At 55.1% G+C, this 57,671-nt stretch carries 52 protein-coding genes (2 of these 52 cut by a window edge); 36 read left to right on the forward strand and 16 right to left on the reverse strand.

All coding sequences use genetic code 11. The features are described from left to right. Both NFS35_RS04680 and NFS35_RS04685 read left to right on the forward strand, forming a co-directional pair. A protein-coding gene (locus tag NFS35_RS04680; protein ID WP_251205986.1) for an ABC transporter ATP-binding protein crosses the window boundary here: on the forward strand, window positions 1-1,359 show its 3' portion. 261 nt of this gene lie to the left of the window's left edge; the window shows 1,359 of its 1,620 coding nt (coding positions 262-1,620); the start codon falls outside the window, past its left edge; it ends in the stop codon at window positions 1,357-1,359. Further along, on the forward strand, window positions 1,352-2,968 hold the full coding sequence (locus NFS35_RS04685; protein WP_251205987.1) for an ATP-binding cassette domain-containing protein: 1,617 nt from the start codon (window positions 1,352-1,354) through the stop codon (window positions 2,966-2,968). Before NFS35_RS04680 ends, NFS35_RS04685 begins: the two co-directional genes overlap by 8 nt. A 349-nt stretch (window positions 2,969-3,317) precedes the next feature. Here NFS35_RS04685 and NFS35_RS04690 read toward each other — a convergent pair whose 3' ends face one another. Both NFS35_RS04690 and NFS35_RS04695 read right to left on the reverse strand, forming a co-directional pair. Then, entirely contained in the window at window positions 3,318-3,545 is a 228-nt protein-coding gene (locus tag NFS35_RS04690) for a hypothetical protein (RefSeq protein ID WP_251205988.1), read from the reverse strand. A gap of 218 nt (window positions 3,546-3,763) precedes the next feature. Continuing rightward, window positions 3,764-5,113 (reverse strand): DUF6056 family protein, encoded by a 1,350-nt coding sequence (locus tag NFS35_RS04695; RefSeq protein WP_251205989.1) that lies wholly within the window; start codon window positions 5,111-5,113, stop codon window positions 3,764-3,766. Between the two features lie 317 nt (window positions 5,114-5,430). Here NFS35_RS04695 and bsh point away from each other — a divergent pair, with 317 nt between their 5' ends. The 6 genes from bsh (at window position 5,431) to NFS35_RS04725 (ending at window position 12,255) form a co-directional block, all read left to right on the forward strand. Continuing rightward, the gene (bsh, locus tag NFS35_RS04700; protein ID WP_251205990.1) at window positions 5,431-6,405 is read left to right on the forward strand and encodes a choloylglycine hydrolase; all 975 of its coding nucleotides are present in this window, start codon (window positions 5,431-5,433) and stop codon (window positions 6,403-6,405) included. A 311-nt stretch (window positions 6,406-6,716) separates the two neighbouring features. After that, the gene (locus tag NFS35_RS04705) at window positions 6,717-8,192 is read left to right on the forward strand and encodes an NAD(P)/FAD-dependent oxidoreductase (RefSeq protein WP_330640022.1); all 1,476 of its coding nucleotides are present in this window, start codon (window positions 6,717-6,719) and stop codon (window positions 8,190-8,192) included. 89 nt (window positions 8,193-8,281) lie between these two features. Beyond that, entirely contained in the window at window positions 8,282-9,520 is a 1,239-nt protein-coding gene (locus NFS35_RS04710; RefSeq protein ID WP_251205991.1) for an NAD(P)/FAD-dependent oxidoreductase, read from the forward strand. 105 nt (window positions 9,521-9,625) lie between these two features. Continuing rightward, the gene (locus NFS35_RS04715; RefSeq protein ID WP_251205992.1) at window positions 9,626-9,973 is read left to right on the forward strand and encodes a DUF1667 domain-containing protein; all 348 of its coding nucleotides are present in this window, start codon (window positions 9,626-9,628) and stop codon (window positions 9,971-9,973) included. 55 nt (window positions 9,974-10,028) lie between these two features. Further along, a complete protein-coding gene (locus NFS35_RS04720; RefSeq protein ID WP_251205993.1) occupies window positions 10,029-11,582 on the forward strand; it encodes a DUF1538 domain-containing protein in 1,554 nt (517 codons plus the stop codon). Continuing rightward, the gene (locus NFS35_RS04725; protein ID WP_251205994.1) at window positions 11,566-12,255 is read left to right on the forward strand and encodes a hypothetical protein; all 690 of its coding nucleotides are present in this window, start codon (window positions 11,566-11,568) and stop codon (window positions 12,253-12,255) included. The genes NFS35_RS04720 and NFS35_RS04725 overlap by 17 nt, the downstream gene beginning before the upstream one ends. Before the next feature lie 18 nt (window positions 12,256-12,273). Here NFS35_RS04725 and NFS35_RS04730 read toward each other — a convergent pair whose 3' ends face one another. Further along, window positions 12,274-13,017 (reverse strand): hypothetical protein, encoded by a 744-nt coding sequence (locus tag NFS35_RS04730; RefSeq protein WP_251205995.1) that lies wholly within the window; start codon window positions 13,015-13,017, stop codon window positions 12,274-12,276. A gap of 381 nt (window positions 13,018-13,398) precedes the next feature. Here NFS35_RS04730 and NFS35_RS04735 point away from each other — a divergent pair, with 381 nt between their 5' ends. The 5 genes from NFS35_RS04735 to NFS35_RS04755 all read left to right on the forward strand — a co-directional run bounded on the left by NFS35_RS04735 (window position 13,399) and on the right by NFS35_RS04755 (window position 17,534). Next, complete coding sequence (locus NFS35_RS04735) at window positions 13,399-13,722, forward strand: PadR family transcriptional regulator (protein WP_251205996.1); 324 nt, start codon at window positions 13,399-13,401, stop codon at window positions 13,720-13,722. A 44-nt stretch (window positions 13,723-13,766) separates the two neighbouring features. Beyond that, window positions 13,767-14,444, forward strand: a complete 678-nt coding sequence (locus tag NFS35_RS04740) for a permease prefix domain 1-containing protein (protein ID WP_251205997.1) — start codon at window positions 13,767-13,769, stop codon at window positions 14,442-14,444. A gap of 159 nt (window positions 14,445-14,603) precedes the next feature. Continuing rightward, window positions 14,604-15,800, forward strand: coding sequence for a DUF4097 family beta strand repeat-containing protein (locus NFS35_RS04745; protein WP_251205998.1), 1,197 nt, complete (start codon window positions 14,604-14,606; stop codon window positions 15,798-15,800). Window positions 15,801-15,893: 93 nt separating this feature from the next. Next, window positions 15,894-16,556, forward strand: a complete 663-nt coding sequence (locus NFS35_RS04750) for an NUDIX hydrolase (RefSeq protein WP_251205999.1) — start codon at window positions 15,894-15,896, stop codon at window positions 16,554-16,556. A 60-nt stretch (window positions 16,557-16,616) separates the two neighbouring features. Beyond that, a complete protein-coding gene (locus NFS35_RS04755; protein WP_251206000.1) occupies window positions 16,617-17,534 on the forward strand; it encodes an aldo/keto reductase in 918 nt (305 codons plus the stop codon). Window positions 17,535-17,589: 55 nt separating this feature from the next. Here NFS35_RS04755 and NFS35_RS04760 read toward each other — a convergent pair whose 3' ends face one another. From NFS35_RS04760 to NFS35_RS04785, 6 genes are all read right to left on the reverse strand, one after another. After that, window positions 17,590-18,894 (reverse strand): sensor histidine kinase, encoded by a 1,305-nt coding sequence (locus tag NFS35_RS04760; protein WP_251206001.1) that lies wholly within the window; start codon window positions 18,892-18,894, stop codon window positions 17,590-17,592. 123 nt (window positions 18,895-19,017) lie between these two features. Beyond that, window positions 19,018-19,803 carry a hypothetical protein gene (locus NFS35_RS04765; RefSeq protein WP_251206002.1) on the reverse strand — a complete coding sequence of 262 codons (786 nt, stop codon included), beginning with the start codon at window positions 19,801-19,803 and terminating at the stop codon, window positions 19,018-19,020. Further along, entirely contained in the window at window positions 19,797-20,723 is a 927-nt protein-coding gene (locus NFS35_RS04770; RefSeq protein ID WP_251206003.1) for an ABC transporter ATP-binding protein, read from the reverse strand. The genes NFS35_RS04765 and NFS35_RS04770 overlap by 7 nt, the downstream gene beginning before the upstream one ends. 224 nt (window positions 20,724-20,947) lie before the next feature. After that, window positions 20,948-21,631 (reverse strand): response regulator transcription factor, encoded by a 684-nt coding sequence (locus NFS35_RS04775; protein WP_251206004.1) that lies wholly within the window; start codon window positions 21,629-21,631, stop codon window positions 20,948-20,950. 82 nt (window positions 21,632-21,713) lie between these two features. Then, window positions 21,714-22,529: a hypothetical protein gene (locus NFS35_RS04780; protein ID WP_251206005.1), complete on the reverse strand. Its 816-nt coding sequence runs from the start codon at window positions 22,527-22,529 to the stop codon at window positions 21,714-21,716. Between the two features lie 111 nt (window positions 22,530-22,640). Further along, complete coding sequence (locus tag NFS35_RS04785) at window positions 22,641-23,258, reverse strand: flavodoxin family protein (protein ID WP_251206006.1); 618 nt, start codon at window positions 23,256-23,258, stop codon at window positions 22,641-22,643. 223 nt (window positions 23,259-23,481) lie between these two features. Between NFS35_RS04785 and NFS35_RS04790 the strand changes: the two genes are divergently transcribed. Continuing rightward, window positions 23,482-25,398, forward strand: coding sequence for a LysM peptidoglycan-binding domain-containing protein (locus NFS35_RS04790; protein WP_251206007.1), 1,917 nt, complete (start codon window positions 23,482-23,484; stop codon window positions 25,396-25,398). Between the two features lie 184 nt (window positions 25,399-25,582). Here the strand turns inward: NFS35_RS04790 and NFS35_RS04795 are convergent, their stop codons facing one another. Continuing rightward, window positions 25,583-26,458: an aldose 1-epimerase family protein gene (locus NFS35_RS04795; protein ID WP_251206008.1), complete on the reverse strand. Its 876-nt coding sequence runs from the start codon at window positions 26,456-26,458 to the stop codon at window positions 25,583-25,585. A gap of 740 nt (window positions 26,459-27,198) precedes the next feature. On the opposite strand from NFS35_RS04795, the gene NFS35_RS04800 reads away from it, so the two are divergent. Beyond that, window positions 27,199-27,582, forward strand: a complete 384-nt coding sequence (locus NFS35_RS04800; protein WP_251206009.1) for a BlaI/MecI/CopY family transcriptional regulator — start codon at window positions 27,199-27,201, stop codon at window positions 27,580-27,582. A gap of 3 nt (window positions 27,583-27,585) precedes the next feature. Further along, window positions 27,586-27,798, forward strand: a complete 213-nt coding sequence (locus NFS35_RS04805; RefSeq protein ID WP_251206010.1) for a hypothetical protein — start codon at window positions 27,586-27,588, stop codon at window positions 27,796-27,798. Between the two features lie 82 nt (window positions 27,799-27,880). Here the strand turns inward: NFS35_RS04805 and NFS35_RS04810 are convergent, their stop codons facing one another. Further along, window positions 27,881-28,045 carry a helix-turn-helix transcriptional regulator gene (locus tag NFS35_RS04810; RefSeq protein ID WP_330640023.1) on the reverse strand — a complete coding sequence of 55 codons (165 nt, stop codon included), beginning with the start codon at window positions 28,043-28,045 and terminating at the stop codon, window positions 27,881-27,883. 123 nt (window positions 28,046-28,168) lie between these two features. After that, a complete protein-coding gene (locus tag NFS35_RS04815) occupies window positions 28,169-28,363 on the reverse strand; it encodes a hypothetical protein (protein ID WP_251206011.1) in 195 nt (64 codons plus the stop codon). Between the two features lie 153 nt (window positions 28,364-28,516). Between NFS35_RS04815 and NFS35_RS04820 the strand changes: the two genes are divergently transcribed. From NFS35_RS04820 to NFS35_RS04840, 5 genes are all read left to right on the forward strand, one after another. After that, the gene (locus NFS35_RS04820) at window positions 28,517-28,891 is read left to right on the forward strand and encodes a GntR family transcriptional regulator (protein WP_251206012.1); all 375 of its coding nucleotides are present in this window, start codon (window positions 28,517-28,519) and stop codon (window positions 28,889-28,891) included. A gap of 237 nt (window positions 28,892-29,128) precedes the next feature. After that, a complete protein-coding gene (locus tag NFS35_RS04825; protein WP_251206013.1) occupies window positions 29,129-30,124 on the forward strand; it encodes an ATP-binding cassette domain-containing protein in 996 nt (331 codons plus the stop codon). A 113-nt stretch (window positions 30,125-30,237) separates the two neighbouring features. Continuing rightward, window positions 30,238-30,936: a hypothetical protein gene (locus NFS35_RS04830; RefSeq protein WP_251206014.1), complete on the forward strand. Its 699-nt coding sequence runs from the start codon at window positions 30,238-30,240 to the stop codon at window positions 30,934-30,936. Next, window positions 30,926-31,603, forward strand: a complete 678-nt coding sequence (locus NFS35_RS04835) for a hypothetical protein (protein WP_251206015.1) — start codon at window positions 30,926-30,928, stop codon at window positions 31,601-31,603. Before NFS35_RS04830 ends, NFS35_RS04835 begins: the two co-directional genes overlap by 11 nt. Before the next feature lie 402 nt (window positions 31,604-32,005). Continuing rightward, entirely contained in the window at window positions 32,006-32,458 is a 453-nt protein-coding gene (locus tag NFS35_RS04840; RefSeq protein ID WP_251206016.1) for an Hsp20/alpha crystallin family protein, read from the forward strand. A gap of 528 nt (window positions 32,459-32,986) precedes the next feature. On the opposite strand, the gene NFS35_RS04845 is transcribed toward NFS35_RS04840, so the two are convergent. From NFS35_RS04845 to NFS35_RS04855, 4 genes are all read right to left on the reverse strand, one after another. Then, on the reverse strand, window positions 32,987-33,904 hold the full coding sequence (locus NFS35_RS04845; RefSeq protein WP_251206017.1) for a GGDEF domain-containing response regulator: 918 nt from the start codon (window positions 33,902-33,904) through the stop codon (window positions 32,987-32,989). Between the two features lie 43 nt (window positions 33,905-33,947). Continuing rightward, the gene (locus NFS35_RS04850) at window positions 33,948-35,927 is read right to left on the reverse strand and encodes a hypothetical protein (protein ID WP_251206018.1); all 1,980 of its coding nucleotides are present in this window, start codon (window positions 35,925-35,927) and stop codon (window positions 33,948-33,950) included. A gap of 196 nt (window positions 35,928-36,123) precedes the next feature. Next, complete coding sequence (locus tag NFS35_RS29860) at window positions 36,124-36,309, reverse strand: helix-turn-helix transcriptional regulator (protein ID WP_408629626.1); 186 nt, start codon at window positions 36,307-36,309, stop codon at window positions 36,124-36,126. Further along, window positions 36,237-36,935 (reverse strand): hypothetical protein, encoded by a 699-nt coding sequence (locus tag NFS35_RS04855; RefSeq protein ID WP_251206019.1) that lies wholly within the window; start codon window positions 36,933-36,935, stop codon window positions 36,237-36,239. The genes NFS35_RS29860 and NFS35_RS04855 overlap by 73 nt, the downstream gene beginning before the upstream one ends. A 210-nt stretch (window positions 36,936-37,145) precedes the next feature. Between NFS35_RS04855 and NFS35_RS04860 the strand changes: the two genes are divergently transcribed. From NFS35_RS04860 to NFS35_RS04930, 15 genes are all read left to right on the forward strand, one after another. Beyond that, on the forward strand, window positions 37,146-38,705 hold the full coding sequence (locus tag NFS35_RS04860; RefSeq protein ID WP_251206020.1) for a glycoside hydrolase family 2 protein: 1,560 nt from the start codon (window positions 37,146-37,148) through the stop codon (window positions 38,703-38,705). A gap of 154 nt (window positions 38,706-38,859) precedes the next feature. Further along, on the forward strand, window positions 38,860-39,471 hold the full coding sequence (locus tag NFS35_RS04865; protein WP_251206021.1) for a TetR/AcrR family transcriptional regulator: 612 nt from the start codon (window positions 38,860-38,862) through the stop codon (window positions 39,469-39,471). A gap of 55 nt (window positions 39,472-39,526) precedes the next feature. Further along, entirely contained in the window at window positions 39,527-40,393 is an 867-nt protein-coding gene (locus NFS35_RS04870) for an ABC transporter ATP-binding protein (RefSeq protein WP_251206022.1), read from the forward strand. A gap of 151 nt (window positions 40,394-40,544) precedes the next feature. After that, the gene (locus NFS35_RS04875) at window positions 40,545-41,330 is read left to right on the forward strand and encodes an ABC transporter permease subunit (RefSeq protein WP_251206023.1); all 786 of its coding nucleotides are present in this window, start codon (window positions 40,545-40,547) and stop codon (window positions 41,328-41,330) included. Window positions 41,331-41,646: 316 nt separating this feature from the next. Next, entirely contained in the window at window positions 41,647-42,324 is a 678-nt protein-coding gene (locus tag NFS35_RS04880; protein WP_251206024.1) for a DUF1961 family protein, read from the forward strand. A gap of 83 nt (window positions 42,325-42,407) precedes the next feature. Then, window positions 42,408-43,283 (forward strand): hypothetical protein, encoded by an 876-nt coding sequence (locus NFS35_RS04885; protein ID WP_251206025.1) that lies wholly within the window; start codon window positions 42,408-42,410, stop codon window positions 43,281-43,283. Next, window positions 43,174-44,730: a helix-turn-helix domain-containing protein gene (locus tag NFS35_RS04890; RefSeq protein ID WP_251206026.1), complete on the forward strand. Its 1,557-nt coding sequence runs from the start codon at window positions 43,174-43,176 to the stop codon at window positions 44,728-44,730. The genes NFS35_RS04885 and NFS35_RS04890 overlap by 110 nt, the downstream gene beginning before the upstream one ends. 259 nt (window positions 44,731-44,989) lie before the next feature. Next, window positions 44,990-45,961 carry an ABC transporter permease gene (locus tag NFS35_RS04895; RefSeq protein ID WP_251206027.1) on the forward strand — a complete coding sequence of 324 codons (972 nt, stop codon included), beginning with the start codon at window positions 44,990-44,992 and terminating at the stop codon, window positions 45,959-45,961. A 17-nt stretch (window positions 45,962-45,978) separates the two neighbouring features. Further along, window positions 45,979-46,890: a carbohydrate ABC transporter permease gene (locus NFS35_RS04900; protein WP_251206028.1), complete on the forward strand. Its 912-nt coding sequence runs from the start codon at window positions 45,979-45,981 to the stop codon at window positions 46,888-46,890. 169 nt (window positions 46,891-47,059) lie between these two features. Then, the gene (locus NFS35_RS04905) at window positions 47,060-48,748 is read left to right on the forward strand and encodes a type 2 periplasmic-binding domain-containing protein (RefSeq protein ID WP_251206029.1); all 1,689 of its coding nucleotides are present in this window, start codon (window positions 47,060-47,062) and stop codon (window positions 48,746-48,748) included. 225 nt (window positions 48,749-48,973) lie between these two features. After that, on the forward strand, window positions 48,974-52,039 hold the full coding sequence (locus NFS35_RS04910) for a glycoside hydrolase family 2 TIM barrel-domain containing protein (protein WP_251206030.1): 3,066 nt from the start codon (window positions 48,974-48,976) through the stop codon (window positions 52,037-52,039). Between the two features lie 35 nt (window positions 52,040-52,074). Beyond that, complete coding sequence (locus NFS35_RS04915; RefSeq protein WP_251206031.1) at window positions 52,075-54,711, forward strand: exo-rhamnogalacturonan lyase family protein; 2,637 nt, start codon at window positions 52,075-52,077, stop codon at window positions 54,709-54,711. Between the two features lie 32 nt (window positions 54,712-54,743). Beyond that, window positions 54,744-55,556, forward strand: a complete 813-nt coding sequence (locus NFS35_RS04920) for a polysaccharide deacetylase family protein (protein WP_251206032.1) — start codon at window positions 54,744-54,746, stop codon at window positions 55,554-55,556. A gap of 66 nt (window positions 55,557-55,622) precedes the next feature. Then, window positions 55,623-56,675: a glycoside hydrolase family 88 protein gene (locus NFS35_RS04925; RefSeq protein ID WP_251206033.1), complete on the forward strand. Its 1,053-nt coding sequence runs from the start codon at window positions 55,623-55,625 to the stop codon at window positions 56,673-56,675. 1 nt (window position 56,676) lies between these two features. Beyond that, window positions 56,677-57,671: the beginning of a GDSL-type esterase/lipase family protein gene (locus tag NFS35_RS04930; RefSeq protein ID WP_251206034.1), read on the forward strand. 1,030 nt of this gene lie beyond the right edge of the window; only the first 995 of its 2,025 coding nucleotides appear in the window; the start codon lies at window positions 56,677-56,679; its stop codon lies off the right edge, out of view.

Here is a 57,671-nt window from a genome sequence, read left to right on the forward strand (position 1 = left end):
GAACAGCGCTGCAGGCTTAAGCTGTACAGACAGTTCTATGCAAATCCGCTGCATCTCCTGCACCGCTCCAGCCTGGGCGGCAATCTGGAGAACTTCAGCAATGACCTCGTCACGGTGACGCAGAGGCTGATGACGGACCGGCCTGGCATGGCCGCTGCGGGAGCGGAGACTTTGCTCTTCGGCGCGTATCTGCTGTGGCTGAGCCCGCTGGCAGGGGCCATCATTCTGGGGATTTCCCTTTTGCAGGTCATCCCTCCCCTGATAGTGAGGAAGTACCTCCAGGTGAACTATGACAAATGCCGCAGGATAGAGGGGGATATCACGAATTTCATCATCACGGCCTTTCAGGGCTTCCTGCTGATCAAGCTATACGGGCTGAAGGATTGGTGGCTGGGGAAGCTGAACGAAATATACAAGCGGTATTGGGTGATCGGCAACGAGTCCGTCTTTGCCAACCGCTCCCAGACGGGCATGTATGCCCTGCTGGACAATGTCCTGAAATACGGCACATACTGCATCATCGGTCTGCTCCTGCTGGGCGGTCTTCTCTCCGTGGATGCCGGGGTGCAGGCAATCGCCCTCTCCACAGGCATCTATGGCGCTGTGAAAAGGGCTTTCGAGACGCTGCCCAGGTTCGCCATGGCGGACCTGGCCCAGGAGCGTATCCTGAAATGGTATGGGCAGACGGATGGCCCGACAGTCGGCCCGAGAGGAGCCTGGGAGGGCAGCAGGATCCGGATGGAGGGCGTTCGGTTTTCCTATGAAGAATCCCTGCTGACGATTCCCCTGGCGGAAATGGACATGGAGAAGATAAACATCCTGAGAGGCCCCAACGGAATCGGCAAATCCACGCTCTTCCGGCTGCTGGCGGGCATGGAGGAAGCCCGGGAGGGCACCGTCCTGATTGGGGACAGGCATCCGGGGGAGCTTGGAAAAGAATGCTTTCCGGCAGCGTTTTTCTATCTGCTGCAGGAGGATCCCGCCTTTGAACTGACCCCGGAGGAGATGTATGACAGCGTGGAGGAGGGCCTTGCCGGACAGGGGCTGGACAGGGAGCGGCTGCGCCGGAACGCGGAAAGGCTGGGGGCAGACAGCGCCCTGCTCCGGGAGAGGAAGATAAGCCAGATGTCCCAGGGGGAGAGGAAGAAGGTGTTCCTTGCCCTGGCCTTCGCCCTTTCCCCAAGGCTCCTGCTCCTGGACGAGCCCACCAACCATCTGGACGGAGCCGGGAAAGCCGCGCTCCTGGAGCTGCTGAAGGAGCGCCGGGGCGGAGCGGTGATCATCACCCATGACGAACTGTTTGACGGACTGGAGGGCTGCCGCTTCAGGCTGCGGGAAGGACGGTTGTACCATGAATGAGAAGATTTCCAGTAAAAAAGACCTTACTCGAATATGCCGGGACTGCCTGGCGATGTATTGGATTCCCGTGCTGTTCTACGCCGCCGAATCGGTGGCGAGGGAGGTGCTGCAGACTTATTCCGCCACTGTCCTGGGAGGATTCGCGGATTACGCGCTGGGAGGCAGCATGGAAGAGGGGATGGCCGATCTGCGGAGGATATTGGTGAGCGTTAGCCTGTCGATCGTCCTGCCGCTGCTGTTCTCCGTGCTGGGGGAGGTGACCATGTTCAAGGCCTCTCTGGGGCATAGCTGCCGCATTCTGGAGCGGTTCCTGGGAAAGACCTATGAGGCTGCGGGAAGCATCCGGGGGAGCGAGGCCCAGTACCGCCTGGAGGATGACCAGACAGAGCTTGGGATTACCTGGGTGAACCTGATGACGTGGGGGATTTCCCTGCCCTTTGTGGCAGCCTGTCTCTTGTATTGGTCCATTCGGACGCTGGGGTGGTTTGCCGCAGTGGTCTTCGGGGTCTGCCTCATCAAGCTGTTCCTGCCCCTGGCCATGCGGAAGAACCTGGAAAGATATGACCTGCAGGAGCGGGAATGCAAGTCGGGGATACGCAATCTGGAAAGCGAGATGGTGGAGAAACCGGTGCAGGTATGCCTGTACGGGCTGCAGGGCGGGTTCCTGAAAAGGCTGGAGAGGGCCATGGGGGATTACAGGAAGAGGGTCTTCGCCCCGAAGGCGGCCTGCGAGACCGGAGTGGATCAGGTCACGGCGCAGATGGACACGGTATGCCTCCTGCTCCTTTTGGTCAGCGGCGCGGTGGCGGTATCCCTCGGCGGCCTGTCCGTGGGGGCCATCGTGGCCATGAGCGGCTATTACTATATCTTCAATGCAGCCATGGATTATGCGGTGAAGATCATAAAGAACGTTCCGCTGTGCGGGAACCTGGTGAAGCGGATTTCCCTGTTCTATACGGATGCGGAGGATATGGAGGGAGCGGACATCCGGAGGGTGGAGAGCCTGACCTTTGAGGGGACAGGGTTCGCCTACAGGGAAAAAGAGGTGTTTGCGGGCCTGCGGCATCAGGTGAGGATCGGGGCCAGGACGGCGGTCTGCGGCAGGAACGGCAGCGGGAAGTCCACCCTGATCAAGCTTCTGTGCGGGCTGTATCCCGGATACCGGGGCGGGATACGGGTCAATGGGATGGAGCTGCGGGAGATTTCCATGGACAGCTGGAGGAAAAAGTGCGCCTATGTGGAGCAGTCGCCCTATCTGTTCCAGGGCACCGTATGGGAAAATGTCCGGCTGGGCAGGCTGGACGCGGGGGAGGAGGAAATCCGGGAGGCGATCCGCAGGGTGGGCCTGGAGGAACTGGCGGAGAGGGAGATTTCCGACGATCAGGAGGTGCTCTCCGGAGGGGAGCGCCAGAAGATTTCCATTGCCAGGGCCTTGCTGAGGAAAGCGGACATCCTGCTCATGGACGAGCCGGGGAACAACCTGGACGAGAAGGCCCTTTCCTGGCTGGAGGGATTCATACGGGATTACAGGGGCACCATGCTCTTCATTTCCCATGACGAAAGGATGCTTGCGCTGGCGGACGAGGCGGTCCGGCTGGACGGAAAATAGCATACTTACGCTTGTGTTTTCTTTCTCAGGATGCCATATTTAAGAAAATACTTTTATAAAATACAGGAGTATGAGACGAATCAGACGCGGGGAACGAATATGGAAGTAAAGCGGATTGACAGGAGACGGGTATTCCGCTATATCAACGGACAGGGGACAGTGTCCGCCCCGGACATTGCCTATGCCACGAAAATGTTGAAATACCATCGCTGCGCCCGGCCTGAGGATGGCTATTGGCAGCAGACCGGCAGCATGCCGGATAAAAACAGCCCAAGGCCATTGCCGCATAATGTATCTGAATGTGACAATGGCTTTGGGCTGTTCTGTGACGATAAAATCTGTGGGCGGCTTACGGCTTCTTCGGGAGGATGCCGCCCATCTTCTCTATGTAGGCCCGCTCTTTCTCCCGGTTCACGGCTTCCCGCAGGGCCTTCAGCTCGCTGTCAAGCTGATCCATTTTCAACAATACGACATTGGTGTCATATTCTTTGTTGCCAAACTTCTTGCCAAGCTTCTCCATCTCTTTGTTCACGCGCTTGACCTGCTTCTTCATATCCTTTTTCAGCTTCAGAATCATGATAAGTTCAGACGCTCCTTTCTCTCCTCTTTGGGATTACCTGTTGCTTCTTTCATCATATGCCATTTTCCGGACAGCGTCAAGAAAATTCTGCCCAAAGCATCATACAGAATCTGGTCGATCTTTTGTCTTCTCTGTACTGGCAGGTGTGGCAGCCTGCTACATATATGCAAGTGGTTGGACTGTCAGCCCTGGCGGCGGTGCCTGGACTGCCGTGGTCACGCGCCGGCCACCAGCCAGATGTTCTTCGCGGTGGAGGCAAGGGAGAATATCCCGGTCACGAACAGGGCGGCGCATTCCTTTTTCCCGCATTTGTGGTCAAAACACTGGTTCACGATATAGCATACAAGAATAATCGTCGCATAGAGATAAATGGAGAACACTCTGTTCCCGGAGGCGTAGATGGTGGGGGAAAATCCCAGCACCGCCGCCGAACCGAATCCTGCCGCCAGGAACATGGAGGCGGTCCAAAAGGATACGCTGTTCCCGAAGAGCCAGAACAGCTCGCAGAAAATCAAAAACAGTAAAACCGTCCCCGATGCCGCCCGGGCCACATCCACTCCCCTTGTGAGCATATTGACCCCGTATTCCTCCCAGGGGAAGAAAGTATCCGGCGCCAGCACCTGGAACCTCTGCAGCAGGATGATGCCCACTGCCAGGCTCAGCCACAGGGAAACGGCCACGGAAACGGCCTTTTTCCACTTTTTCGCCGGGCCCGTGAGCAGGATCAGCGAAAGCAGGAAGACAAGGGTGAAAGCGGCGAAATTGATGCCGGAGGTGTAGAAATAGTAATCTGAGGCGTGGAAAAACCCCCGCATCAGCTTCTCGAAAAATGTCCAGTCCGCATGCTCCGGCAGCCAGGTCTGGGCCTCGATGACCATTCTCACCGCATCTCCGGGACAGGTGAGCACGAACAGGATGCTGGCGATGGAGATGACTATCTGGCATATCTGCATCCGGCATATTTTTTTGCGAAGCACGGCACAGTAGATACAGGAGCACAGATAGACGCCCAGGACCACTGCGCCCACCTGCTCATGATTGCAGGAGAGTATCGCCGAAAGGATATACAGGGCGTTCTCCCACCAGGCGCTTCTTTTGCCGTCCAGGAACTTCCGCAGCGGAAACAGCGCCACCAGGCCTAAGGAGATGGATATCAGGTAGATGCCCGTGGTGGTGATCCATCCGGCGCTGGCATAGTGGGAAAAGGGAAAAGCCCCTACCAGCATGCACAATACCGAGTTTTTCCATACGGAATCCCGAATCTCCAGAAGATAGCGGATGGAGAGGGCGATGATCAGGATATTCACCACGCAGAATAGCCGCCAGACCATCATATCCACATTGACCAGCAGCACTACCAGCGGCTCCGTGACCATCCTGGAAGACCAGTTTGAGTACATCTGTGACAGAAAGGCGAACAGATCCTCCGCGCTGCCTGCCTCTATGCTCTGATAGTAAAAGTCATCCCGGGTAGGTTCCGTGACCATGCAGAACATGGCAAACAGGAATGCGGCCAGCAGGATGTAGGGCAAAATATATTTCTTTTCCCGAAATTTCTGAATCATTCATTTCTCCTTATCGTTCAGGGCTTGCCTGATGCTTTTTACACTCTACCACAAATGGAGGGGAATGGCAAGATGCCCCGGCGAACCGGCAGGCCGGACATATGCGGAAAAGAAATATTCTGATGGTTTTTCCGCCGGGAAAATTGATTGCCTCCGGGAATGGTATATTGACAATCGGGAAAAATAATGCAGTATAATACCGCATTGAACGACTGGTATCTGGAGGATGATTTGGAATCATTGAAGAATTGTCTGAGAAAATGTATCGGGACACTGGTAATATGACAAAATGTAATACAATTTATGAGGTGATGACTATGTGCACAGCAGCGACTTATCGGACAAAGGATTTTTATTTCGGACGTACTTTGGACTATGATTTTTCCTATGGGGAGGAGATTGTGGTGATGCCCCGCAACCACCCCCTGCAGTTTCGCGGCGCGGGGAAGATGGAGAGCCACTACGCGATAATCGGCATGGCCCATATGGAGGGCGGATACCCGCTTTTCTACGATGCCGTGAACGAAAAAGGGCTGGGCATGGCGGGTCTGAATTTCGTGGGAAACGCGGTGTATGGGAAAGACGTGTCGGGCAGGGACAATGTGGCCCAGTTCGAGTTCATTCCCTGGATTCTTGGTCAGTGTGCCGGCATAAAGGAGGCGAAAGCCCTGCTGGAGAGAATCCATCTGACGGATACCCCATTCAGCGACAGGCTGCCCATAGCACAGCTCCACTGGCTGATTGCGGACAGAGAGGGCGCTGTTACGGTGGAGTCCGTGAAAGACGGCCTTAAGGTGTATGACAACCCCGCAGGCGTACTGGCCAACAACCCGCCCTTTGGGGAGCAGATGTCGCAACTGTCCAATTATATGCATCTGTCGCCAAAGGAACCTGAGAACCTGTTCTCGGACAAGCTGTCCTTAAAACCTCACGGCCGGGGCATGGGGGCGCTGGGGCTGCCCGGGGACCTTTCCTCCCAGTCCCGTTTCGTGCGCGCGGCCTTTACGAAGATGAATTCCATCTCCGGGGATTCCGAGTCCGAGAGCGTCAGCCAGTTTTTCCATATCCTGGGCTCGGTGGACCAGCAGCGGGGATGCTGCCAGGTGGGGGAGGGGAAATATGAGATTACCATCTACACTTCCTGCTGCAATGCGGACAGGGGCGTCTATTATTACACCACTTATGAGAACCACCAGATTTCGGCTGTGGATATGTACCGGGAAGATTTGGACGGCGACAGGCTGGCCAGATTTCCGCTGGTTCTGGGACAGCATATCCTGATGCAGAACTGACAAAATATCCAGGCGGGAAAGAAAAGGGAATCACGGCGGAGAAAGGGCTGGCGATAAGGCGGAATCCTATTGCCAGCCCTGCTTTTAGGCTGGAGCGGAGGAATCTGCGAGATTTCCGTCAGATCAAATCCCTATGACAGGCGCCTCGATATGTTTAGAAAAATTTTGGTAGTAAAGATAGGGTTTACATGGTAAAATAAGACCATATTCATGAAGTGAAGAGGCCGGATGGCCATAAATACCATGAGTGTGGCTGTGCTCATGGTAAAATGTTTTTATAAAAGGCGCACTGAGCAAAACGGAAGAAAGGCATGGAACATGATATGTACGATGTAGCAATCATAGGCGCAGGCGTGGCAGGCGGGCTGCTGGCCAGGACGCTGGCGGCATATGACATAAAAATCTGCATTCTGGAAAAGGAGAGCGATGTGGCCATGGGCTCCACCCGGGCCAATTCCGGCATCGCCCACGCGGGATACGACGCTGAGGAGGGGAGCCTGAAAGCGAAGCTGAACGTCCGGGGCTCCCGGCTGATGGAGCAGGTGACGAAAGAGTTAGGCGTTCCTTACCGCAGGACGGGCTCTCTGGTCATAGGTTTCGGGGACGAGGACAGGGAGACCATTGAGAAACTCTGCGCCAGAGGCCTGAGGAACGGTGTCCAGGGGCTGCAGGTCATAGACGGGGAGGAGGCAAGGCGTCTGGAGCCCGGCCTTTCCGACAGTGTGACCTGTGCCCTCTACGCGCCCACGGCCGGAATCGTCTGCCCCTATGAGCTCGCCATCGCCGCAGTGGGCAATGCCATGGACAACGGCGCGGAGCTGATGCTGGATTTTGAAGTAAATCATATTGAGAAAAAAGAGGGGCATTATGAAATCTTTTCGGATGCCTGCGGCGAGAATTGCTGTGAGAACCTGCAAAAGCCCCGTAAGGTCTGCGCCAGATATGTGGTAAATGCCGCCGGAATCTATGCGGATGAGATTGCCAGGCTGGCAGGGGACGACTCCATACAGATTCACCCCCGCAGGGGCGAATATCTGCTGCTGGACAGGGAATGCGGCAACCTGGTGTCCCGCACTATTTTCCGCACCCCCTCCAAAAAAGGAAAAGGCATCCTGATCACGCCCACGGTGGACGGCAATCTGCTGCTGGGGCCTACTTCGGTGGACGGCGAGGACAAGGAGGACAAAGCTACCACGGAGGAGGGGCTGGCGCAGATCATGACCAGGGCGCAGGAGAACGTGAAGAATCTGCCCCTTCGCAAGGTCATCACTTCTTTCACGGGCCTGCGCTCCGCAGGGAACACGGGTGACTTCATCATCACGTCACCTAAGGAAGGCTTCATCAATGTAGCGGGAATCGAGTCTCCGGGACTTACCGCCGCCCCTGCCATTGCGGAGTATGTGGCGGAAATGCTGGCAGGACAGGGACTTGCCCTGAAGCGGAAAGAGGACTATCAGCCTTTCCGCAAGCCGGTGTACGCTTTCCGGAATGCCTCCGTGGAAGAGAAGAACGAGATGATTCGCCGGGACAAAGCCTACGGCAGGGTAGTCTGCCGTTGCGAGACTGTCACGGAGGGGGAAATCGTGGCCGCCATCCGGCAGAATCCGCCTGCCCGGGACTTAGACGGGATCAAGCGCCGCACCAGGGCCCAGATGGGCCGGTGCCAGGGAGGATTCTGTATGCCGTATCTGGCGGAGATTCTTGCCAGGGAATGGGGAGTGCCCTATGAGGAAATCACGAAATCCGGCGAGGGCTCTGAAATCAGCGTCTGCAGGACGAAGGGATAAATAAAGCGGAACAAGGCGCCGCAAATGAGCCAGAGGAAAGATGCCAGGGATAGAAAACGGCACAGAAGCAGCAAAGGAGACAAAAACGAATGACGGATTTGGTTATCATAGGGGGCGGCCCCGCCGGGATGAGCGCGGCAGTGGCCGCATATGAGAGCGGCATCAGGGATATCCTGATACTGGAGCGGGACGCTCAGCTGGGAGGCATCTTGCAGCAGTGTATCCACAACGGCTTCGGGCTGCACCGCTTCGGGGAGGAGCTGACAGGCCCGGAGTATGCCTGGAAATATGAAAAACAGGTGCGCGAGCTGGGCATTCCCGTAAAATTGAACACCATGGTGCTGTCCGTCACCCCTGACAGAGTGATTACGGCCACCAATGAGGAGGAAGGCATTTTCGCCATAGAAGCCAGGGCGATCATCCTTGCCATGGGCTGCAGGGAAAGGCCCAGAGGCGCCCTGAACATCGCAGGCACCCGCCCGGCGGGAATCTACAGCGCGGGCACCGCCCAGAAGCTGGTGAACCGGAAAGGCTATCTGCCGGGCAAGAGCGTGGTCATCTTAGGTTCCGGCGACATCGGCCTCATCATGGCCAGGCGCATGACTTTAGAGGGCGCAGAGGTGAAAGCTGTGTGCGAGCTGATGCCCTATTCCGGCGGGCTGGCCCGAAATATCGAGCAGTGTCTGAATGATTTCGGCATTCCCCTGAAGCTGAGCCATACCGTGGTGGAAATCCACGGCAGGAAAAGGCTGGAGGGCGTCACCATCGCCAAAGTGGACGAAAACCGCCGCCCCATAGAAGAGACAAAAGAATACATTCCCTGCGACACGCTGCTTTTATCCGTGGGCCTGATTCCTGAGAACGAGCTGACCCTGCAGGCAGGAATCGGCATGGATGTTGTCACAGGCGGGGCCGTGGTGGATCAGGACAGACAGACTTCCCGGGAAGGGATATTCACCTGCGGCAATGTGCTCCATGTGCATGACCTGGTGGACTTCGTGTCCGAGGAGGCCGCCGTGGCCGGAAAGAGCGCCGCGGAATACATCAGAGGCGAATCCGGACAGGAGTGCGATATTCCCATTGGGGCGGATGGAAAGATACGGTATACCGTTCCTCAGAGAATCACGAAGCGTAAGGATATCACCTTGTTTTTCCGGGTGGCGGACATATACCGCAATGTGAAGATTAATGTGGTAGGCGACGGCAGAGTCATCCATTCCGTCAGGAAGCCGAAAGCCGCGCCGGGGGAAATGGAGAGCCTGCTGCTGAAAGCGCCGCTTTTTGAGGGCGTATCAAAGCTGTCCTTACAGCTGGAGGAGCTTGGGTAAGTCATGCGCAGGCAAAGGAACATCCGGGATATACGGAACGCATATGACGCAGTCTGAGAGTTTGATGCAGGCAGCGAGCTTCAGAAAATAGAAGGAGTACACGCAATGACAAAGCGAGAGATGACATGTATCATATGCCCCATGGGCTGCCCCGTCACAGTGGAGATGAGGGGAGAGGAAATCGCCTCCATAAGGGGCAACACCTGCAAGCGCGGCGCGGCCTACGCGGAGGCGGAGGTGCGCCACCCCGAGCGCACAGTCACCAGCACCATGCGCTGCGAAAATGGCGGGATTCTGTCCGTAAAGACCGACAGGCCCATCCCCAAAGCGAAAATCATGGACTGCATGAGCCTGATCAATGCCCATACAGTGAAACTTCCGGTCTCTATCGGGGACATCCTGCTGTCAGACGTTTTCGGAAGCAATGTGGTAGCTACGGAAAATAAATCTTAATCGCAGAAAATCATAATCATAGAGACAGATAAGTCCGTAAAAGAGAGGTGTTTGTGTGAATCACAAGCTAAAAGAAAAAATCTTGGAGTCGGTCTCGGCTGTGCTGCCTATCACGGGAATCGTCCTTTTGCTCAGCATCCTGCTGGTTCCAGTTGACTTAGGGATCATGGTGATGTTCCTTGTGGGCGCGATTCTGCTGGTGATAGGAATGGGATTCTTCCAGCTGGGCGCGGAGATGTCCATGACGCCTCTGGGGGAAGGCATCGGTGTCCAGATATCAAAGACACGGCACATTCCCCTGATTTTTCTGACAGGCTTTTCCATGGGAGCCATCATCACGATTTCCGAGCCGGATCTGCAGGTGCTGGCGGAACAGGTGCCCGCTGTTCCCAACCTGACCCTGATTCTCACAGTGGCCGTGGGAGTGGGAATCTTCCTGGCGGTGGCAATCCTGAGAATCCTGTTCCAGATTAACCTTTCTACGATATTAATTATACTGTATATCACATTAACCGGCATATCTTTTCTGGTCTCCAGGGATTTCCTGGCGGTGGCCTTTGACTCCGGCGGCGTGACCACCGGTCCCATGACGGTTCCGTTCATCATGGCCATGGGCGTAGGTCTCGCCTCGGTCCGCGGTGACAAGAATGCCTCCAGCGACAGCTTCGGTCTGGTAGCCCTTTCCAGCGTGGGTCCGATTCTGGCAGTGCTGATTCTGGGCATGTTCTTCAGCCCCGGGGAGACGGCCTACAGCGCCTCTTCCGTGGCGGCTGTGAGCACCACCCGGGATGTGGTAAAAGAATTCCTGTTCAATATGCCCTCCTATATCAAAGAAGTGCTGATATCGCTGATTCCTGTGGCTGCCGTGTTCGCCCTGTTCCAGAGACTGTCCCGCCGCTATCCCCGCAGACAGGTAAAACGAATCACGGTGGGCTTTGCCTATACATATCTGGGCCTGGTGCTGTTCCTCTGCGGCGTCAATGTAGGCTTCGCGCCGCTGGGCTCCCTCCTGGGCAATGAGATTGCCTCGGAGGTCTGGAGATGGCTGCTGGTGCCCATCGGTATGCTGATAGGCTATTATATCGTGAAAGCGGAACCTGCCATCCAGGTGCTGAACCGCCAGGTGGAGGGCGTGACCAATGGCTCTGTGTCCGCGAAATCCATGAACCGCTGCATGTCCTGGGGCGTGTCCGCCAGTGTGGGCCTGTCCATGATACGGGTGCTGACGGGCGTTCCCGTTCAATGGATCATCATACCCGGCTATCTGATTGCGCTGCTTCTCTCCAGGTTCGTGCCGAAGATGTTCGTGGGTATCGCATTCGACTCCGGCGGCGTGGCCAGCGGACCTATGACGACCACGTTCCTGCTTCCCCTGAGCATCGGAGCCTGTGAGGCCGTGGGCGGGAACCTGATGACGGATGCTTTCGGGGTGGTGGCGCTGGTGGCTCTGACGCCGCTGATTGCCATTCAGCTGATGGGAATCCTGTATCGGTACAAGCTTAAGACCACGGAGAAGGCCGCTGTACGGGAAGCGGAAATCCTTGCTATGGATGGTGTGGATGATATCTTTGAATTCCAGGAGGGAGAGGAAGATGGGGGACAATTATAAAAACATATCGTATCGGATGCTGCTCCTGATCGCCACGCCGAAGCTGGTAGACAAGGCGGCGGGCATGTTCAAAGAGGGAAATGTCCCTACCGAGTACATCTTCCACGGACAGGGGACCGCCACCAGCGAAATCATGGACATGCTGGGACTGGACGGCGTGGACAAGAATATCCTCATGGGCATGCTGCCCAAGCCCTTTGCGGATGAAATGCTGAAAAAACTCCGCAAAAGCCTGCATCTGGGGATGCCCAACACGGGAATAGCGTTCACCCTGATACTGTCAGGGGGCAGCGGGTATCTCATCCAATTGATGGAAGGACTGGAGCCGGAGGAAAAAAAGAATGTTGCGGAGAGGAACGAAGGGGATATGGCAGATTATAGCTTGATTATGACAATCGTGAATCAGGGATTCAGTGAGGAAGTGATGAATGCGGCAAGGCCCCGGGGCGCGTCCGGCGGCACGGTGTTCCACAGCAGGAGAATCGGGAATGAAGAAGCCATGAAATTCTGGAAAATCAGCGTGCAGGAAGAGCGGGAAGTAGTCCTTATCCTGGCCCAGAAAGAGGATAAGCCGGCCATCATGCAGGAAATCGGAAAACAGTGCGGCATGAAGAGCAAGGCCCAGGGCATCGTCATGTCCCTGCCGGTGGACGGAATTGCGGGGCTGGATTGATAAAGGACTCTCAGGAAATCAGAAGTCATTTATCTCATATAAGTACAGTTTTCCTTTTTTCCCCACCCTTTTTACGGTTTCCATATAAAATAAGATATTCAGCGACACCTGGGCCAGAGTCTGGGAGATATGGGCGGCTTTGGCGAACTCCCTGGAGGTGAAGGCCCCCTCCAGATCCGGAGGGACGAACTGCATGAAATCTTCCGGGCGCTGGACTTCTATCTCCTGCACCAGCTCCGTGGGGATGCGGTCATAGCGGCTGGCCCCCTTTTTCCTGTCTTTGCTCCAGCCGTTCAGCAGCTTGTACTCTTCCATGTTCATCAGCACCACCCGCAGGCGCAGGTTGGGATTCTTCAAGAACATCTTGATCTTGTACAATTCCGGAAAAACAGCATAGGGACTGCCCTTTAAGGGGGACTTGCGCTTCTTGCTCAACTCCCCGCTTTCCTCGTCTATCCAGATGATCCATTTTTCCCGGGGGATGGGATAGACGATGGTCACCGGGTACAGGGGCAGGAAAGCGGAGAGCTTGTCCCGCATTTTATTGAACTGCCTGGTCTGGATTTCGATGATCTCGCCGCCGCAGAAGATATCGGCCACATAGTTTTCGATGGGGATCTCCTGCCTGTCCTCGTCCGGCTCATAGTAGTTTTTCAGGATGGCATGGACTGTCTTCTCCGACAGGGTGCCGATGCCCAGCCGTTGTCTGTCTATTCCTATGATTTTTCTCTTTGCTTCTTCAAAGGCTTTTTTATCCGGCATATGGTTCCTCGCTTTTGCTGCCGCGTTTGCATGATTTCCAAAGCATAGACCGGGCAGATATTCCATGTCCGTTCGGTCTATGTGGCTGGGCGGACAGGAACGCGGTTTTCATAAATTCCTTTCAAATCAAGCATAGATAGGGATATGTCCAACGCACCGACCGTAAATCCCTCGCTTTTGGCACATCCCTTCGGTCAGATGTCGCAAGGTTCCTCACAAACGCATCTCAAGAACTCATTCCTTTCTGATTCACATTTTAGAGATATGCAGTAATTTTGTCAAGTGCAGAATCCTTTGATAGAAATATATACTACAAATTTAAATATACCTTGACAGACGAGGTATATTGTAATATAGTGTAACCAGAAAGGAGAGTCAGCCATGTCAATTACGTCCGATATTTTACGGGGGCATACCGAGGCCATCATCCTGTCCCATCTGCTGGAGCAGGACAGCTATGGCTACCAGATCAACAAGGACATCATGAAGAAGACCGACAACCGCTGCGAGCTGAAAGAGGCCACCCTGTATTCCGCGTTCCGGCGGCTGGAGCAGGCCGGCTACATACGCACCTACTGGGGGGACGAGACAGTGGGTGCCAGACGCCGCTATTACTCTATCACGGAAGAGGGGCGCCTGGCGTACCAGGCTTACAAGCGGGACTGGGAGGAAGCCAAGGCCACGATCGATCAGCTGCTGAAATGAGACGGCGGCATAAAATCTCTGTATATCAGAAAGGAAAGAAGAACATGAACGAAAAAATCAGAAAGCATATCAATGAACTGTTCAAGGATGCGCCCAAGACCAGGAGAGCCATGGAGCTGAAAGAAGAGATGGCGGTGAACACCATAGAGAAGTACGAAGACCTGATTGGCGAAGGCTATCAGGAAGAGGACGCGTTCCAGAACGTCATCAATTCCATCGGGGACGTGACGGAGCTGTTTGAGGATTTGAAAGAGAAGAGCCTGTTCGCGCTGCCGGAGAAGGAGCGGAAGAAAAAGGCCATGCTGACAGCCGCCGCCGTGGGGATCTATATTTTCGCAGGCGTCGTCCTCATCGTCAGCCTGGTAATCAATGACCTGTTTTTTGGGGGAGCGGAGACGGGGATTCTGGGGCTGGCCCTTGCGGTGCTGATATGCATCCCGCCCACCTGCATGCTGGTCTATGCGGCCAACATGTACCCTGTCCACAACAGGAAAGAAGAGAATCTGGTGGAGCTTTACAAAGAGGCCGCGACCTCAGGCAGCAGGGAAAAGGCGGTCAGGCAGTCCGTCAGCGTAATCATCTGGCTGGTGACGCTGCTGCTCTATTTTGCCATCAGTATGAAGACCAGGCGCTGGGAGATAACCTGGCTGGTGTTCCTGGTGGGAGCCTGTGCCCAGATGATTGAGGTGCTGATATTCAACCTGAAGCACATGGGTTCCTGAAATTGACTTGCTTGGTCAAAACAGGTTCCATAGGAAAGGTTCCATGGGACATTATTGCTCCGGCGCTGTGACAAGAGCCGGGAAAGGGGCTGCCGGGCCTATGGGCGGATGCCGCTGTAGCAGGCCGCGGCAGAGGAATGGAGAGGAATGGAGAGGAATATGAAACGATTGCATATGATTCTGATTGGCCTGATTGGCCTGCTGATGGTCATGCTGTGCGTGCTTCTGGGGGTTTCCCTGATAAGGGGCAGGCGCCTGGAAACCGGACATGGGAACTATTCCCTGGTACAGGAAAAGAGCTTTCCTGCGGAGGACATCCGCAGCCTGAAGATTGACTATGGCAGCAGCGCCCATGACGTGCTGTTTTATCAGGGGACAGGAGATGAAATCATTGTCCGTGAATATATGAACTTTGAACCGAATAAAAGCCAGCTTTCCAAAGTGCAGGAGACCGGAGGGGAGCTTACGGTAAAGGGAGCGGGAAAAGGCCTGTTTTCTTTCTGGTTTGGTTTTTCGCAGGGATCCTATACGGAGATTTATCTGCCTGCAGGATTGGCGGAAGGAATGGATGCGCTCTCCGTAAAAACTGTAAGCGGCGATGTATTGTCCGAAATCGGACTGACATGCCTGGGCAATCTGATGGTGTCCACCACCAGCGGCGATGTGAGGATTCCGGAGATAAAGGCGGATACGATGCAGATGTCTTCCACCAGCGGCAGTATCCGGCTGGAGTCTGTGCTGGCAGAAAGGACGGAAATCTCTACTACCAGCGGCGACATCACAATAGAGCAGGCCCGGGGACAGACAAAGATATCGTCCACCAGCGGAGAGATTTTGATATCCGGCCTGGAGGGGCCCTTACGGACATCCACCACCAGCGGTGACATTTCCCTGGGACAGGTGACAGGGGACATAACCTTATCCACTACCAGCGGCGCTGTCCGGCTGGAAAACGGCCAGGGAGATTTTGAGGCGGAAAGCACCTCGGGAGATATCCGGGTGGAGAATCTGGATGGGGACTTCAGGATGAACACCACCAGCGGCGAACTCTCCGTCTCCAGAGGGAACGGTTCCGGCACGGCGCACTCCGTTTCCGGGGACATACGGATTTTTCTGGAGGATTTGGCGGGAGATCTGGATATTTCCACTACCAGCGGGTCAGTGGGACTGGCGTTCCCGGAGACGGCGGATTTTCAGTTCAAGTTCAGCACCACCAGCGGCGAGTGCGAGGCTTTCTTTGAGGATGCGCTGTCCTTTGACAGCAAGAGAAAGAACGCGGAGGGCCGGTATGGGGACGGAGGGCATTCGGTGAAGATATCCACGGTCAGCGGGGATCTGTCCGTGCGGGAATTTTAGAGGGGCAATCTGCAAAAAAGCTTTGTGTTTCTGTCCGAAATAAGGTACAATGAGTTTATTCACGGCAGGACAGAGACAGGAGGAATAAGCGATATGGCAGAGAGGCCCCAAATAAAAAAAGAAAATGTAAAGCCCTTATTCGAGTCCCCGTATCTGCGGGTGGCAGATCTGCAGTACGCCCCGGGGAAACACTACTATGACGCCACCAGACGAACCATGGAGAACCTTACTGCCGTAAAGTCGGATGAAGAATTTCAGTCCATGCTGGCGGACGCGGTGAGCTGCTTCGTCATTCTGGACGGGGAGGGAGAGGAACCGAGGCTCCTGCTCTCCTATGAATTCCGCTATCCGGCAGGCCAGTACCTGCTCAGCGTGCCGGCGGGACTCATTGACGAGGAGGACAGAGATAAACCGGATGCTCTCATTACCACGGCCATCCGGGAGATCAAGGAGGAGACTGGCCTGGCGATTCAGGATACGGATTCCGTCAGGATAGTGAATCCGCTGGTCTTTTCCACGCCGGGACTGACGGATGAGAGCAATGCGCTGGTGTGCGCCGTGCTCCGTTCGGCACGGCTTTCGGACTTGTCCCAGGAGGGAGCGGTGGGCTCCGAGCAGTTCGACGGCTTCTGCCTGTTGACGAAAAGCCAGGCCCGGGAAGTCCTGGGCACAGGCCGGGATGAGCGGGGGAAATATTATCCGTTGTATACATGGGCGGCGCTGCTGTATTTTGTATCAGATATGTGGCGGCAGTAAGCAGGCTGCGTATTCGGAGAGCTCTCTGACAGCATAAAAAAGAATGGAGGAATCATTCTCATGAAAATGATTAAAATCAGTGAAAATGTGCCGGAGACATCAGCCATCGGCCTGGGATGTATGCGGATTACCGGCCTGGGAAACGAAAAGGCCCTGCGGGAGCTGGTGGAGGTTTCCATGGAGGCGGGAATCAATTTCTTCGATCATGCGGATATTTACGCAAAAGGAGAGGCGGAAGCTGAGTTTGGCAGGATTTTGACGCCTGAACTCCGCAGCCGGATGGTGATACAGACTAAATGTGCCATCCGCCCCGGCATCTGCTATGATTTTTCCAGGGAACATATATTAGAGTCCGTGGACGGCAGTTTAAAGCGGCTGAATACAGATTATATCGATATCCTGCTCCTGCACCGGCCGGACGCGCTGATGGAGCCGGAGGAGGTGGCGGAGGCTTTTGACAGTTTGAAAAAGGCCGGGAAAGTCCGCGCCTTTGGGGTCAGCAACCACAATCCCATGCAGATGGAGCTGCTGAACAGCTGCCTGTCGGAGCCTCTGCGGGTGAACCAGATACAGTATTCCGTGGCTCATTGTCCTACTATTGACGCAGGACTGAACGTGAATATTCAAAATGACGCGGGATGCAACAGAGACGGCAGCGTGATAGAGTACTGTAGGCTGAAGAAGATGACTATACAGGCGTGGTCTCCATTCCTGTACGGCATGTTCGAGGGCGTTTTCATAGGAAATGAAAAATTCCCGGAGCTGAACCAGGTCATGGATCGTCTGGCGGAGAAGTACCAGGTGACGCCCAATGCCATTGCCGTGGCGTGGATCATGCGCCATCCTGCCAATATCCAGACCATCGTGGGCAGCACCAATGCAAGGCGGGTGCAGGATGTCTGCAAGGCTTCTGATATCTGCCTGACCAGGGAGGAATGGTATGAGATGTATCTCGCGGCGGGGAAAAAGCTGCCCTGAGCGGCCGCAGCAGCCGGGCCGCGGAAGTTTCCGTCGTTGCTTCTGGTTCTGCTGCTTATGACGGGGGCTTTGGCTGAGGGGCGCGGGCTCCGGGAGAGCCGGATTGGGAAAGTGCAGCGGTCAGGGTTAATGTGAAGCGGACGGTGGTTTCCGCGTCATCGGAGTGCAGGCAGCGGGAGTGGTTTTCTGTGCCATTGGTGTCCGGGCAGAGGGAGTGGCTTTTCGCATCGTCTGCATTTTGGCTGGGGGACAGTTCTGTCCGGGGGAGGGCCTGTGCGGTCAGGGTGCCGCCCATGGCTTCTGCCAGGGATTTTGCTATGGTCAGCCCCAGGCCTGAGCCGCCTTTGCTCCGGGAGGCATCATTTTTATAAAAACGATTAAATAAATTCGGTATATCGTCCTCCTTGAGACGGACGGAATCATTTTGAAAGAAAATCTGAACCAGCCCGCAGCTTTCTGACATATGGATGTCCAGATAGCTGCGGGCATATCTTCCGGCGTTCTGGAGCATATTTGCGAAAATGCGCTCACAGGCGTCCTTGTTTCCCCGAACCATTACCGGGTGCTCCGGCAGAAAGCTTTCCAGGCGCAGACAGGCCTTTTCCAGCATTTGCCAGTGCCCGGCCAGGCTTTCTTTCAGGAGTCTGCAGACATCCACATCCCGGATTTCCAGAGAATACTCCCGGGCGTTCAGCTGAGAGAAAGCGTAGAACTGGGAAACCAGCCGCTCCATGGCGCGGGCGTTGCGCTCCAGGATTTCCAGGGACTCCGCCTGACGGGAAAGCATTTCCCATGCCGCTTTCTGTGCTGTGCGCTGCCTCGAAATATCCTCAGACGCTGCCTGGTGGGGGTGTGCCGCCTGTGTTGTGGTTTGCGCCGGAATGTCCGGGGATTCCGTCTGCAAGAGCGCTATGCTCTGGGCCATGTCCCGCTTCATCCACTTTAGATAACCGAGAATCACCGTCAGCGGCGTCCGCAAGTCATGGCTGATATCTTCCATCTGCTTCTGGAATTCCGTCTCCCGCTTTTCATATTCCAGGCGCTGCCTGCGCACTTCCTCCAGAGTGCCGTTGACGGCTTCCATGGCCTGTTCCAAAGTCCGGTCCGGCAGGGGCAGATGCAGAATCTGGTTCCTGGACACATCCTTTTGGATTTCCAGCAAATCCCGTTTCATCTCCCTGAGCGCCCGCTTCAGTGCAAAATACCGGAAAGCAAAATACCCTCCCGCGACGGCAAAAAGCACGCACAGCAAAATTGCCGCCGGAATATTCCCCTCCAGGATATCCCGCCCCGGAAAAGCCGCGCCCTGGAGAACGCCGGCAAGAATAAAGTTCTGTGATAGGAACGAGAAGAATGCCATGGTAAGCTCCTTTCCAAATCCAATCCTGAAAACTGCCGAAAAGGAAGTCGATTATCGGTACAGCAAATAGACGCAATCCTGTCCCGCAAGGCAAAGAGCAGGCTGACGGCTTGGAATCCGGCGTCAAAGTTCCCTCTTCCGCAATAAAACCACGCCCAAAGCGCCAAAGACCACGATTTCCGCCCCGCCGGCAATCAGGCATTTCGCCATCCCCTGTGCCGTGTCCCATATAGCGACGCACTCGGACATGTTGACCCGGGACTGCGCCGTGAGGAAATTTGCGGGCATCCACAGGGCGATATCCAGCAGAAGAGTCGAACTGGCGGTGGTCAGGGCCATGCCCGCCAGCAGCAGGATTTTCGGCAGAAAGACCAGGACGGCCAGCCAAACCAGAATGCTGACGATGCTTTTGTCAAAAACCTCCAGCAGCACATTCGCCAATACCAGGGAAGCGATGGCAATCAGGGACATAGCCGGGAGTTCCAACAGCAGATCCGCCGCTGTGGTAGGCCCGGCGGAATCCAACAGCAGTTCGGCGCTGCAGATATATACCGGCAAAATCATCACCAGAATCACAAATGACACCGCCAGGCTGACGATGCACTTGCCCGCCAGCAGCTCCAGCCGGGACATCCCATAGGAGATGCAGTTCTGTTCGGTGCGGTTGCGCCTGTCCGATTCATAGAGCATCACAGCCACATCGGAAGCCACATAGCAGAATATCATAGGCATGGCCACTACATTGGAATAAGAGAAAGAGGTAATGCCATACCGGAAGCCCTCCAGCCCCTTCAAAAGACACAGCACAATGTTCATCAGCAGGACCAGCCCTACAAAGACGGCGGCTGTCTCCCGGATTTCCGGGCTGCGGGAAGCCCTGTAAAGTTCACTTTTGACATAATTCAGCATATTCCGTTCCCTCCGTTCTTCAGGTTCATGTAATATTCTTCCAGGGAAGCGCGCCGGAGCTCCAGCCCCCTGATATAAAGCCCGTTTTCCGCGGCAAGGCGGCTGTATTCTTCCGGCTCCCGCAGACACTTCAGAATCCGGATTGTCCGTTCGGGCAGCACCTGGAAAGGCTCCTCCGGAAAATGCTTTGCCAACAGGGCTGCGTACTCTTCCGGATTCGTGACGGAGATGTCCAGGCAGTCGGAGCATTTTTCATGGAGCTTCTCGGCGGATATCTCCTCCAACAGCTTCCCCTTGTTCAGGAAACCGAAGACTGTGGCAGTCTGCTGCAGCTCCGACAGGATGTGGCTGGACAGCAGAATGGTGAGGTTCTTCTCCCGGTTCAGGCGGAGGAGCAAAGCGCGGAATTCGATGATGCCGCTGGGATCCAGGCCGTTGATGGGCTCATCCAGCACCAGGAGCCGGGGCTCCCCGATCATGGCGATGGCCAGCCCCAGGCGCTGCTTCTGGCCCATGGAGAGCTTTTTGCATTTTGCTCTCCTCTTTTCCTGGATATCGGTCAGCTTCAGGACTTCCTCCACCTTTTCCCTGCCGGGGATGCCCCTTTGGATGCGGTAGTATTCAAGCGTGTCTTCCACCGTCAGATTGGGGAAAAAACCGGGCTGCTCAATCATGGCGCCCATCTGTCTCCGGCAGCGGCGCAGTTCCTGTTCCGCGAACTGGCCGAACAGCCGCAGCTCCCCCGCCGTAGGGAAGATGTGTCCGGCCAGGAGCTTCAGGAAAGTGGACTTCCCGGCGCCGTTGTCGCCGATGAGCCCGTAGATGCTGCCGGTTCTGATGTGGAGATTCACCTGGTCTAAGGCAAGGACAGGGCCGTAGGATTTTGTGATTTGTTTTGCTTCTATGGCGTAATCGTTCATATTGACCTCCTCCTGGGGCAGCGGAAAGGTGGCGCCCGGACTTCCTGCTGCTTAAGCATTGCTATAAATGGCTGCCATGCATGGCAGCTGTCCGCCGGGCAGACTGAGCTTTCCGGCTGACAGTCATAGTATAAACCATGAGGGGTGAATAAGTCATAAAGAACTTTTAAAGATGTCGTAAAGTTTGAGGGAAGAAGCGTGGGTGATAGAACAGGCCTGAAATGCTATTTCAACTTAAAACCAATACCATACACCGTCTGAATATATTCTTCTGAGGCGTCAGCCTCTTTCATCTTTCTGCGCAGATTGCTGACGTGGACATTCACGGTATTGTTTTCCCCATAGTAACCGTTTTTCCATACCTGCTCGTAAAGGCTCTCTCTGGAGAACACTTTTTCCGGGGACTGCAGAAAAAGGAGCAGGAGCTCATATTCATGGGAGGTCAGGGAAAGCTCCAGCCCATTGACAATTACTTTCCGGGATTCCGGATAAAGCATTATATTTTTATAGGAAAAAGGAAGCTGGCGCCGAGGCAGGCTGCCGGTGCGCCTGAGGGCCGCCTGGACCCGGGCAGCCACTTCCTCCGGCTCGAATGGCTTCGTGATATAATCGTCCGCGCCGCTTTTCAGGAGCGCCACCTTATCGTTCAGGGCGCTTTTGGCAGAGAGCACCAGGATGGGGGCAGAAAGGCGCTTTTTCTCCCGGATGTGCGTAAGAAGCTCTTCCCCGGTCAGCCCGGGCAGCATCAAATCCAAAAGAATCAGATTCGGTTCTTCGCGCTCCAGCAAAAGCAGCGCCTCCGTCCCGGAAAAGGCCTGTATCGTTCCGTAACCCTCAGCCTCCAGTATCCTTGCCAGCAGACGGTTGATATCCGTCTCGTCCTCTACAATCATGATTTTTGTCTGCATATCCTGTTCCCTCTCTGTCTGATGTTCCTTTTTCAATATAAGAAAGATACAAGGATTCGTCAAGAGGTTTCTTCTGAGGGCGTTAAGACAGCAGCTGTTCCTCATATCTGCTCATCATGATGAGGCTGGCTTCGTAGGCATTGAAAGCCTGCACAGCCTGGCGCCTTTCATTCCATGCTTTGATTTCCTGAGTCTGTTCCTGCTGTCTGGCGACAATCTGCTTTTTCTGAGTCTGTGTCGTCTGCCGTTTGGCCAGGGCCTTGTCTTTCAGGAACTGCGCATCATCCTTTCGGGCGAACACTTCCTTTGTCAGCCGGACCTGCTCCAGCCGGCGTTTCGTGAGCTGGCTCTTCAGGTACTTATCCTGCAGCATCTTAGCCAGGGCGCGTTTTTTCAGGTATTCTTTCAACAGCTTTTTCCTCCGGGCCCTCTTCGCCTGCTCGGCGGCAAGCCGTCTCCTTTCGGCGGCGCGCTTTGCCGGACAGTTATCCTGGAGCCCCAAAGTGTATGTCCGGCATTTGTCCCAGTCCTCGTCGATATGGATGAAAGCCAGTTTCGGAGGGCCTCCGCCGAAATTCGTCGCCTTGTTTTGGGCGATATATTCCAGGACCCTCTGCTCATACAGCGGGTCATTCTGCATTCTCCGATAGGCTGCGTCCGATATATCGATGAACCAGTCCACATGCTTTTGGGAGGGGTGCGTATATAAGCCCTTAATCCGGTCATGGATATACAGCTTGTATTCCGTCAGGGACATATCCTTTGGCGCAAGGCAGAATTTCTCCGCCATGGCATCGGAAAAACTGCTGTCTGTCTTCTCTTTGCCGCCCACAGAAGCGCTTTGCATATTGCCGTAACCAGTGCCTGCGGCGTAGCCTGTATCAATTGTGCCTGCCATAACATTTTCCCCCTTTCCGATGGATATCGCCTTTTTGGTTCTTGCTCTGTATATCGGAGAAAAGGGGGATTTTGCTGATGGCTGTTGGAACAAATTGAATTCAAAATGGCATTAACGGATAAAGTGCGTCCAGCAGTGCGCTTCTTTCTCCGGCAGGCCGTAAGTTTCCTTTCCAAGGGCAATGCTCTTCATCAGGAAAGACATGTTCCTTGCCAGCGTACGCATGGTCTGCAGCCCTTCTTCGTCCTGTGCCGCCTGCCCGGGTTCCCTCCCGTGGATGCTGTTCCAGTACTGGCTGGAGGCGATGGGCATGCCGCTGATGGTGAAGAACTTGTTCAGTTCATCAAAAGTGGAGGACAGACCGCCTCTCCTGGCTGCCACGACGCTTGCGCCTACTTTCATGGTCTTGTCGAAATGGGTGCTGTAGAAAAGCCTTGTGAGGAAAGCTGCCAAAGTGGCGTTGGCAGAGGCGTAATACACCGGGCTGCCCACCACCAGGCCGTCGCAGGCCTCGAATTTCGGTGCGATTTCATTCACCAGGTCGCCAAACACGCATTTGCCCTGTTCCGCGCATCTGCCGCAGGCGATGCAGCCCCGGATGTCCTTGCTGCCAATCTGGATGGTTTCCGTCTCGATGCCCTCTCCGGCGAAGACCTGCTCCATTTCCCGCAGGGCGATGGCAGTGTTGCCGCCTGTCCGGGGGCTTCCGTTGATGAGTAAGACTTTCATGATTGCAGTACCTCCTTTTTGGATGATTGTGGAAAAAATATCCTATGTAGCATTGTACCTCATTCGGCGCTGCCAGGCAAGGGCAGCAGGCTTTAAAATCCGCGCATTCTGTATGCCGCGAAAATCCGGACGGAAAACAGTGCAAGGGGGGGAACATCTGTAACAATCGGCAGGCTGCCGTCATATGCTAACTATGATCAGGAACTAGGAGAATGCTGACGATATGGCGATTGGATACTTGACCATACAGGCGCGGACCGCCCATGAGGCCGTTCCGCTGCAGGGAGTGGATATCAGGATACTGGACGATCAGGGGAACAGCCTTTACCATCTGTTCACGGACGAGAACGGGGAGACCCAGACGGTGCCTCTGGAGACGCTGGATAAGCGTTTTTCCCAAAATGAGAATTTTACAGGCCTGCCCTATATAGCCGTAAACGTGCTGGCTCAGAAAGCGGGATTTGACAGCCTCTATGTGTCCGCCATCCCCATTTATGATGGGGAGCGGGCCGTGCTGCCTATGGTGCTTCTGCCCATGCAGCAGACCCGGCGCCGCCCGGAGCAGATGAAGATTTTCGTGGGCAAGCCCGCCGTGGCCATGCAGGAAGCGCGGAACCAGGAGGGCCCGGCCAGCATCGCAGGGAGTGCCGCGGGGGCACAGGGAGAGGAAAACGGCGCGGAAGGAACCGCGGGAGAGGGAACGGAAGATGCCGGAGGGAGGGTGTTGCGCCAGGTGGTGATACCGAACCCCATTACGGTGCATCTGGGCGCTCCCGGCGCCAATGCCTCCAATGTACAGGTGTCTTTCCCGGATTATGTGAAGAATGTGGCCAGCAGCGAAATCTATCCTACCTGGCCCGACGCGGCATTGCGGGCAAATATTTATGCCATTATTACGTTTGCTTTGAATCGGATTTACACAGAATGGTACAGGAGCCGCGGATATAATTTCGACATCACCAGCAGCACGGCTTATGACCAGAATTTCGTGTATGGCCGGGCTATCTATGAATCCATCAGCAGGATTGTGGATCAGATTTTTAATGAATATGTGCGCAGACCGGGACAGATTGCGCCTTATTTCACGTCCTTCTGCAACGGCACCACCGCCACCTGCCAGGGGATGTCCCAGTGGGGCACGGTGACATTGGCCAATCAGGGCCTTGCGCCTCTGCAGATTCTGCGCTCCTATTATCCGAAAGATGTGGAGATTGCCCGGACCGATATTGTCACGGGGGCGGTGACCTCCTATCCCGGGACGGCTCTGCGGGAGGGGAGCACGGGGCTTGACGTGCAGACGATTCAGACCTACCTGAATCGAATCCGGCGCAATTATCCGGCTATTCCTGCCATCACGGATCCGGAGGGGACTTTCGGCAGCAGCACTAAGGCCGCTGTGACCAAGTTCCAGAGCATCTTCGGGCTGGCAGCGGACGGCATCGTGGGAAAAGCCACCTGGTACAAGATTTCCAGCCTGTACAGCGCGGTGGCCAGGCTGGCGGAGCTGAACAGCGAGGGCAATACCTTAGGAATAGGGACGGTTCCGCCCAGCGCGGTCCTGCGCCAGGGCTCGCGAGGACAGGATGTCATCACGCTGCAGTATCTGCTGGATGTGATGTCCGAGTATTACCCTACGGTTCCGGCTCCGGCCCAGGACGGCATCTTCGGCAGCGGCACCAGGCAGTCAGTGATAGCATTCCAGCGGGCCGTGGGGCTTACGCCGGATGGAATAGTGGGGCAGGCTACCTGGAGAAAGCTCTATGATGTGTACAGAGGGATAGGAGACAATGTGCCGGGAACGGGGGGCGGCACCCAGCAGCCCGGCGGAGGCGGCACAGGTGTGCAGGAGTACACTGTCCGGGCCGGGGACAGTCTCTGGTTGATTGCCCGGAGATACGGCACCACGGTGGAGGCCATCAAGAGCCTGAACGGCCTCACCAGCGACCTGATTAATGTGGGGCAGGTGCTGAAGCTCCCCGCGGGGAGTACCGAGGGCTCCTGGGAATATACGGTTCGTGCCGGAGACACGCTGTGGCTGATTTCCAGAAGATTCGGAACTACGGTAGACGCCATCAAGGGCCTGAACGGCCTGACCAGCGATGTGCTGAATATCGGCCAGGTGCTGCGGATTCCCGGATGACAGGCGCAGGACTGCGGAACCAGGGCATTTTCGCATGGATTGCTGTGCCGTTATGCAAAATACTAAAAGGGAACTGCCGCAGACTATTTTGGATGCGGCAGCTCCCTGCATGAATTGTTACCGGTTTTCAATTTCTTCGGGCAGAATGTCCCGCAGCGCTGCTATAGGGAAATTTATTGCCCTGCTAGACTTCGATGGTATAAGAGGCTTTCCAGACCTCGCCGGGCGCAATCTCATTTCCCCACCTGCGCTCCTCCAGCGTCCCCGTGAAGTCCTCGCCGTCACATCTGCCGTGCCAGGGCTCTATGCACACGAAAGGGGCGATTTTGCCCGAGGGCGACCACACGCCGAACAGGGGGGCGTCCATGGTGACCTTTACATAGCTGCTCTTATCCGGCCTGCAGAGGGATACGGTGTCCGTCTGGCTGCCCTCAATGACTAATGCGTCGTGGTCAAACAGGTGATCCGTGAGAGGGAGCTTTCCCTCCTCCAGACGGTAGAGGTCCTTTTTGTCCAAAGCCAGCCCGTTTTCGCTGATTCCGGTGCTGAGCACCTGGTCTGCCTTGCCGAAATCCAGGAAATATTCGCTGCGGGCCGCGCCCTCTTCGATAGGACAGTTGAAAGCCGGATGTCCGCCGATGGAAAAGGGAAGAGTTTCCGCGCCGGGGTTCTCCACCTGCCACAGGACAGTGGTTTTGCTCCCCTGGATGCGGTATCCCAGCTTCAGGAAGAATTCATAGGGATATTTTTCCAGGGTCTTCTCATTGGAGCGCAGCCCGAACCAGATTTCATCCCCGGTCTGAGAGAGCAGAGAGAACTCCATATCCCTGGCGAAGCCGTGCTGGGTCATGGAATAGGTCCTGCCCTTGGTGCGGTATTCCTTGTTTTTGGTGCTGCCTACGAAAGGGAACAGGATCGGCGAGGTCCGGTTCCAGTATCTGCCGTCTGCGCACCACATGTACTCGGTTCCGGAGTCTTTCCTCTTCAGGGATTTCAGCTCCGCACCGCGGCTGTCCACAGAGATAGAGATGGCTTCATTTTCTAATTGGTAAATAGACATTGTGCCCTCCTTTTGCTATGTTTAAGATGCTTATACTTTTTCCTGAGTATTATCATAAGATAGAGCATTGCGCTTTGTCAAGGAGCAGGATAATATCATAGGGAAATTCAAGGTCTACCTGGTCTTATATTGCCGCATAAAGCGACATCTGGCTTGTATCTGACTTTATTTGAGATTTCCTTTCTTTGCTATTGTGTTCGGGTTATGCTCATTTTGATATCTCCTGGTTACTAAAACAATTAGAACGTCACGCTGGGGAAGCTTTTTTATGTTGACAAAACGAAAAAAGAAATATATAATTCAAACGTGCTACAAATGTAACACGAAGAAAATAAAAAGATTCCCCTTTCGATTGCCATATTTGAAGACAAAAAGAATAATCTTGCAGTGCTTGGCGGTGAAATCACGAATGCCTATATTTTTGTCATAGGTCAGGAAGAAAGTCCGGATTCTGAAATGCTGAGTGAAATAAAGGCTCTTGCGGCCAAAGAGCTCGGAGTGGACATCCAAAATATCTGCCTGGAGTATATATAGATTTCGAATCATTGGCCTGCCCTGATTGAAAAAGGAGGCAGCACAGGAGGGATAGGCTTCATCATCCAGGCGGATGCTGACTGTACATTAAGCGATTCATCGGATTTAAAGTAGATTTATGATTATTTCTTCCCATTTGAAAAGATTTACTTAATCTTTCCTAAAACTATATTTTCAGAGGAATATCAAATCCATGGAGGATAACAATGCGTGCATTAACCGTTAAGATTTCTGACGCTGAACTTGAGGTAATGAGAATACTTTGGCGGGAGAAACAGGCTGTATCGTTCAGCGATATTCGTGCAGAGCTAAGCGATAAAACAGGCTGGGAGAAATCCACAATCGCAACGCTTTTAAGAAGGCTGCAGAAAAAGGGCGCTATTTCGATTCAGGAGAAAGAGATTCGTTATTATGTGCCGAATATAACAAAAGAAGATTATATCACGCTCAAGAAAAGGAGCCTGATAGATAAACTTTACGATGGGAGCGCAAAGAATTTTGTTGCGGCTCTCTGCCGAAGTGGAGAACTCACGGAAACGGACATTGATGAATTAAAGGAGTATTTCCGAATGGGAGACAAGGATAAATGACGATTGAAGATGAAAGCAGAAGAACTTACTGACGACAGATTCGTTAATAACCTTGACGAATACATGTTGCAGTTAAATGATGGGATGATTGCTCCGTATGCCCCGACTGTAGAAGAGTATGAGTCTGCAATCTCATTGTATGGTACAGTTTCGGATCCGTCTAAGAAATGCAGTAATATTTTCGGGCATAAATGGGGTATTGGGGTAACTGGGTAGAACTTGAGACAATACACCACATAACAGTGCTTGCCATTCCTTGTTCTGCCTATATATTTTTTCTTTTACAAAAATTCTCGCTTCATAAAACAATATAAAAAGCGTTGCGATTAAGAACCTCAGGTATTCCTTTGCCTGTTTCCCATTTCGTAATAGCTTGTCTTGATACATTTAATTTTTCAGCAAGCTGTTCTTGTGAAAGGGATGCATGTTGTCGCATGGCTTTAATTTTTTCTCCTAAACTCATATGTTAGTCCTCCTTTTTGTTTTTGCAGGCTCATCATAGCAGTTTTATGAGGGATTCACAGTTTTTTGGTTCGGAATAGTGTGGTGCCGGCGGTCTGTCTCTTGTTTTCGGTTGCTTGCTTCTTTACCGTACATGAGCATTCTCTCCTGAACCGCAGCAGGCTTTGCTCGTTGACCTGCGCAGCCTCTCCCTTGCCGGGGACGGCACCCCGTCTACACTGCCGCCAGGGAACGCCCGCCCGTATACAAGGACGGCTTCACCATAGGCGACGACGGTGTCCCCATATGCCGGGAGGGACATGCCATGGGGCCTTGCCAAAGGCCTCCCGACTAAAAGACGCCCATTGAATTTTTGAACCGAGATGACAAAAGTTATAAAATTATTATTTGATAGAATGATTTATTTCCTGTTGACAAATAACTGATTATGGTGTATATATAACATATAAACAGATGAAAGGTTGGTGTGACTGTGAAATTATTGCAGAATTCCGGTGTGCCCATATACCAGCAGATTGCCGAACAGCTGAAGACGGATATCCTGGCAGGCAAGCTAAAGGAGGGAGATTACCTCCCGTCTATCCGGGGACTGGCGAAAGACCTGAAGATCAGCGTCATCACTACCATGAAAGCCTATGAGCTGCTGGAGGCGGAGGGGCTGGTGACGGCTGCCCAGGGGAAAGGCTTCTATGTCAATGCCCAGGACAACGAGATGTTGAAAGAGCAGCATCTGCGCCGGGTGGAGGAAGCGCTGCAGGAGGCGATTCAGGCAGCGGAGATAGCGGGGATGACAGACGAAGAGCTGCAAGGGACACTGCAGGCATTATTGCGCATGAAAGAAAACTGAGGTGAGCGGGATATGCTGAAAACCCCATGGCGAAAGTGAGGGTGGATTCTGCCTGAAACTTCAGCGTAGCAGCATGGCAGTAGAAAGCTGATATGCGATTATTTTAGAGGCAAATGGATAAATAGTGCCCGAAGAGACGTATTAATGAATATTTTTATGCGAAAATAAAAGAAATTGAAAAACAGTTCATACAGTGCCGCGACAGGGAAAAGAGGCACGGACAAAAAGGAGAAAAATATGAGCGGAAGTAAAATAGACACAGAACCAAAAGGAATAATGAAAGAGGAGCATTTCATGAAAGAAAAGCATTCCATGGAAATGGCCGGGGAAAGCGTGCTGCGGGCGCAGAACCTGCGGAAGAAATACAAGGGTTTTGAACTGTCCATACCGCAGCTTACGCTGCCCAAGGGCTTCGCCACCGCCCTGATAGGAGAGAACGGAGCGGGCAAGACTACGCTCCTCAATATCCTCACAGGCATCCGACTGAACTTCAGAGGAGAGATCACCTACTTCGACAGGCCTGGGAAAGGAATCGATGAAAGCGTCCAGGAAAAAATCGGCTATACCGGCCCGGGCAGCTACTTTCTTCCCCAGTGGACTGTCCGCCAGGTGGAGGAAATCAGCGGACTGCTCTTTGACAATTTCCACAAGGACAGATTCCGCCGGCTCTGCGGGGATCTGGGCATAGGCGGGGAACCCGGCGGCAGCTTCGGCAGCCTGCCCTACGGCTCCAAGGAAGTGAAGAAACTGTCCGACGGCAATCGGATGAAGCTGATGCTGGCGGCTGTGCTGGCCAGGGACACGGAGCTATTGATTTTGGATGAACCGGCATCCCCCTTAGATCCCCTGATGCGGGATAAGCTCTGCGACATGATTCGGGAATACCTGGAACAGGGGAACGGAGAGCGCTCAGTGTTCTTCTCCACCCACAATGTGGCCGACATGGAGAACGTGACAGACTACTGTCTCATCATGGAGCACGGCAATATCGTGGAACAGGGCTTCGTGGAGGAACTGAAAGAAAAGTACATCTGCGTGAAAGGGGAGGCGTCTGACGCGGAGCGGGCCGGGGAAGCGCTGTTCTCCATAAGCAGGAGCGCCTATGGGTTTGAGGGAATCTGCCTGGCCGAGAACCTGGAACGGCTTGTAGGGATGGATGTGGCTTTCGAGACGCCCAGCCTGTCCCAGATCTGCGTGGCCGTGATGAAAGCCAATACGAGCCTCAAGCTGTGAGCGGACTGACGATTGGAAATAAGCGAAAAAGAAAATAATGGGGAAAGCTGGACAGAGAAAGTAGAAGAAAGTAAGAGAAAGTAAGAGAAAGTAAGAAAGGGATGTTTGGTTCCATGGGAAAAAGAGTGAAAAGTTATATCGTATTTACGTCTTTCGCATATCGTATTGTCATATATCTGCTGATTCCGGCGGCATTGGTGGCATTCTGTGCCTGGATAGGGACATACATGGGAGATATGGGCCTGATATTCACGGTGATGCTCCTTGCATTGGCGGAGATTATTTCCGACAGCTGGCTGTTCGGAGGGCTCCAGGCCAGGGATGCGGAGAAAATGGACTATCTGAAGTCGTCAGGCCGAGGGCTGTCTCTCGTGCGCAATGCCCTGGGGCTGGATCTGTTCCGGAAATTCCTCACTGCCTTGTGTACTGTTGCGGCGTCCTATCTCCTCATCAGGCAGGTAAAAGGGGGACTGGCGGGGAGGCCTGAGCCGATTATGGATTTCGTCAGCTGCGGCGGGCCCTTACAGAGGATTGGGTTATTGGCGTATCTGGTATTGCTGGCCTATTGTTTTTCGGCGCTGGGGACATTTCTGTCCAGATATAACAGCACGATTTACGGGAATCTGCTGCTGGGATATGGGGCCATGGCGCTGGCGTGCCTGGCGGGCATTTTCGGGCCGTCCTTTGTGAAGTATCCCTCCAATGGGATTTTCCTGCTGGACCTGCTGTGTCTGGCGGTGGGGATTGGAGTCAGCGTCCTGACGGTGCGGACCGCCATGAAGAAAGTAAAAGGAGGATTTTATGATGAATGATTTCAGGAGAGGATGGAAACTGATGCGCTATACCTATGGCATCAGGAGCAACTGTATCCAGGCGGGCGTCTTTCTGCTGATGGGCATTGTGTTCATGTTTACAGAGGGAGACGGATATTTCGGGATGATGGGCGGATTTTTCTGGATTACCATCACCATATTGCCCGTGCAGCTGATTTTCACCCTGGGGGTGGCGGATCTGGTGAATGTCTCGCCCATGAGAAAGAAGATGCAGACGATTTTTCCTGTGGCAGTCAATCTGATCTGCATGACAGTGGTATACCTGGCGGAACTGGCGATATGCGCCGTCCGGCTCTGTGTGAGCCCGGAAAAGGCTGAACAAGTGGGCCGCAGCGTGATTCTTCTGGCGGTCATGATGGCGCTGGTCATGGTCTATCTGGGAGTCTGCTACAAATATTTTGTGGTGTCCACCCTGTTCATCGTTCCGACCATGATACTCTGGATGCAGATGCAGAGTCCCGCAAAAAACCAGGCATTCGTAAATTTCCTTTTCAGGTACCGGGAGCTGCCGTTCGGGATGGCGGCAGCCATAGGATTCGGAATCCTCATAGTGGGAGCGCTGGCAGAGTATCTGCTCACCCGGCTGTTCTACAGGGCGCCGCTCTCCAGGGTGGCCCAGGCAGCGCCTCTGCGGAAAGCGCTGTGAGATATCTCCATAATTGATTGCCGGCTGATATGCCGGGATGGTTCCCGGAATCTGTATCGGCATGCCGGAACGCGCCGCCGTCAGGCGGCGCTGTGCTGCTACAGGCAGAATGCCGCATACAAAGGAATGGCCCATACCGCTTCATCCGCTCATTTCCTTTTTGTTTGACCAATTAAGACACATAGATTAGAACATTTCGGGCATCCTTATTTTATCAATCCTTTATGAATAGTTCACAGAATTGTTAGCACTCCGACTTGACGAGTGCTAAAATATGTGTTATAGTACAGATAGAACAAAGGAAGAGAAGAAAAAAGCGAAACCAATCGAATCCGGCGTTCGGGAAGCAGTACTTTAAACTTTGTATAAATATAGTTCAAATGCAGAAAGGAGATATGACTTATGATGATGCCCAGTATTTTCAGAGACAATTTGTTTGATAACTTTATGGAGGATTTCGCGTTTCCTAGATTTTCGGATATCGACAGGACGCTGTATGGAAAGAACGCCCGGAATCTGATGAAGACGGACGTGAAAGAGACAGAGAACGGGTACGAGGTGGACATTGACCTGCCGGGCTTCCGGAAAGAGGAAATCCAAATGGAGCTGACAAACGGCAACCTTACTGTCAGCGCCGCCAAGGCCCTGAACAACGACCAGCAGAACGAGAAAGGGAACTATGTAAGGCGCGAGCGCTACGTGGGGAGCATGAGCCGCAGCTTCTATGTAGGGGAGCATGTGACGGAGGAGGATATCCATCCCAAGTACGAGAACGGCATCCTGACATTCCGCATCCCCAAGGAAGAGGAAAAGGTAATCGAGGAGAAGAAGCGCTATATCGCCATCGAGGGATGACGCTTCATCACAGGACGGGAGGACGCCCCGCAGGCTATGCTTGCGGGGCGTTTTGGCGCTTGATTCTTTTTTTGGCTGAATTTGCAGAATAATCATGCGATATCACATATTATCAGAGAATATAGAGGCGAAAGGGCTATAAAGACACATTAAAACAAATATGAGAAAATAAATTTCTAAAAATAATCAAAAAATATAAAAATAGTATTGACAAATAGAAAGGCGTGACGTATAATAAAGACACAATAAAGAGAGGGAAAACAAAATCTTCCATTAAAAATTTAATAAGCATCAAAGGTTTCAGACAGAGTGGATGTGCAGTACACGAAAAAGTAACGGATTGCTGAAGCGGAATTTGCCAGAGCGTTACAGTGCATTGAGTACAGGAGAAGCGTGGAAAGCACAATGGGTGAAATGGAAGAAAAGAGAACTGAAAAACTGAATAAGGAGGTATGGTCCATTGGATGAGGAGTTCTGAGAGGGCGTATTGATTGAAATGGAATCGATACGCCCTCTCGCTGTGATTTTTTATTTCTCCCGCCATTCCGTCTTGCCGCTGTCGGACCATACCACCATGTTCCGGCCGTTGTTTTTGGCCTTGTACAGCATATTGTCCGCGACTTTCAGATACTCGTCATAGGAATCCCCGTCTTTCGGGAGCAGCGTGACGCCGCCGATGCTGATGGTGACCCAGGGGGAGACGGAAGGATCGTGGGGGATGTGCAGATCCTCCACCGCCTGCCGGATGGTCTTTAAGAATTCAAAAGCCGATTTGGCATCGTTTCCGATCATGATCGCCACGAATTCCTCTCCGCCGTAACGGCCGAAGAAGTCCGTGGAGCGCTGCAGGAAAGAAGACGCCGTCTTAGCCACGGAGGCTATGACTTTGTCGCCTGCCGGATGGCCGAAAGTGTCGTTGTATATCTTGAATTTATCGATGTCGAACATGCAGACGGAAAAGGTCAGGCCCAGACGCACGGCCTCGCGCCATTTCAGGATGCTGTCGTCCTCGTACCGCCTGCGGTTCGCCACGCCGGTGAGCTGGTCCACGGTGGCCTGCCGCATGAACTGCATCTGGTAGTGGTGGAGTTTGATATGGATATTTGCCCTGGCCCGGACCGTGATGGGGCTGAAAGGCTTGGTGATGTAATCCACCGCGCCGAGAGTGAGCCCCTTTTCCTCATGCTGGACATCAGCCAGGCCGCTGACCAGAATCACGGGCGTGTACTTGGTCAGGATTGTCTCCTGCAGCTTTTTGAGCAAAGTGAACCCGTCCACATCCGGCATGATGATGTCCAGGAAAATCAGGGAAAAGGCTTCGGCCTTTGCCTTGCGGAACCCCTCATCGCCTTTCAGGCATATGGTGACGTCATATCCTGTGCCAAGAATGGATTTCAGATATTCAGCCTGTGCCAGACTGTCTTCGATAATCAATATTTTATCCATATATGTCTGTCCTCCGTCTGTTTCTGCTATCGGATAGTGAAATTTAATTCGCTTTTTGGTTCATATGCTGACGGTGCACGGTTTCCGTAATGTTCTGCGCCACGTATACCGCTGTCTTGGGACGGTCATTTTCTCCGATTTCCGCCAGCACTACGGTGGCGCACACCCACTGGAAATCCTCGGGACTGTCCGCAGTTTCCTGGGACAGCGTCCGGAAAGTGGTCGACACACAGGGCTGCCACCAGCGCAGGTTCTCCGTCAGGTTCGGCATATTCATGACTTTCAGGTAATCCTCCCGGTCATCCGGATGGATGAAATTCTCGGCGTAGACCTGGAGCGCGGCGGTACAGTTTACCTCGCTTCCCAGAACGTCTCCGGCCTTGCCCAGTTTCGTGACGGCGCGGAAAGTATCCTTTTCCACATCTATGTAGTAGGTGGAGAAGAAGAGGCTGCTTAAGCTGCTGATGATATAGGCGCGGTCCTGCATGGTCCTTGCCCTTTCGTCCTCCCGGCTCTTTTCGGCGCTAATATCATGTCCCAGGATATTGACCACCACCCGGCCGTTCTGACGGCTGTAAATGATATGCTGCTCAAGCCAGCGGGGAGGATTTTCCCTGGTGCGGCTCTGGCAGATTTCCTCGGCATAATTTTCCGTGGCTGCAGCTTTTTCACGCAAGTGTTCCAGAGATAACAGGCTGGAGTAATTGATTGCGTCCTTGGGGTGCAGCTGGGGAATGAGCTGCTGTGTATAATAGCTGTAATCGCCCACCATGGTGTCCTGCGATCCGGAAGAATCGTTCAGGAAAATGCGTTCACACTGGCCGTTTTCCAGGTTGACTGTGGTCATCACGGTAAAGCGGGACTTCAGGATCGCCGCAATCTGCATATCGTGCTGGTTGTGGGCCAGTTCCCTGCGTATCTGTTCGTCCATGTTCTCCAGGGCCAGGACTATCTGGCCGCATGTGCCCCGGTCTCCCTGTAAATGGGCTGTCACGGAAATGTAGCGATAGGCACCGCCGATTTCCCACTGGCAGAGGAGCTCCGATTCCGGAGCGCCGGCTTCCATGGCCTGTATGAGGCCGGCGCTGGAAAATTTCGTCTGGAAAGCCTCGCGGTACGCGGGATGGAGCCTTTCCATAATCCGGGTATGCATAAAAGAGTCCCATAGAGGCAGCTCGGAAAGCGGTTCCGTGGGAATGCGTCCCTCCACCCGAATGGGCTCAACGGTGCCCGCATCCGGATTGATGGCATAAATGCCGAAGCTCTGTTCGCCAATCGCCAGAAGAGCGTCCCGGCTGCGGGCATTGACTTCCTCCAATTCCAGGCCTTCCCGCATGGTATTGTGTACATCTTTGACGCAGAGCATGGCTGTTTCATTCTCTTCGCTGTAGTCAAAAGCCTGCACGATCTCCATCAGATTCCAGCGGAATTCTTCTCCGTGGAGGCGGCGGTAGATGCAGGTCAGCACGGCTTTGTCGGAGCGTATTGCGCTGCGCAGATGTTCTATATCGGTAAAGGCCTTGAAGCGTTCCACGTCTTCCGGATGAATCATTCCGCTTCCTGCCAGGTTTTCAAATTCCCTGGAAAGATTGTCTGTGCCGTGCCCGGACAGCCATGCGCCGGTATCGGCTTTCAGGACATCATAACGGTTCCGGCCGAGATCCAGACGCAGGACTTTGTAGTATGTAGAGCCTGAGGCTTCCGGGCGGGGCGTCACGCTGACTACAAAAGCGGGAATCGTATCCTGCCACAGCATCCGTGTAGCTACCATGTCCACGACTCCGCCGAAAGTGGGATTGTAACTTAAGGAATGCCCCTCCTGTCTGTCCTGGATGGTCAGCAGGGGACAATTGATGCAGGATCCTGTCCACACCTCGTGACAAATCATGCCCAGCCGCACCTCCGGTGAGGCGGTCCGGACTCTCTTATTAAAATATAACAGACTATGATTATCCTGCCGGATGACATAGATACCAGTCTCCGGCATGCTGTTCAGGATGATTTCGTAATCTTTGTCTCTCAAAGTAAATCCCCCTTAATCAGTGGTGACGGGCTATATTCTATTCGACGGCAAGGCGAGCCTTTGGCGTGCAAAAAAAAAGCCTCAGATGCAAGGCTTTGCGATGCTTATCTTTACTATATAATGATAAAGAAAAAAAGCCGGATTGTCAAGCGGAAAACGATAATCGGCACGATGGGAAGCTGCGGGGACGAGGATTCTAACGCGGAATCAGGCGGTATTCCGTGGGTGTCATGCCTGTATTCTTTTTAAAATGGGCAATAAAATGGTTCACGTTTTCGTAGCCTGCCTCATAGCTGATTTCGTGAATCTTCAGACTCGTTTCCGCCAGCAGGCTTTTGGCGGACTGTATACGGATTCTGTGCAGGTACGGCAGAGGCGGTATCGGTTGACTCTGTACTTCTCCTCGAACTCCGCCAGGGTGTGGGTTTCATAATAATGGGTCTCCAGCTCGGATTTCATGTCCGCCAGATAGGCGGGCGCTTTCTTCCCGGGGAGCATATGTCCCAGAGTCAGCCGGGAGAGCATTTCCGTCAGCAGCATATGGCAGAGGACAGGATTGGCGGCCTTTTTCTCGAACAGCGGAAGCAGCTCGCCGGACTGGGAGACGGCGGGAGGAATCCGCCAGAAAGGCGCAGTCTCCGGAAGCAGGGAGCGGAAATAGGGCCAGCCCGGGCCGTCAAAGCGGAGAATTTCATATTCTGCAGCGTTCCGCACGATGATCCGGCAGGTGAAGCGGCAGTCGAAAAGATAGAGGCCCCTCTCTGACACGGCGGCGGATTGTCCGGCGGGAAGAACGGTAAAAAGCAGGGAGCCGGATTTTAAGCGCAGAAGCCCCAGCCCCTGGCAATCCGAGACATAGTAGGAAAGGGGGCTTTCTATGGAGCCGCATTCCAGGGAAACGCGGTAAAGGAGGGAGCCGGCCACGTCTGCCTCCGGCTGGAAGGAAGTCAGGCACAGGCCCGATTGGGCCAGCAGGGACAGGCTTGGGGTATATGCTTCTGCCATCATTTTGACTTTCACCTCTACTTAAAAATTAATCCGCATTTAAGCAATATTAATTTATTATAGCTGAATTTTCAGGAAAAATATACTGGCAAATACTCTGAAAAAGTCAGACTTGCGACACACGCAATCAGGGACTCCGGGGAGATTTCTTCTTCCCTGTGGGATTTTAAGACCCTGGAAACGGCTCAGGGGGCAGCGATTTCCAGGAAGGCCATGGTACCGGAGTGCTGGGAGTGCAGTCCGGACATGCGCGGCTACCGGGGCAAGGCCCAGTACCAGCGGGACATCCGGTGCTTCGGGAATGTGCGGCTGGAGTTCAAGGGGGTAAGCCATACGGCGGAGGTCTATCTGGACGACAGGCTTGTAGCATCCCATTACAATGCCTATACGCCTTTTTCGGTTGTCCTGAGAGACATCGGCGAGGGGGAGCACCGCCTGAAGGTGGTGGTGGACAATTCCTTTGGCGAGGCCTCCGCATTGCATATGCCCAATGATTACCAGACCTATGGGGGAATCACCAGGCCGGTGGTGCTGGAGCGCCTGGGGGATGCTTACCTTTCTGGGATGCATGCGGACAGCATCTTCAAAGACGGCCAGTGGCATCTGAAAATCCGGGCGCAGGCAGAGAACCTGTCGGGGACGGCGTTTACAGGCAAAGTCACATTTTTCCTGGGGGAAAGGGAGCTGGCTTCGGTTCCGGTGCGGGCAGAGGGGAACGGCGGCGCATCCGTGGAGACCGGGGAGCTGCCCTGCGAGGAGGTGACGGCATGGTGTCCGGAGAACCCTGCCCTGTATCCCCTGACAGCGGTGCTGACGGACGCACATGAGTGGGAAATCGACGACCTGATTGACCGGATAGGATTCCGCAGGGTGGAGATTGTGGGAAAGGGGATTTACCTGAACGGCAATCGGGTGCGGATTAAGGGGTTCTGCCGCCATGAGGACCATCCCCAGTTCGGGTGCGCCATCCCCTATGCGGCCATGTACCAGGATTTGATGCTCATGAAGGAGGCAGGGGCAAATTCCGTCCGCACCTCCCATTACCCCAATGACGAGCGGTTCCTGGATCTGTGCGACGAGCTGGGCATTTTGGTCTGGGAGGAGAACCACGCCCGCGGGCTGTCGGAGGAGAACATGAGCAACCCGAATTTTGAAAGGCAGTGCGAGGACTGCATCCGGGAGATGATCACGGCCCATTACAACCACCCCAGCATCTACATCTGGGGCATCCTCAACGAGTGCGCCAGCCACACGGAATATGGGAGAGAGTGTTACCGCAGGCAGTACGAGCTGATTGGACAGCTGGATTCCACCAGGCCCCGCTCCTCCGCCAGCTGCCAGTTCAAGACGGACATCTGCTTCGGATTCCCCGAGGTGGTCTCCTATAACATATATCCCCTCTGGTACCACGACACGCCGCCCGGGGAATATCTGGACGACCTCTATGGCTGGGTGCAGAAGGAGACGGAAGGGGCGGGCAAGCCCTTCCTGATTACGGAGATCGGCGCAGGGGCAATCTACGGATACCGCACCCCCGACATGGTGAAATGGTCGGAGGAATATCAGGAGAAGGCGCTGGAGGAGCAGCTGACGGCGGTGCTCTCCAGGGAGGACATAAGCGGCGTCTATATCTGGCAGTTCTGCGACTGCAGGGTGTGCGACAGCTGGTTCGGCGGCAGGCCCCGGACCATGAACAACAAGGGAATCTGGGATGAGTACCGCAGGCCAAAGCTTTCTTTCCGGACGGTGAAGCGGATTTTTGGCAGTGTATGAGGCGGGGAGAAAGGGGCTGTCGGATCATGTTCCGACAGCCCTTTGATTCGGTCAGAATAGTCAAATAAGAAAAATGTTTTGACAATGGGGTCTTCTCAAAATCGGTCAATAGGTTTATGCTGTAATTAACCAAGCGGTCAACGGAGGTGACAGGATGAACGAGAGGTTCTTTTCCCTGCCGGAAGAGAGGCAGCAGGCCATCATCAATGCCGGATACAGGGTATTTTCCCGCAATACCTATAAGAACAGCCCCATGAGCGAGATCGCCCGGGACGCCGGCATCAGCAAGTCGCTGCTGTTCCATTACTTCCATAATAAAAAGGAGCTGTATCTGTTCCTCTGGGACAAATGCGCCGAGATTACCATCGAGCTCCTCACCAGATATGGATGCTACAGCCAGGCGGGCCTGTTCGAGAGCATGGAGCAGGGGATGCGGGCCAAGATGGAAATCGTCCGCCTCTGCCCTGACATGGCCAGCTTCACCATCAGGGCTTTCTATGAAAAGGACCCGGAGGTCAACGCCGCCGTCCAGGAGAGCTACCATCGGTATTTCAATCTGAAGGCCGATAAGGCCAGGCTGAACTTTGACCCGGAGCAGTTCATTCCGGGGCTGGACATTCCAATGATGTACCGTGAGATGTACTGGGCCTCGGAGGGGTATCTCTGGGAGATGGTGCAGCGGGGGGACGTGGACATGGAGCAGATGGAGCGGGACTTCGGGAGGCTCATTGCTTTCTGGAAGAGCGTGTATCTGCGCAAATCGTAATGCGGGCGGGCGGCTCCGCGAAAGACTTTCAAAGCGAAGAAAGGGATAGGGACATATGGACGCAATCAAAATCGAGAACCTGACGAAATATTACGGGAAGGCCCGGGGAATACGGGAGATAGACCTGACCGTGGCGGAGGGGGAGTTCTTCGGCTTCATCGGGCCAAACGGCGCGGGGAAGTCCACCACCATACGGACCTTGCTGGGACTGATTGGCCCCACATCTGGCAGAGCATACATTTATGGACTGGATATCGTAAAGCAGAACAAGGAGATTCTGGCCCGGGTGGGCTATCTGCCCTCGGAGGCGGTATTCTACTCCGGCATGCGGGTGCGGGAGGTGCTGAAGCTCTCCGCGGATCTGCGGAGAAAGGACTGCGGGGAGGAGGCGGCCAGGCTCTGCGAACGGCTGCAGCTTGACACCTCCAGGAAGGTGGAGGAGCTTTCCTTTGGCAACCGGAAGAAGGTGGGAATCGTCTGCGCCCTGCAGCATGAGCCTGCGCTGCTGATTCTGGACGAGCCCACCAGCGGCCTGGATCCGCTGATGCAGAGGGAGTTCTTCGACATCCTCAGGGAGCGGAACCGGGCAGGGGCCACGGTGTTCCTGTCCAGCCATATCCTGTCCGAAATCCAGCACAACTGCACCCGGGCGGCCATCATCCGGGAGGGCAGGGTCATCGCCTGTGACAGCGTGGAGGCCCTTTCCCGCACCACGGCCAGGCGGGTCAGCGTCCGGGGCGAGGTGTCGCTGGAGGGGCTTGAGGGCATCCGGGACAGAGAGGATTCCCCGGGGGCGGTGAACTTCCTCTACAGCGGGGACATGAACCTGCTGCTGCAGAGGCTGGCGGCGGGCAGGGTATCGGATTTGTCCGTGTCGGAGCCGGATTTGGAGGAGATATTCATGCATTATTATGAAAGCTGAGCATCCGGTGCCCGGGGGGAGCGGGCAGCTGGTGTGGGCATGGCATCGGAAGGGTAGAACAAATATACGAACAGATATAAACGAATAGATGTATTGCATGACAAAATGACAACAGACCGGTTTTAAAATATAAAAAGAAAGGCGGCAGCATATGACACTGATAAAGCATGAATTAAGACAGGGGAGGATTTCTTTCCTCATCTGGACGGCATCCGTCGGGTTCCTCCTGGCGGTGTGCGTATTCCTGTACCCGGAGATGAAGGGGCAGATGGAGGACGTGGGCGATGTGTTCTCCTCCATGGGGTCGTTCAGCGACGCTTTCGGCATGGACAGGCTGAACTTCGGGACGCTCCTGGGCTTCTATACCATCGAGTGCGGGAACGTGCTGGGGCTGGGAGGGGCTTTCTTCGCGGCCCTGTGCGGGGCCGGCATCCTCAGCAAGGAGGAGAAGGACCGGATGGCGGAATTTCTGTTGACCCATCCGGTCAGCAGGGCGCGGATTGTCACCGAGAAGCTTGTCTCGGTGTATGCCCAAATCATCGCCATGAACCTGGTCATCTACGGGATATCCCTGGGCTCCATCGCGGCCATCGGGGAGTCCGTTCCCTGGAAGGAGCTGAACCTCCTGCACCTGGCCTATTTCCTCCTGCAGGCGGAGCTGGCGGGCATCTGCTTCGGGATATCTGCCTTTGTGAGGCGGGGCAGCGCGGGGATAGGACTGGGGATAGCCGCGGGGATGTATTTCCTGAACCTGGTGGCCAATATCGCCCAGGCGGCGGAGTTCCTGAAATATGTCACGCCTTTCGGTTATGCGGAGGGCGCGGACATCATCGAGAAGGGCTGCCTGGACGGGACGCTGGTGGCTATAGGGCTGGCATTCGGGGCAATCGGCATCGGGGCGGCTTATGGGAAGTATTGCAGGAAGGATATCCGGTGAGGGAGGCTGCCCGTGAAGCAGGAGAATTTTCGCCTTTTGTATTGAGGTTTAGGGCGTTTTTAGATATACTGGAGACAGAAAGGATGCCGAATGGCAGCAGTCTTGGGATGATTTCTGGTTGACATTGGTGTCATGTTCGGCTTTGTGGCGGAGCGAGACAATGCGGTAGTCGTGGCGAATCGGCTATTTGAGATGAAGCTGTACAATCTATTCCTGTCCGAGGAGGAGATGGAGAAGCGGCCCTTCAGCGCTGAAGCTTCACAATTCGAAAAAGATATGGTAACGTAATAAGACGCACCGGGAAGGGGATAGGCTTATGGAAGGAATTTATCCTGAGAATAAGAAGCTTTTGTATGAGAATCCGTTAGCCTGCAAGGCGGATATCAAAAATTTTGTGCTGGAGGGGGATGCGCTCATCACGTTTCCGGAGGGCAGAATGCGGCTGGAGAACGCCCGCAGCGACAGGGAAGGGCAGAAGGCCAACTATGTCCTCTGGTGTCCGGATGACTTTCCCTCCGATGTGATGATTCAGTGGGACTTCGCGCCGCTTCGGGAGCCGGGGCTGTGCATGCTGTTCTTCGCCGCCAGGGGAAGGGCGGGGGAGGATCTCTTTGACGGGCGGCTGGCGCCCAGGACAGGGGAATATCCCCAGTACCATCACGGGGACATCAATGCGTTCCATGTGTCCTATTTCAGGAGGAAGGAGCCGGACGAGAGGGCCTTCCATACCTGCAACCTGCGCAAGAGCTATGGATTCCACCTGGTAGCCCAGGGAGGCGACCCCATCCCTGATGTGGCGGATGTCAGGGGAATGTACCGCATGAGCGTGGTAAAGAAAGGGGATGTGCGGTTCTACATAAACGGTCTGGAGGTGTTCTGCTTCCTGGACGATGGGGAGACCTATGGGCCGACGCTGGCGGGAGGGAAGCTGGGATTCCGCCAGCTCGCGCCCTGCGTGGCGGAGTACGCGAACCTGAGGGTGTACGGGATATAGGCCCTGGGAGTAACAGGAGGAATCGGGCCGCCGGAGGGAGGGAAGCTCCGGGAGGGCATGGTTGTGGAACAGGAGATAGCGTTTTGTGGGCGATGATAAAGGAGCGGATTGGAAAGCTTCCATATAAATATATCATATATCTGTGTATACTGGGCCTGATGGGCATCATGCTGGTGGCCTTCGCTTTGTATGTCTATCTGGATTACCGGGGACAGCGGGAGGAGGCGGGCGGGCGCGAGGCCGTCAATTCCGCGGAGCAGATGGTGGGCCAGGTGGACGAGCGGCTGGACAATTTAAAGCAGTACTACATCTCTTTCACGGATTCCGACGATTTCAGCTGGGCCCTGGAAAACGAGATGCATTATTCGGACTACAACGAGAGCAAGGCAGTGCTGGAGATCATGACAGGGAAAAAGATATTCATGGACTACATCGGCAGCTGCTTCCTGGTGAACTTCCGGACGGGGTGGGTGCTGGGCAGTACGGGCATGTTCCCCTTGAGCCAGGTGCGCAACAGCGAGGCCCTGTATGAGCTGGCGGAGCGCAGCAAAGGGGCCCTGGACAAGAATTACTGGCTGTACAATGAGGCCACGTCCATCGAAAGGGTCAAGAACTATGAATACAATGTCATGGGAGAGGGGAAGGGCCTCAGCCTCGTGATGACCTTCTCCAGCCTGATTTCCGACCCGGGCAGCGTCTTCATCGCCAATATCGACATGAATACCTGGAAGCGGTGGATTGGCCGGGCGCTGGGCGACTGCGAGGAGCTGGTGGTGCTGGACGCGTCCGGGGGGATAGTTTACGCCACGGAGGACAGTCTGGTGGAGGACTGCAGGCGGATGCAGGAGAATGGGAACGTGGAGGGGAGGAGCCGCAGGGTCAGGTCCGGGGGGGGTAGATTACATGGTATCCTCCAGACGGTCGGATGTCCTGGGCTGGGAATATTACATCTGCTATGACATGGACCGGGGGCAGTTCATCGGGATGCGGCTGTCGGGGATTCTGGTGCTTGCGATTCTGGTCATCGTCGCCACATGCTTTTTCGTGACAGCTTATACGATATACAGACCTGTGGGCAGGCTGGTGCAGGGCGTGGCCAGGGAGCAGCAGATTGCCGGAAACGAACTGGAGTTTCTGGCCAGCAGGTTCGCGGATATGAAGAATGACCGGCAGGCGCTGGAGGCGGTGATGTATCAGCAGAAAGAGAGGCTGCTGGAGCTGTTCGAGCTGCGGCTGATGCGGGGGGAGGTGCGCTCCGAGGACGAGTGGAACGAGTATTTCGACAGTCTGCACCTGAGAAAGTGCAGATGCTTCGCGGTGGCAGTGGTGGTGCTGAACCTGCGGGAGGAGAACGGGGAGCAGAGCAATGTGAACGAGGACGCTATCTGCCTGAAGCTGGTGGAGGAGCTGCCGGATGCCCTGAAAGAGATGACATGGATGCCGATTGTATACAATGCCTGCGCGATATTCGGCCTGTTCGGCGAGGACGATGAGGACGTGCTGCTGGAGCGGATTACGGATTTCTACGATGGGATGCGGGCCTTTTCGGAAGAGCGCTATGGGTACCAGATTCTGATGGGAGTCAGCGCGACGCATACCAGCCCCCGCCATATCAGGGCCGCCTACAGGGAGAGCATCAACGCCCTGACCCGGGAGATGTCCGGGGAATATAAGGTCGGCGAGGGGACGGAGGAGAGCAGGGAGGCGGAGAGAAGGGACTGCCGGTTCTTCCTGTCAAGCACCACCGTGTGCGGCAATGTGTATAGCCAGGCCTGTGAGAAGGAAATGCACAACTCCATCAAGGCCATGGACAAGGATCAGTGCTACAAGCTCATCGACGAATTCTGCCAGGAGCTGCGGGGAGAGGCTTCCAATGATAAGGCCATGGTGTACATACTGCGGATGGTGAATGCCGTCCTGCTGGCGGGTATCGATACGAAGATTGACATAGACAAGCTCTATCCCAACGGGCTGAAGCGCGTCTATGATGAGATCATAGAGATCATAGAGCCCGGCCGGGTGCGCCGCAAGCTGAAGGCCATGCTGATAGATCCGATTCTGGCGGCCAGGAGCGAGCTTCTGGCGGACAATTCCTATTCCATGCTGCAGGAGATTGAGATGCAGATCAGGGAGAGCAAGGGCAACATCACGCTGTCGGAGTGCGCCGGTGCCCTGGGGGTGCACCCCACTTATGTCTGGAAAGTGCTGAAGATGGAGAAAGGGAAATCCTTCATGGATTATGTGGAGGAGTATAAGCTGGAGGAGGCCATTCGCCTGCTGCTGCAGACGGACTTGACGGTGGCGGAAATCGCTGTCCGGCTGAACTACACCAACGCCCAGAACTTTATCCGCTTTTTCAGCAAGAGCACCGGGGTGACGCCCGGGAAGTTCAGGAAATTATATTGATTTTATGCTGGTTTTATCAGCTTTTTCGAGAAAAATAATCATTTTCTTTCCGGACGGAAAAAGTCCCGGTAAGAAAATGATTATTTTTGTTATTGAGATTATATGGAGGCAAAATGCACAAAAAACAGGGGAAAAAGAAAGTGATTATAGACATAATCGATTTCATAGGGATAAAATCACATTATAAGGCAAGGGAAAAAGGCAAAAAGCCGACAAAATGCCGAAGAGCAAAATAAGTATAGAAGAAAGGTGGATTGGTATGGCAAAAACAAAAATAAAGAAAGGGTATATCACGCTTCAGGATGGACGTACCATGCGGGTGCAGAAGATGAGCACGCCCCAGTACATGATTCAGCACAAGTGGCTGTATTTCCTTCTGCTGCCGGGGGCATTGTATTTCATCCTGTTCCGGTATGTCCCCATGGGAGGTCTGGTGATTGCTTTTAAAGAGTACAGCCCCTTCCTGGGCATGTGGGAAAGCCCATGGAGCGGATTTGACCAGTTTACGAAGTTTTTCACAGGCAATGATTTCTCCAAGCTGCTGGTGAATACCCTGGGAATCAGCCTGCTGCTGCTGGTTCTGTACTTCCCGGCCCCCATCATTCTCTCCTTATTTCTGAATGAGGTGCGGCACAGCGGATATAAGAGAGTGGTGCAGACGCTTGTCTACATACCCCACTTCGTATCGTGGGTCATCGTGGCCAGCCTGACGTATCAGCTCTTCAATGTGTCCGACGGTATCGTCAATATCATCATTAAGGGCATTACAGGCAGCTCCTGGGATGTGCTCTCCAAGAGTTCTACTTTCTGGGGGCTGATTGTAGGGCAGGATATCTGGAGAGAGACCGGTTACGGTACCATCGTATTCCTGGCGGCTCTGGCCGGTGTGGATCAGGAGCTGTACGAGGCGGCCAGGGTGGACGGCGCAGGGCGCTGGAGGCTGATGTGGCATATTACTCTGCCTGCCATCCGGGGTACCATCGTGATGATGTTCATCCTCCGGGTAGGCGGTATTCTGAATACAGGCTATGAGCAGATCTTCCTGATGAGGAATGACCTGAACGTGGCCAGGGCTGAAGTGTTCGACACCTACATCTATATGAGAGGTATCCGTCAGGGGCAGTATTCTTTCTCCGCGGCGGCAGGCATGTTCAAATCCGTAGTGGGTATGATACTGGTGGTAATCTCGGACCGTGTGGCCAAGGCCTGCGGTGAGAGCGGCATTTATTAGAAGGGAGGAGGCACACAATGGCGAAAGAGCATGTAGTAAAGGAAGGCGCCAAGGTGAGGAAGAGCACCGGCGACCGGATTGTGGATGTGATTATCTATGTGGCATTGGGACTGATTGCACTGAGTACCGTCTTGCCCTTCCTGTATGTGGTAGCCGGTTCCTTCGCAACGGAGAAGGAGCTGACGGAGAAAGCGTTTTTCATCATTCCCACACAAGTCTCCCTGAACGCTTACCAGTATGCCATCCGGACGGCGAATATATTGCGGGGGCTGAAGAATTCCATCATCCTGACCATCATGGGGACGGTGATGTGCATGCTCTTCTCCCTGAGCTTCGCATATCCCCTGTCCAAGATGCATTTCAGGGGCAGAAACTGGATTATGAATCTGGTGATCGTGACCATGCTGTTTTCCGGCGGCATGATTCCCTCCTACATGGTGATCAACGCCTACGGGCTGTATGATACCTACTGGGCGCTGGTGCTGCCGGCCCTGATCAATCCGTTCAACATGGTCATCATCAAAAAGTTTTTTACTGGGCTGCCCGTGGAACTGGACGAGGCTTCCTATATGGACGGAGCCAACGATCTGCAGATTTTTACCAGGGTGGCGCTGCCCCTGTCCAAGCCGGTGATCGCTTCCATCTCCCTGTTCTATGGCGTGGGATTCTGGAATGATTATTTCAATTCCATGATTTATCTGCAGACGGCGGAGAAGTTCCCGATTCAGATTCAGCTGCGTTCTATCATACTGCTGTCTTCTACCTTTTCGGACGCGATGATGGATTTCTATGATATGAACGGTGCGCCCCCTGACAAGGCGGTGAAGATGGCATGTACCGTTATCGCTACGGTTCCTGTCCTGTGCATCTATCCTTTCGTGCAGAAATACTTCACCAAGGGCGTGATGGTGGGAGCTGTCAAAGGCTGAATAGGCGCAGAGGGCGCGCCTATTCAGCCGGAAGAATGCCCGAAGGGCATGGGCATTCTTCCAGGTTCGGGCAATTGGACAGTTTTGGGCAATTTAATAGCTGGTTCCGACGGCGGGAGGCCGCTGCCGCAATCATAAATCAACCATTTCATTCAATAAGGAGGAGAAAATGAAGAAAAAGAGTTTGAACAAGGTATTTGCACTTGCGCTTGCCTCCGCCATGACCTTAAGTCTGGCGGCCTGTGGGAACGGCAGCGGAAGCAATGAGGGAAGCGGCAGCAGCGCCGGCAATGAGAGCAGCCAGTCCACGGCGGAGGATAGCTCCGCGTCAAGTGAGGAGAGCCAGCAGGACAGCGAGTCTTCCGAGTCCTCCCAGGAGGAGCAGCCTTCCGGTGAGCGGCAGACCATCACCTTCAGTGTTATCGATGTGAACGCTGGCAGCAACAACGTAGGTGAGTACGCTGAGCAGATTCTGAATCAGATTAAGGACTACGCCAATGTAAACGTGGAGCTGACCTGGGTGGCCAACGACGCTCTGGCGGACAAGAATGCACTGTACCTGACGAATCCCGGCACCATGCCTCATATTATTACCTGGGGCGGTACTGTCACGGCCAATGTGGTAGAGGCGGCAAAGCAGGGGGCATTCGTGGATCTGAATGAATATGTATGGGACAGCGCAAAGTATCCCAACCTGTCCGGTATGTCCAAGGAAGTGGCGGCTAACCTCACTGTAGACGGCAAGCTGATTGCCATTCCCAGAACCCGTGTAGTAGGCCGTAATGGTCTGAGCTACCGTACTGACTGGTTTGAGAAGCTGAAGGACGAGTACAACCTGACCGAGCCCAACACGCCGGAAGCGGTGAAGGAGATGCTGAAGGCATTTACCTACGGCGATCCCGACGGAAACGGCGTGGATGACACCATCGGCATGGAGATGACCAAGCATACAGGGCCTTTTGACATTATCCAGACCTGGTTCGGCTGCGGCAACGGATGGGCAGAGGTTGACGGACAGCTGGTTCCCGTATGGATGCAGCCCGAGTACATGGAAGCCGTTGATTACATCAAGAGCCTGTACGACGAGGGCCTGATGCCTGCCGACTGGCACACCCGCCCTACCGATGGATGGTCCGACGGATGTAAGAAGGGCGAGAATGGCGTATTCATCGACGTGCTGGATTCCGGAAAGCGTATCTGGAAGTATTTTGAGGATGAAGCCACATTTACGCCCTCTGTCGTGAACCCGGAGGAAGCCGCTCATATGACACTGCACGGCGCGGTAAACGGACACACGCTTGCGACCGCAGGCTATGCCGGATACTTTACACTGTCTGCCACCACTCTGGACACACCGGAGAAAATCGAAGCCGCGTTGACCTTGCTGGATAAGCTCAACGATCCCGAGATGCTGGTTTTGACCCAGTATGGTTTGGAAGGCGTCAACTATGACATAGTGGACGGCCTGCTGGTAGATACTGACAATACCGAGGAGGGCAAGGCTCTGGCTCAAAACTATCTGGGACTGAACCAGATGATTCCTTTCCTGCCTACCACAGAGGAAACTACCGCAAGAGTTGAGCGTCAGATTGACAAGTATGATCAGGCACAGAACGAGGCTTATGAGGCAGCGCTTCCCTATGCGGTGATGAATCCTGCCATGCCCTATCTGGTGAATTCTCCCACATACGCCAGTGAGGGCGCTTCCCTGGACGAGGCGGCTACCGCGGCAAGGACTCAGTATATCTGCGGCGCTATCGACAAGGCAGCCTTCGAGGCTGAGCTTCAGCGCATCCGCGATAACGGCTATGATACCGTCATTGCGGAAGTGAACGAGCAATACAAGGCGAATCAGTAATTCGCCTCGGCGAACCAATAATTCTTAACCAGTAATTCTGAATCAATAATTTATCTGGCAAGTGCCTGGGCGGTTCGTCCGCGGGCCAGTGACTTCGCCGCGGACGATAGGAGGGGAAGGGCATCGATGCCGTAAAAGGCATCGGTGTCCCTTTCTGCCATCTTCCGGCCACTGGACAGACGGCAAGCCGGAGACCGCACAGGACCACAAGAGGAGCAAACGGATATGCATATAGATTTATCTGGAAAATGGAATATTTCCCTGGAGGCGGAGGAAGGCGCGCAGACAGGGCAAATCCAGCTGCCGGGCATCCTGCAGGCAGCCGGATACGGAGACCCCATCACCAGGCAGACGCCCTGGGTCAGCAGCCTACATGATACGTTCTGGTACCAGCAGGAGGAATACCGCTATGCCCAGGAGGAGGGCGTGAACGTGCCCTTCCTGTCCCAGCCGCCCAGGCACTTTCTGGGGGAGGCTGTCTATGAGAGGGATTTCCAGATTCCCGTTGACGGCCAGGAGTGGTATTTCTACATAGAGGTGGCAAGATGGCGCAGCCGGGTATGGATAGACGGAGTCTGCCGCGGGGAGGACTGTACGCTCTGCGGCCCCCATCATGTCAGGCTGGGCGTGCTGTCCTGCGGCAAGCATACCATCCGGGTGGCCATGGACAATTCCATGATTTACCCTTACCGTCCGGACGCCCATGGGGTGTCGGATGCCCTGGGAGGGACATGGAACGGCATGGTGGGCGAGATAGCCCTGATGACAGAGAAGGAGTACAGGGAGCGGGAGGCGGCGAAGAGCACCTATGCAGCCGCCCATCCCAGAACCGTGGAGGCATCCGGAAACCAGATTCTGATAGACGGAAAACCGTTCTATTTTCGCGCTACCCACTTTGGGGGGGATTATCCGCTGACCGGCCATCCCGAGACGGGGATGGCCTGGTGGCGAAAGCTCATGGGGACAATCCAGGCCTGGGGACTGAACGGCATCCGCTTCCACTCCTATTGCCCTCCCGAGGCGGCTTTCGCCGCGGCGGATGAGGCAGGAGTATGTCTGCTGGTGGAATGCGGCATGTGGAACCGCTTCGGGGACAGTTCCCAGGAGATGGAGATGTATGAGGTGCTGATGGCAGAGACCAGGCGCATCCTGGACAGCTTCGGGCATCATCCCTCCTTTGTGTTCTTCTCGCCCAGCAATGAACCCGGCGGTGCGTGGTATAAGGCGCTGCGCAGATGGGTTCGGGAGGCCAGGGAATATGACGAAACCTTAGGATATGGGGGCAGGAGGCTCTACACCGCCCAGTCCGGCTGGTTCTATGACGTACCCCCGGCCGGGATTCAGGGCACGGATTTCATCTATTTCCACCGCTCCGGATACGGCCCCTACCTGGGCGGCACGATTCGCAATCCCCTGGGCTGGCGGGGCGGAAATTACAGCCCGTCCCTGGAGGGCGTAAAGAAGCCGGTCATCTGCCATGAGCTGGGGCAGATCTGCGCTTATCCCGATTATGGCGTCATCCGCAAGTTCAAGGGCTACCTGCAGCCGGGGAATTACAGGGTGTTCCAGGAGAATGCCCGGGCCAACGGCATCCTGCCCTATGCGGAGGATTTCGTGAGGTGCTCCGGGGAGAACCAGCTCCGGCTCTACAAGGAGGAGCTGGAGGCGAATTGCAGGACGCCGCAGATACAGGGCTTCGAACTCCTGGATCTCCATGACTACCTGGGGCAGGGGACGGCTTTGGTGGGGATACTGGATTCTTTCTGGGAGAGCAAGGGGTATGGCAGCCCGGAGGCGTTCCGGGAATTCTGCGGGGACACGGTGCTGCTGGCTAGATGTAGCAGCTATATATGGAGGAGCACAGACAGGGCCGTGATTCCGGTGGAGGTCTGCCATTATGGGAAAGAAGCTGTCAAAGAACCCATTGTGGTGTGGACGCTGCGGTGCGGCGATGCCCTCTGGCGGACAGGGGAATTGCGGGCAGAGGAAATCCCCTGCGGATGCAATACGGAAATCGGTGATATTATAATCGATTTCAGGGAAATCACCCGGGAAGCCGGACTGACAGAGAGCAGAGAGCTGGAGCTTATGCTGGAATTGCTGGATTCCCAGGATACATATGACACATCGGGGCAGAGGGCCGTCATGAGCCGCAACCGCTGGAGCATGTACGTATTCCTGGACTGTGGGCAGGATGCGCAGTCCGGCGGGGTCTTGTATACAAGAGACTGGGCGGAGGCCAGAAGAACCCTGGAGGCGGGCGGAAGGGTGGTATTCTCGCCCTATCTGTCGGATCTGGGCTATGAGTGCCCGGCGCTGTCCGCCAGAAGCGTGGACTGGAACGGGCAGATGGGGCCTTCCTGGCGGCGTACCATGGGGATTGTGGTGCGGGAGGGCCATCCGGTCTTCCGGCATTTTCCCACGGGGCGCTCGGGAGGCTGGCAATGGGAGGATATCCTGGAACAGGCCAGGGGGTTCTGGATGGAGGGCCTGGAGCAGGTGGAGCCGATCGTACAGCCCATCGATGACTGGAACAGGAACCTGCTGCAGAGCCTGCTGTTCGAGGCAAAGGTCCTGGGAGGGAGCCTTTTGCTGGTCTCCGCAAATCTGGAGGGAAGCTTCGAGGAGCGCCCCGGGGCCTACTGCCTGAAGCAGGCCATCCTGCGGTATGCCTCCTCGGAGGATTTCGCGCCGTCCGTGGAAGCCCGGGCGCAGTCTATTGAGGCAAAGCTCTTCCCGATGCTGCGGATGGGGGAGCTGACGGAAAAGATCCTGTATAGCTGCAGCCAGGTCAGAAACGGCGGCAGCCTTGTGACAGCGGATCCGAATTCCTCTGTCCGGGCGGAGGCGGAAGGGTTTCCCATTGAAATCACCATCCTGCTGTGCAGGCCGATTGCCATGAGGGGGATTCTCTATGTGCCGGAGCAGCGGGACAGAGGCCATGAGGGGTTCGTCAGGGACTACGCGATAGAGATAAGACATGGGGAAGAGGCCGGATGGGAATCCGCGGCCCAGGGGACGCTCCAAAATACCTGCCGTTCCCAGAAGATAGCTTTCGACAGGGTAAGGACGGGGGATGCGATCCGGCTGAAGGTGTTCTCCGCCTATGGGTGCGTGGACAAATACGTGTGGAGGGAGAGCGCCGAGGGGTGGCACCGGGTCTTTAAACCACTGGAGGCCGTTGTACAGATAGCCGGTCTCCATGTCCTCTGCGAGGAGGACGGTCCTCACGGGGACATCTATGCATCAGGCAAGGCGCGGGGCTCCCGCACAAAGGAAATCGATTTTTAGGAACCCAGTTCCGGTTTCAGGAAGGGAGGAAGGAAATGAAGTTGCATTTATTGGAGGGAACCAGGGCGGAGGGCTATACGACCTTCGGCTGTATGTGGAGACAGGGAGAGTGTACAAAGGAGACGGAATATCTGTGCAGGCGGCAGGCGGCAGACGGCACGGGGCGGGAGGAAATCCCGCTGCAGTCCAGGGTCACGGCCTACTGGCCGGACGGCTCCGTAAAGTGGACGGCCCACACGGCGGACGCGGCGCGGCTGGGGCAGGACATCGAAGTGCTGCCGGGAAAGCCGGGGAGCGTCGGCGGTATGGAATGCGTGGAGACGGAAGAGGAGATCCTGCTCCGCGCGGGGGCGGTCACGGTGACTGTCAGGAAGGACGGGAGGCATCTGTTCGAGTCTGCGGCGAAGGACGGCAGGAGCTATCTGCGGGACGCTGAGCCCGTATTAATCCTGGAGGAGCCGGTCATGCTCCAGGGAAACCCCGCCAAAGTGGAGAAAAGCTATATAAGCCATATCACGAATGTGGCCGTGGAGGAGACAGGGAGCCTGAGGACAGTGATACGCTATGACGGAATCCACCGCTCCTCCTTGCGCGAAGAGAGATTGCCGTTTATAATCAGGATGGAGGTGGGACATGACAGTGCTGTCATAAAATTCACCCATACCTTCCTGTATGATGGAGACGAGGACAAGGATTTCCTGAAGGGGATGGGAATCCGCTTCCTGTCGCCCATGGCCGGGGAGCTGTATAACCGCCATGTGAAATTCGCGGAGGACTACGGCGTGTTCCATGAAGCACTGGTGCCGCTGACGGCATGGCGGCCCAAAATGCCGATTGCCCTCTATCAGAGACAGATGGCGGGAGAGAAGATGCTGCTTTCCGGCGAGGCGCGCCAGATGGCGGACAAGGTGCTGAAGGATGCGCCAGTCTGGAGCGAGTACGCGCTGTACCAGGACAGCGCCAGCCACTTTGGCATCAAGAAGAAGCAGAAGGGGGAGAACCTGTGCTATATCGAATCCCTGCACGGACAGCGGGCGGCGGGCGCGGCGGCCTTCGGCTCCGAACACGGCAGCGTGAAAGCGGCGGTCAGGGATTTCTGGGAAAAATATCCCTCCGGCATCACCTGCAGGGGGCTGGACGGAGAAAACGCGGAATGCACCCTGTGGTTCTGGTCCCCGGACGCGGCGGCCATGGATTTCCGGCATTATGCGGACAGAGGGTACAATCAGGTCTGCTACGAGGGATACGATTACAAGGGGGCGATGCCAGACGGAATCGCCTGTACGAACGAGTGCAGTGTGGCGTTTTCGGATGCGATGATTCCAGAGGACGGGGAGGTGGAGGCCTTCGCACAGTCCGTGAACCATCCTGCCGTCTACGTGGGGACACCGGAGTTCTATCATGAGATGAGGGCGTTCGGCTACTGGTCGCTGCCCGCCGGGGAGGGTGCTGCGGAGACGGAGCGCTGGCTGGAGAGCCAGATGGAGCAGGTTTTCGACTTTTACAAGGGGGAGATCGAGCAGCGCGGCTGGTACGGCATGTTCAACTACGGCGATGTGATGCATACCTACGATTCGGTGCGCCACCAGTGGAAATACGATATGGGCGGCTATGCGTGGGACAATACGGAGCTGGTGCCCACTCTGTGGCTGTGGCTGTACTTTCTGCGCACCGGCAGGGGGGATGTGTACAGGGTGGCGGAGAAGCTGTCCCGCCATGCCAGCGAGGTGGACGTCTACCACATGGGCAGATATAAGGGACTGGGCTCCCGGCATAATGTGCGCCATTGGGGGTGCCCCTGCAAGGAGGCGCGGATTGCCATGGCGGGGCATCACAGGGTCCTGTACTATCTGACCGGGGACAGGAGGCTGGAGGACATCTTCGAGGAGCTGAAGGACAATGAGATGAGCTTCCTGAACAAGGATCCCCTGGGGGACTTCTTTGATAAAAAGGACATGGTCTATCCCAGCCATGCCCGCAGCGGCCCGGACTGGTCGGCCCTTTGCTCCAACTGGATGACCAGATGGGAGAGGTTCCACGATGAACGATATCTGGACAAGATTCGGACGGGAATCGAGGACATCAGGAAAGCGCCCTTAAGGCTGGCCTCCGGCCCCGATTTTGAGTTCGACCCCGCCACCTGCCATCTGCGCTATATCGGAGAGCGGACCACGGGAGGATGCCACCTGCAGATTTGCATGGGCGCTCCTCAGATATGGACGGAGCTGGGGGATTTGATGGGCGATGAGGACTGGAAGGAGATGCTCGCCGAGCTGGGCAGCATTTATTTCATGACAGAGGAAGAGAGGGACAGGGCCACGGAAGGGCTCACCGGCAGCAGGGAATTCACCTTTCCTTTCATGGCGGCGGGGATCGGCGCCTATGCCGCCGCTTACCGAAAGGACGGCGAGCTGGCCAGGCGGGTCTGGAAGGAGCTGCTGAGCACGATCATCAATGGGGAAAGCCGTGAGGGCTTTGATCAGAGATGGATTCCGAATCAGGGCAACCGGGAGGCTCTGCGGGAGATTCCCTGGGTCTCCACCAATTTCGTGGCGCAGTTTTGCCTGAACGCCATCATGGCGCTGGAGCTTATCCGGGACTGGATTCCGGCTACCCTGAGAGAGGCCGGGGAGCTGACAGTGGATGGAGAGGAGCATTTCCGCAGGGCATAAGCCATGCCCCGCCAGAAAGGATGGATGATATTATGAAGGTCTATACATGCTTTCCGGAAGGAAAGACGAAGGCGCTCACTATGAGCTATGATGACGGCAGGCTGCAGGATGAGCGCCTGGTGGATATCTTTAACAGAAACGGAATCAAGGGGACATTCAACCTGAATTACGGCCTGATGGAAAAGGATGGGAACCGCATTGCCAGGGAGAGGGTCAGGGAGCTCTACCAGGGCCATGAGGTGGCCACCCATTGCCTGACCCATCCCACCATAGCCCGCTGCCCTCTGGTGGAGGTGGCATATGAGATTCTGGAGGACAGGAAAGGGCTGGAGGGTCTGACAGGCGGGCTGGTGCGGGGGCATGCCTATCCCAACGGCTCCTACAGTCCGGAGATTAAGGAGCTGTTCCGCCAGCTTGGGATTGCCTATGGCAGGGTAGTGGAGGCGAGAGCGGATTACGAGCTGCCAAAAGACCCCATGGAATGGCATCCCACCTGCCACCACAATGACCCGGAGCTGATGGAGAAGGCGGCGTTTTTCGCGGCGTTCGGAAAGCGCCAGTACCTGAAGCTGATGTATGTGTGGGGGCACAGCTATGAGTTCGACGACAGGGACAACTGGGGCGTGATGGAGGAGTTCTGCAGCTACATGGGAGGCAGGAAAGACATCTGGTATGCCACGAACATAGAGATTATCGACTATATGGAAGCGGCAGGCCGCCTGAAGTTCTCGGGGGACAATGGGATGGTGTACAATCCCGGCGCTGCCAGCGTATGGCTGCAGATAGATGACAGGGCGATTGTGGAGGTGAAAGGCGGCGCTACGGTCAGCCTTCTGCCGGCATGAAGCCCCAAGGCAGCGGAGGGCTTAACGGAACAGCATCTGCCATGAGGGCAGCGGAAAGGAGACAATATGCTTCGTTTGGAATATGACAAGGAACAGATTGAAGAGACGATCGACAGAATCGTGAGGAAGACCATGAACATGGACCTGACATGGGACTGGCCCTGCGGGGTGGCCTATTACGGCATCAGCGAGGCCTATGAGAAGACCGGGAAGGAGGAGTATCTGACCCTTTTGCGGGACAGGGTGGACGAGCTGATTGACCTGGGGCTGCCAAAGGTATGGACGGTGAACGCCTGCGCCATGGGGCACTGCCTGATTACGCTGTACAATGCCACGAAGGAGCAGAAATACTACGATATCCTCATGAGCAAGATGGCTTACCTGACAAGAGACGCGCTCCGGTTCGGGGACCATGTGCTGCAGCACACTGTGTCCGCGGCCAACGACTTCCCGGAGCAGGCATGGTGCGACACCCTCTTCATGGCGGCGTTTCTGATGCTGCGGGTGGGCGTCATGAATAAGGATGAGGATATGATTGGCGATGCGCTGAACCAGTATTACTGGCATATCAAATACCTGCAGGATTCGGACAGCGGCTTTTATTATCATGGATATGACAATATCGCGGGAGGCCATATGTCCGGGATTTACTGGGGACGGGCCAACGCCTGGGCGGCTTTCACCATGGCCCAGGTGGGCGGGGTGCTGCCGGAGTGCTACCTGTATCCCAAGTACATGGACGTGGCGGGCTCCCTGAACGAGCAGCTGGCGGCGCTGAAGACCGTGCAGACCCAGGACGGGCTGTGGCGGACGGTGCTGGACGATGCGGATTCCTATGAGGAGATCTCCGCCTCCGCGGGAATCGCCGCAGCCATGCTCCTTCGGGGCAACCCGCTGCATTCCAAGTACATCAACAAGTCCATCAAAGGGTTCCTGGCCAATGTCAGCAAAGAGGGCAAGGTGATGAACGTGTCGGCTGGGACGGCGGTGATGCGGGATAAGGAAGGTTACAAGAGGATCTCCAGGGACTGGATCCAGGGCTGGGGGCAGGGGCTTATGCTGGCATTCCTTTCCACTTTGCTGGTGTCCGATACCATAGAGAAGGATGGTGCGCTGTAGGATGTTCTATAGACGATTTGTTTTCGGGAAGGTTCCATCTGAAACAGGGGCGGAAAGCGGAGCCGGATTGAGGGGCTGCAACGGAACAGAGCCGAAGGACGCCGACATAATCCGTGTCCGGGCTGGGAATCTCTATGAGTCGGGCCGGGGATACGGCTTCGTCACAGAGAAGAACCGCGGGGAGCAGGAGCGCCTGAGGGTACCGGAGCTGAACTCCGCTTTCGATGCGGCCTGCTGGTATCAGAATCAGGAGCTGACACTTGTGGAGGAGGATCGGTTCGGCTGTTTTCTGGATTCCGATTGGGGGATTGCCCGTCTGGAGAAGGGGGCGGGGGCGCCCTTTGAGGGAGAGCATCGGCGGATTCCTCTTTCCTTTAAACTGGATGTGCCCTGTCAGGGGAATTATAAGGTGACTGTGGAGATTCGTTCAAAGCGGCCCATGAGGGATGTGTTGATCTTCACGGGGCGCAGGCATCTGGGATACCGGGGGGATGTGCCCGGGGAGGGCTCTTCGAATGAATCCGGGCCGGAGGGCGGCCTCCATGCGCAGGGGACAGAATATGGCCGGGAAGACGGGACAGACATAGGGAAAGGGTTTTCCTGCACTATGATGGCCAATGTCTGCGACATCGTGCCAAGGGGGCATACAGAGGTCTACGAGGACAGGACGCTGGACATCACCGTTGTCGCTGACAGGCCTGTAATCAGTGCGATTGCAGTGGAGGAGGCGGAATGCCCGACGGTGTTCATTGCGGGGGACTCCACAGTGACGGATCAGAGCGCGGACTATCCTTATGCGCCGGGAAGTAGCTACTCCGGCTGGGGACAGATGATATCCGCGTATTTGGAGGGAAATATCGCCGTTTCCAACCACGCCCATTCAGGGCTCACTACCCAGAGCTTCCGGGAAGAGGGGCATTACGGAATCGTGGAGAGATACATCAGGCCCGGAGACTATTATTTCTGCCAGTTCGGGCACAACGATCAGAAGCTGGA

Source organism: Acetatifactor aquisgranensis (genome assembly GCF_943193215.1).
Classification (GTDB): Bacteria; Bacillota; Clostridia; order Lachnospirales; family Lachnospiraceae; genus Acetatifactor; species Acetatifactor aquisgranensis.

What these genes read in the sequence shown, in the direction of transcription:
- NFS35_RS04685 (WP_251205987.1), top strand. Translation starts at nt 1,352, where the DNA reads ATGAATGAGAAGATTTCCAGTAAAAAAGACCTTACTCGAATATGCCGG.
- NFS35_RS04690 (WP_251205988.1), bottom strand. Translation starts at nt 3,545, where the DNA reads ATGATTCTGAAGCTGAAAAAGGATATGAAGAAGCAGGTCAAGCGCGTG.
- NFS35_RS04695 (WP_251205989.1), bottom strand. Translation starts at nt 5,113, where the DNA reads ATGATTCAGAAATTTCGGGAAAAGAAATATATTTTGCCCTACATCCTG.
- bsh (WP_251205990.1), top strand. Translation starts at nt 5,431, where the DNA reads ATGTGCACAGCAGCGACTTATCGGACAAAGGATTTTTATTTCGGACGT.
- NFS35_RS04705 (WP_330640022.1), top strand. Translation starts at nt 6,717, where the DNA reads ATGGAACATGATATGTACGATGTAGCAATCATAGGCGCAGGCGTGGCA.
- NFS35_RS04710 (WP_251205991.1), top strand. Translation starts at nt 8,282, where the DNA reads ATGACGGATTTGGTTATCATAGGGGGCGGCCCCGCCGGGATGAGCGCG.
- NFS35_RS04715 (WP_251205992.1), top strand. Translation starts at nt 9,626, where the DNA reads ATGACAAAGCGAGAGATGACATGTATCATATGCCCCATGGGCTGCCCC.
- NFS35_RS04725 (WP_251205994.1), top strand. Translation starts at nt 11,566, where the DNA reads ATGGGGGACAATTATAAAAACATATCGTATCGGATGCTGCTCCTGATC.
- NFS35_RS04730 (WP_251205995.1), bottom strand. Translation starts at nt 13,017, where the DNA reads ATGCCGGATAAAAAAGCCTTTGAAGAAGCAAAGAGAAAAATCATAGGA.
- NFS35_RS04735 (WP_251205996.1), top strand. Translation starts at nt 13,399, where the DNA reads ATGTCAATTACGTCCGATATTTTACGGGGGCATACCGAGGCCATCATC.
- NFS35_RS04740 (WP_251205997.1), top strand. Translation starts at nt 13,767, where the DNA reads ATGAACGAAAAAATCAGAAAGCATATCAATGAACTGTTCAAGGATGCG.
- NFS35_RS04745 (WP_251205998.1), top strand. Translation starts at nt 14,604, where the DNA reads ATGAAACGATTGCATATGATTCTGATTGGCCTGATTGGCCTGCTGATG.
- NFS35_RS04750 (WP_251205999.1), top strand. Translation starts at nt 15,894, where the DNA reads ATGGCAGAGAGGCCCCAAATAAAAAAAGAAAATGTAAAGCCCTTATTC.
- NFS35_RS04755 (WP_251206000.1), top strand. Translation starts at nt 16,617, where the DNA reads ATGAAAATGATTAAAATCAGTGAAAATGTGCCGGAGACATCAGCCATC.
- NFS35_RS04760 (WP_251206001.1), bottom strand. Translation starts at nt 18,894, where the DNA reads ATGGCATTCTTCTCGTTCCTATCACAGAACTTTATTCTTGCCGGCGTT.
- NFS35_RS04765 (WP_251206002.1), bottom strand. Translation starts at nt 19,803, where the DNA reads ATGCTGAATTATGTCAAAAGTGAACTTTACAGGGCTTCCCGCAGCCCG.
- NFS35_RS04770 (WP_251206003.1), bottom strand. Translation starts at nt 20,723, where the DNA reads ATGAACGATTACGCCATAGAAGCAAAACAAATCACAAAATCCTACGGC.
- NFS35_RS04775 (WP_251206004.1), bottom strand. Translation starts at nt 21,631, where the DNA reads ATGCAGACAAAAATCATGATTGTAGAGGACGAGACGGATATCAACCGT.
- NFS35_RS04780 (WP_251206005.1), bottom strand. Translation starts at nt 22,529, where the DNA reads ATGGCAGGCACAATTGATACAGGCTACGCCGCAGGCACTGGTTACGGC.
- NFS35_RS04785 (WP_251206006.1), bottom strand. Translation starts at nt 23,258, where the DNA reads ATGAAAGTCTTACTCATCAACGGAAGCCCCCGGACAGGCGGCAACACT.
- NFS35_RS04790 (WP_251206007.1), top strand. Translation starts at nt 23,482, where the DNA reads ATGGCGATTGGATACTTGACCATACAGGCGCGGACCGCCCATGAGGCC.
- NFS35_RS04795 (WP_251206008.1), bottom strand. Translation starts at nt 26,458, where the DNA reads ATGTCTATTTACCAATTAGAAAATGAAGCCATCTCTATCTCTGTGGAC.
- NFS35_RS04800 (WP_251206009.1), top strand. Translation starts at nt 27,199, where the DNA reads ATGCGTGCATTAACCGTTAAGATTTCTGACGCTGAACTTGAGGTAATG.
- NFS35_RS04810 (WP_330640023.1), bottom strand. Translation starts at nt 28,045, where the DNA reads ATGAGTTTAGGAGAAAAAATTAAAGCCATGCGACAACATGCATCCCTT.
- NFS35_RS04825 (WP_251206013.1), top strand. Translation starts at nt 29,129, where the DNA reads ATGAGCGGAAGTAAAATAGACACAGAACCAAAAGGAATAATGAAAGAG.
- NFS35_RS04830 (WP_251206014.1), top strand. Translation starts at nt 30,238, where the DNA reads ATGGGAAAAAGAGTGAAAAGTTATATCGTATTTACGTCTTTCGCATAT.
- NFS35_RS04835 (WP_251206015.1), top strand. Translation starts at nt 30,926, where the DNA reads ATGATGAATGATTTCAGGAGAGGATGGAAACTGATGCGCTATACCTAT.
- NFS35_RS04840 (WP_251206016.1), top strand. Translation starts at nt 32,006, where the DNA reads ATGATGATGCCCAGTATTTTCAGAGACAATTTGTTTGATAACTTTATG.
- NFS35_RS04845 (WP_251206017.1), bottom strand. Translation starts at nt 33,904, where the DNA reads ATGGATAAAATATTGATTATCGAAGACAGTCTGGCACAGGCTGAATAT.
- NFS35_RS04855 (WP_251206019.1), bottom strand. Translation starts at nt 36,935, where the DNA reads ATGATGGCAGAAGCATATACCCCAAGCCTGTCCCTGCTGGCCCAATCG.
- NFS35_RS04860 (WP_251206020.1), top strand. Translation starts at nt 37,146, where the DNA reads ATGGTACCGGAGTGCTGGGAGTGCAGTCCGGACATGCGCGGCTACCGG.
- NFS35_RS04865 (WP_251206021.1), top strand. Translation starts at nt 38,860, where the DNA reads ATGAACGAGAGGTTCTTTTCCCTGCCGGAAGAGAGGCAGCAGGCCATC.
- NFS35_RS04870 (WP_251206022.1), top strand. Translation starts at nt 39,527, where the DNA reads ATGGACGCAATCAAAATCGAGAACCTGACGAAATATTACGGGAAGGCC.
- NFS35_RS04875 (WP_251206023.1), top strand. Translation starts at nt 40,545, where the DNA reads ATGACACTGATAAAGCATGAATTAAGACAGGGGAGGATTTCTTTCCTC.
- NFS35_RS04880 (WP_251206024.1), top strand. Translation starts at nt 41,647, where the DNA reads ATGGAAGGAATTTATCCTGAGAATAAGAAGCTTTTGTATGAGAATCCG.
- NFS35_RS04890 (WP_251206026.1), top strand. Translation starts at nt 43,174, where the DNA reads ATGGGAACGTGGAGGGGAGGAGCCGCAGGGTCAGGTCCGGGGGGGGTA.
- NFS35_RS04895 (WP_251206027.1), top strand. Translation starts at nt 44,990, where the DNA reads ATGGCAAAAACAAAAATAAAGAAAGGGTATATCACGCTTCAGGATGGA.
- NFS35_RS04900 (WP_251206028.1), top strand. Translation starts at nt 45,979, where the DNA reads ATGGCGAAAGAGCATGTAGTAAAGGAAGGCGCCAAGGTGAGGAAGAGC.
- NFS35_RS04905 (WP_251206029.1), top strand. Translation starts at nt 47,060, where the DNA reads ATGAAGAAAAAGAGTTTGAACAAGGTATTTGCACTTGCGCTTGCCTCC.
- NFS35_RS04910 (WP_251206030.1), top strand. Translation starts at nt 48,974, where the DNA reads ATGCATATAGATTTATCTGGAAAATGGAATATTTCCCTGGAGGCGGAG.
- NFS35_RS04915 (WP_251206031.1), top strand. Translation starts at nt 52,075, where the DNA reads ATGAAGTTGCATTTATTGGAGGGAACCAGGGCGGAGGGCTATACGACC.
- NFS35_RS04920 (WP_251206032.1), top strand. Translation starts at nt 54,744, where the DNA reads ATGAAGGTCTATACATGCTTTCCGGAAGGAAAGACGAAGGCGCTCACT.
- NFS35_RS04925 (WP_251206033.1), top strand. Translation starts at nt 55,623, where the DNA reads ATGCTTCGTTTGGAATATGACAAGGAACAGATTGAAGAGACGATCGAC.